Genomic DNA, 55975 nt, shown 5'->3' with positions numbered 1-55975 from the left:
AGGAGAACAGCATGTAGGCGAGCCCCGCCAGTGCCAGCGCGACCGCCAGGTGCTTCTGCGGGGTCAGCCGCTCTTTCAGGAAGAGGACAGCAAACACGATGTTGAACAGCGGCGTCATGAAGAAGGCGAGGCTGGTAGCCAGCACCTGGCCCGTGGTCAGGCACCAGGTGAACATGCACCAGCTGATGGACATGACAGGGCCCGCCAGCAGGATGAGGCCGAGCTGGCGCGGTTCGGCGCGCAGGTGCGCCCAGGGCACGGACGCGCTGAGCAGCAGGAAGATCCCGCCAAGCAGGACGACCGACCAGAGCACCCGGTGAGAGAGCAGCTCCCACATGTTCACCTCGGGCATGAACTGGTAATAGAGAGGCAGCAGGCCCCACAGCACGAAGGAGAGGGCGGCACTGCCGGTGCCCAGCCAATTTTTCATCCCGTTCCGTTTATTAAATTAAACAAATGTGGCGGCATAATAAGTATCCAATGAGGGTTTCACAAGCGGGATCTGGTTGGAAAGTCTGCTACCATCAGCACCATGAACCGACTCGAAACCTTGTTTGAGCAGATCCGGGCCTGCCGTCTGTGCGAGGCCCATTTACCGCTGGGACCGCGGCCGGTGATCCGCGGCGCCGAGAGTGCTCGTCTGCTGATCATCGGTCAGGCACCGGGTACCCGGGTCCATGCCAGCGGTATTCCCTGGGACGATCCTTCCGGCGATCGGCTGCGCCACTGGCTCGGGGTGGATAAGGCGATCTTCTACGATGAGTCCCGCATCGCCATCATGCCGATGGGGCTCTGTTACCCCGGCAAGGGCAAGTCGGGAGATCTGCCGCCCCGGCCGGAATGCGCGCCGACCTGGCACGACAAGGTGCTGATGTTGCTGCCCCAGGTCGAGCTGACCCTGCTCATCGGCCAGTATGCCCAGCGTCACTATCTGCGTGAGGCGGGCAAGGACAGCCTGACCGAGACAGTACATAGCTGGGTCGACTATGGCCCCGCCTGGTTGCCGTTGCCGCACCCCTCGCCACGCAATACCTTCTGGCTCAGAAAGAACCCCTGGTTCGAACAGGAAGTGGTCCCGCACTTGCAACAGCGGGTCGCCCCCCTGCTGGGATGACCTCTCGTAATAGAAGTCAGATCGCGGGCTCGGCCACCGGTTTTGGTTTGCCACGGGCCATGACGACCAGGGGCAGTATGATGCACAGGCAACCCAGCAGCAGCGGCAGCCCGGGCTGCTCGTCGAACAGCCAGACCCCGATGACGACCGCCATCAACAGGCCGGTGTATTCCGCCGAGGCGATCTTACTCGCCTCCGCCTTGCGATAGGCCACCACGCAGAGCCCGGCGTAGACCATGATCAGCGCCGAGGAGCCGAACGCGGGCCACCACATCTGCCACTGCCAATCCCCCCCTTCCCACCAGGCCAGCGCCAAAATGATGGGCATGCTCAGCACGTTGGTGAAGAACAGGGTCTGGGCGATGGGCTGCCTGAGCGGAATGCGTTTGATCAGCAGGTTGTTGACCGCCATGGAGAGCGCCACCCCGAGTGCCGCCAGGGCGGCCCAGTTCACCTCGGTCGGCCGCAGCACGATCAGTACCCCGATGAAGCCGAGCAGCGCCGTCAGCACCTTCTGGCGTGACAGTGCCTCCCCCGCCAGCCAGACCGCGAGCGGCACCATCAACAGCGGCGCCGCATAAAACAGGGCGTTGGCGGTGGCGAGCGGCAGGCGGGTGAGGGCGACCACCATCAGGCAGACGCCGATGGCCCAGATGTGGGCGCGCAGCAGGTGCCACTTGATGGCGACCGGCGGATGACGACGCCAGGACCAGAGTAGCCAGGGGGTCAGCAGCAGGGCGGCGGAGAGCTGGCGGAAGAACACGAACTGGAATACCGGCTGGCTCGGATCCAGCACCTTGACCAGCGCATCGGAAAAGACCGCCACCATGTTGCCAAGCACCAGATAAAGGATGCCGATCCCGACTGCATTCATACCACCTCCCGCATTAGATGAAGGAAGGGTAGCCCTCTTCTTGTTATCCAGTAAAATGATAAAAAATCACCATTCATGAGATTTTTGGATAATGAAGCTGCCCCCTTTACGCGCCGTTCAATACTTCGAGGCGGTCGCCCGCCTGCTCAGTTTCTCCCGCGCGGCGCTCGAGCTGAACGTCAGCCAGAGTGCGGTCAGCCACCAGATCCGCCTGCTGGAGGACTTTCTGGGGGAGCGGTTGCTACTGCGCCAGGGGCGGCTGCTCTCCTTGACCCAACAGGGGGAGCTCTACTTTGAGGGCATCGCTGCCGGGCTCGGTCAGATAGCCCAGAGCAGCGAGCAGTTGCGCGGCGGCGGCGAGATGCGGCTGCGGCTCGCGGTCTACAGCTCGTTCGCGGTGAAGTGGCTGATCCCGCGTCTGGCGGGTCTGCGTCAACTCTATCCCGAACTGGATCTCAGCCTGGAAATGGTGGCGGAAGATCCCGAGCTGTCCGATCGGGTGGCGGACTGCTTCATCACAGTCTCTCCCGAGGGGCCCGGTTACATGCACGATCTGCTCTACCGGGAGCGGCTGATGCCGGTGTGCAGCCGTCGTCTGTGGCAACAGGTGGAGGGGGAGTGGCCCGGGGCCTTGTGGCAATTGCCGCTGCTCTCCATCCAGGCGATCTACAGGGAGAAGGGAGAGGATTGGCGGCGCTGGGCCGAGGTGGGGGGGCTGACGATCGCCCCCGAGGCGAGGATGCATCATTTCAGCCACATACTGCTGGCGCTGGAGGCGGCCAACTGGGATCAGGGGGTGGCGCTCATCAACGACTATATGCTGCAGCCGGAGGATCCCGGTCTGGTACGACTGCCGCTGCATTCCCTCGAGACCGGGGATCACTTCTATTTCGTCTGCAAGCGCTCGCGAGCCCATGAACCCGCCATCAGCCGGCTGCGACAGTGGCTCTGGCAGGAGGCGCAGGCGAGCCTGCGCCCCGGGGAGAATGAACCGCTCAAGCGCGTTTGAACTGGCTCAGCACAAACAGGCTGGTGGCGCAGACCACGACGGAGGGACCAGCCGGAGTATCTTGATACCAGGAGAGGGATAGCCCCCCCAGCACCGCCAGGCAGCCGATCAAGGCGGCAAAGCCGGCCATCTGTTCCGGCGTCTGGCTGAAACGCCGCGCGGTGGCCGCGGGGATGATCAGCAGGGAGGTGATGATCAGCGCCCCGACGAACTTCATCGCCACGGCGATCACCAGCCCGATCAGCAGCATCAGCACGCAGCGCAGCACGTCGACCCGCACCCCTTCCACTCGCGCCAGCTCCTCCGAGATGGTCATGGAGAGCAGGGGATCCCACAGCCGCCACAGGGTGAGCAGCACCAGGGCGCCGCCGCCGTAGATCCAGAGCAGATCCATGGGTTGCACCGAGAGCAGGTCGCCGAACAGGTAGGCCATCAGATCCACCCGCACGTTGTCCATGAAGCTCAGGGTCACCAGACCCAGCGACAGGGCGCTGTGAGCCAGGATGCCGAGCAGGGTGTCGGTGGCCACCTGCTGGTTGCGGCTCATTATTACCAGCAGCATGGCCATGGCGAGGCAACAAACCACCACCGCCAGGGTGAGATCCACCTGCAGCAGGATGCCGAGCGCGATGCCAAACAGGCAGGCGTGGGAGAGGGTGTCGCCAAAATAGGCCATCTTGCGCCACACCACGAAACTGCCGAGGGGGCCGGCCAGCAGGGCGATGCCGAGGCCGGCCGCGAGGGCGTATAACAGAAAGCTGTCCACTGGAATGTCCTATTGCTTGGCTATTTGTTGCGAGAAGGCAGGCGGATGACGGGGGCCTGGGGCTCATGATGATGGTGTTCGCCGTCGCAGTGGTGATGATGGGTGTAGACCGCCAGCACCTCCTGCTCCGGGCGCCCGAACAGGCGGGCAAATTCCGGGTGGCGAGCCACGCTCTCCGGCTCGCCGTGGCAGCAGACGTGGCGATTCAGGCAGATCACCTCGTGGGTGCTGGCCATCACCAGGTGCAGATCGTGGGAGACCATCAGCACGGCGCAGTTGAGCTCGGCGGCGAGCCGGCCGATGAGGGCGTAGAGCTCGATCTGGCCGCTGATATCGACCCCCTGCACCGGCTCGTCCAGCACCAGCAGCTCTGGCTTGACCAGCAGGGCGCGGGCCAGCAGCACCCGCTGCATCTCGCCACCGGAGAGCTTCTGCATCCGGTTGTCCAGCAGATCCTGGGCACCGACCCGGTTCAGGGCGTCGTCGATGGAGAGGCGGCCATTCTTGCCAAGCTGCAGGAAGCGGCGCACCGTCAGCGGCAGGGTGGGATCCAGGAAAAGCCGCTGTGGCACATAGCCGACCCGCAGATCGCGACGACGCAGGATCTGGCCGGAATCCGGGCTGAGCAGGCCCAGCACCAGCTTGCTCAGGGTGCTCTTGCCCGCCCCGTTGGGGCCGACTAGCGTGGTGATTTTGCCTTTGTTCAGGGTAAAGGAGACCTTGTCGAGCACGGATCGTCCGTCGAACGCGAGACAGACATCTTTCAGCTCCACCAGTTGGGTCATGACAGCTCCGGGGTTTACAGCCTGTGAGAGTTATAATATAACAACAGCATTGGTTTGTTATATTATCACACACACACTTCCTGACGAGACCCCTATGCGAATTCTTACCCTGATCACTGCCTTGCTGGTGGTGAGTCTGCCCGTCCGCGCCCTCGAGGTGCTGACCACCATCAAACCCCTCGGCTTTATCGCGGCCGCCATCACCGACGGTGTCAGTGAACCCAAGGTATTGCTGCCGACCGGCGCTTCTCCTCATGACTTCGCCCTGCGCCCCTCCGATATCCGCAGCATCAACGACGCCGATCTGGTGGTTTGGGTCGGCCCCGAGCTGGAAGGCTTCATGGCCAAGCCACTGGCCCAGCAACCTCATGTGCTGACCCTGACCAAGGTGCAGGGTATGCCGCTGTTCGACTACACCAAGCAGGCTGGGCATGAGGAGCACGCCGACGAAGATCATGAGGGTCACAATCATGACGGCCACGAAGGGCATCATCACGAAGGGGTCGACCCTCACATCTGGCTGGGGCCGACCCAGGCACTGGTGATCGCCAAGGCGCTGAGCGACACCCTGAGTGCTCAGGACCCGACCAATGCCGCGCGTTACGGTGCCAATTTGAAGGCGTTCGAGGCCAAGGTGGAGGCTAAGGACAAGCTCATCGCCGGGCAGATGAAGGCGGTGAATCAGAAGGGGTACTTCGTCTTCCACGAGGCCTATGGCTATTGGGAACGTCACTACGGCATGAGTTCAAAGGGCCACTTTACCGTGAGCCCGGAGCGTCGACCCGGCGCCAAAACCCTGGTGGAGATCCGCAAGGCGCTGGAGGAGAAACAGGCGAGTTGCATCTACGCCGAGCCGCAATTCTCGCCAGCGGTGATCGAGTCGGTGGCACGCAATACGGGCGCCAAGGTGCTGCTGCTGGATGAGGTGGGTGAACAGGTACCGCTCGGACCCGATGGTTATCCGCAATTCATGCAGCAACTGGCCGATGCCTTTGCCGAGTGCCGCTAAGGTGGTGGCGGTGGTCATCTGACCGTCAGGGCTGACTATACTGACCTCCAGCGTATGAGATGGAGTGCCCGGTATGAAATGCATTGTCCCCGCCTGCATCCTGGCACTGGCCGGTGTCCCGCTGCAGGCTTCCCAGCTCTCCAGCTACATTGCCAGCCCTGAGCTCAAGGCCAAGTTGCAGGAAGTTTACGGTGGCCGGGCGTTGCAACGGGCCGAGGCATTTTCCCGCTTGCTCGCTCCCAGGGCGGGCACGACGGATCGGCAGAAGCTGGATCTGGTCAACAACTACTTCAACAACCTGACCTACAGCGATGATCCCAAGCTGTGGGGGGAGGAGGATTACTGGGCCAATCCACTGGAGTTTATCGGCGCCCGGGGAGGGGACTGCGAGGATTACAGCATCTCCAAGTATTACACCCTGATGGAGCTTGGGATCGATGAGAAGAAGCTGCGGTTGGCCTATGTGAAGGCCATCCGCTACAACCAGTTTCACATGGTGACGCTCTATTTCCCGACCACCAAGTCCGATCCGCTGGTGCTCGACAACATCAATGGCCGCATCCTGCCCGGTAGTCAGCGCAACGACCTGCAACCGGTTTACAGCTTCGATGCCAAGAGCATCTGGGTCATGAAGTCGCGCCGCGAGGGAACCTTGGCCGGCAGCGCCGATCGCCTGACTCAATGGACCTCGATGCAGAGCCGCTTCTCCAGCGAGCATCTGCGCACTCCCCGTCGCCAGCTATAACTTGCCTGCCGCCTTCAACTCCTCGAAGTACTTTGCCGCTCCGGGGTGCTGCTCGACGCTCAGCACCGGGCCTATCTTGTTGCGCGCCTTGTGAAACAGGTTGGCGTAGCCGTAGGTCTGCTCGTTGAAACTGGTCTGCTGGCTCAGCATCGCCTTGGTCAGGCGATAGACCTCGGCATCCGGGGTGGCGGCATTGGTGACCAGGGTGGCGGCGATGGCAAAGGTGGGGGTGGCCTTCAGATTGCCGGGATAGATGCGGGCGGGCACCTGACTGCGTTGATAATAGGTCACGCCCTTCAGCAGTTGATCCCGGACCACCCCTTCAATCGGCAAGAAACGGATAGGGCAGCGCTTGCTGGTATCCAGCACTATCCGGTTCGGGTGCCCCATCACCACGCCGTAGGCATCGATTTGTTTGCTGCACAGCCCCTCAGCCAGATTGGCCACGCTCTTCAGATCCAGATCCTGCTCCCTGGCCCCCAGCACTGCAAACAGGGCCAGTGCCGTCTGACGGGTGCCCGAGCTCTTCAGCCCCATGTCGATGGGGGACATCTTGAGTTGCTCCAGCCCGGTGATATCCCCATCGGCGCGCACCACTATGGTGAAAGGCTCGGCATGGGTGGCGAAGAGGGCCCTTAGCTTGGGCTGAGGTTGCGCGGTGAAAGGCCCGGTGCCATGGCTGGCCTGATAGAGCCAGTCGGATTGGACGAGGGCATAGGGGATCTCTCCCGCTTGCAGTCGACGCAGATTCTCGATGGAGCCCGAGCTGGCCTGCAGTTTGCATTGCAGATCTGGGTCGCTCTTGCCGGCCAGTCGACAGAACTCCTTGATGACCTGGTAGTAGATGCCCTGCTCGCCACCCGTGGCTATGGTGGCGGCCTGCGAGCCGGTGTGCCACAGCAGGGCAAGTAACAGCAGAAAAGTTCTCATGATGCCCCCTGGCTGGCATAACCATCTACGCCCCAGCCACGCAGGGTATCGATGTCGCTCACCTCGCTCGCTTCTGCCAGCAGGGTATAGCCGGAGGCATGCAGACACTGGGAGAGCAGATTCCAGTAGAGGGGGGCCTGGGTCAGCTGACAGCTGATGAACACCGGCCTGACGGGATCGAGCCTGGTCAGGTTGTCGCTGTTCATCGGCACATTGCTGAATGCCATCTCGACCCCCTGGGCCTGCAGCGTCGTCATCCGTTCCTCGGCCAGCGGGGGGAAACTGGTCAGATCCCAGCGCCAGTCCAGGGTCTTGCCCTTGCCGCTGGCCAGGGATGAGGCGAACTGTGCCCAGTCAGGGTGGGCGAGCAGACTGAGGGGGAGCTGGATCCCCTCTGCCTTCTGTGCCAGCCAGTCGTTGAGCAGGGTCCGGATCTCGTCCGGCGAACTGTCCGTGGTCGGGGGAGTGCGGGGGATAAGCCGGCTGTATAGCCTGATGTCCCCCTGGGTGGAGACAAAGTGCTGCAGATGCATGCCGTTTGCCGTCTCGGCCAGCCCCATCAGCGGTTGGCTGGCCTGGATGTTGTAGTGCTTGCCGAGCTGGGTGATCTTGAGCCGTTGTTGCAGCAGATCCCGCTTGCGCTCGGAGACCAGCTGATTGATGGAGATCACGACCTCCTGCAGCTCCAGCAGCCAGGGGGTGGGCAGATTGCCACTGAACTGGCGTCTGCGGATCTGCATCAACTGCAGGCTGACTTGCTCGAGGGGGCGCAGCAGGCGGTTGCACACCCACTGGATGATGAGGGTTAGCACTACCAGCCCCCCGAGCAGGGCCAGCCCGGTCCGGCTGATGGCGTTCCACAGATGTTGGTAGGCATAGCCTCTGTGCCCCTCGAGCGTGAGGGTGCCGAGGATGCGCCAGCCATCGGTGAGCTCCTGCTCCACCTTGACCGGCGGCATGCTGATCACGGCAGGCAGCCAGCTGGGGATGTTCTGTTGCGCCGTCTGGAATGTCTTCTGAAACAGCAACTGACCATCCGGATCCAGCAGGGTGACCGAGCTGACGAAGCCGCCGTCGAACATGGCGTTGACAATGGTTTCCGCCAGCACCTTGTCGTCGTTGAGCAGGGTGCCTTGCAGCACCAGACCCAGCGCCGTGATGGCAGTCTCCAGATTGGCCGACATCTGATCGAGGATGGATTGCCGTACCGTGGTGATCTCCAGCATGACCAGCAGGATGGCACCGATGGCGAACAGGATCAGGATGATTACATTTAACAATCTGGCCAATGACATACCTACTCCATGGCAATGTTATTGCAACATTTGACGATTCGGATGGGAAAACAACCGGACCCGGTTCTTAAAAATAGAAAAAAATGGTTAAAAGCGACGATCATTTCTGCCCATGCAGGGAGGTTATGCATAAAATGTGAGGTTCGTGCATATAGCTATGAACTTTTTGTAAGTATTTAGGTCTAAAAACCAGATATTCGGTTTTCATAATAAAAACTCATAAAAACAGACCCACAACTACCACCCTTAGATCTAACGACAGGATAGCGGATGAAACGTCTCCGTCCCTTGGTAGCGCAAGCTGCCAACTGGGAACCCCCGGTTCCCCGCAAGCATTTTTACGCCATGTTATTGCTCACGGCCATGACGCTGTCAGCGGTAGCCGTATTGCCAGCACCAGGCGACATCCTGGAGCGGCCACTGCGTCTGGAGTTGCCCATTGCCACCACCGGCACCGCAACCAACGAAGACAACACCGACTTCAACGATATTCCGGATCACGAACTGGTGGAGACTGCGGCCCCCGAGGATGACATCCCGGCCGATGCCACCCCCCAGTGGCAGGATTACCGGGTGCGTAACGGCGAAAACCTGACCACCATCTTCAACAACCTGGGGCTCTCCACCACCACCCTCTACAAGGTGCTGGATGCGGATGCCAAGAACAGCCTGGCCCGCCTCAAGCCCGGCCAGACCATAGAGTTGCTGATCGATCAGGACAACATACTGCAGCAGTTGAAGATCCGCCTGAACATCAAGCAGACCCTGGTGCTGGAGCGTACCGACGACACCTACAGCGCAAACATGCTCAATGAAGAGGTGCAGTGGCAGCAGAAGAGTTATGACGGTGTCATCAACGGCAGCTTCTACGTCAGCGCCCGCAATGCGGGGATCCCGGCGAACCACATCCAGAAGATTGCCAACCTGTTCCAATGGCGGATGAATTTCGCCAAGGATCTGCAAAAGGGTGACAAGTTCAAGGTGCTGGTGAGACAGGAGACAGTCGAGGGCAAGAGCACCGGCAACACCCAGTTGCTGGGGGTGGAGGTGTTCAACCAGGGCAAGGCGGTATCGGCCTGGTTGTCGGAAGATGGCAACTATTATGACGGCCAGGCGAACAGCCTGGAGCGCGGCTTCCGCCGTTATCCGACTCACAGTCGCTATCGGGTCAGCTCCAACTTCAACCCGGTTCGCCGCCACCCCATCACGGGTCAGGTACGTCCCCATGAGGGAACCGACTTCGCCCTGCCGGTGGGGACGGCGGTCATGGCCACCGGTGACGGGGTCGTGCTCAAGGCGACGCGTCACCCGCTGGCCGGCACCTATGTGGTGATCAAGCATGGCCGTACCCTGATGACCCGCTATCTGCACCTGAGCAAGCTGCTGGTGAAGCCCGGTCAGAAGGTGAAGATGGGGGACAAGATTGCGCTCTCTGGCAACACGGGCCGCTCCACCGGTGCGCACCTGCACTATGAGGTGCGGATCAACAACCGCCCGGTGGATGCCATGAAGGTCAAACTGCCGATGGCGGAGCCTCTGAGCGGCAAGGACAAGCGCCAGTTCCTCGCCAAGGTGAAGAGCTATCGCAAGGAGATGGAGGCGGGTTAATCCCCTCCGTCCGGATAGAAAAAGGCCCCGCCAGATTGGCGGGGCCTTTTTCATTGCAGTCAGGGCTCAATAGCCCTTGTCGAAGTCGATCCGGCCATCGAGCTGCTGACCGTCGATGAAGCGGATGTAGTTGCGGATGAAGATCTGGGCCACATCTTCCGGGAAGCTGTAGGCGCTGTTGTGGGGGGTGACGATGAGATTGGGCTGGTGCCAGAGTGCGCTGGTCGCCGGCAGGGGTTCCTGCTCGAACACATCCAGCACGGCCATCGCGAGCTGTCCGGTACGCAGCGCCTCCAGCAGATCGCCTTCGTGTACGGCATTGCCCCGGCCGACGTTGAACAGGATGGCGCTTGGCTTGCAATGTTTGAAGCGCTCGGCGGTGAACAGGTGGCGGGTCTCGCGGGTTGCCGGCAACACGCTGACGATGACATCGGCCTGGGCCAGCATCTTGTTGAGCGCCGGCAGCTGATACACCTGATCGAAGCCTGCCCGCTCACGACCGCTGTGACTGATGCCGAGCACTCTCATGCCAAAATGCTTGCCGGTCTGGGCGATGTGCTGGCCTATGCTGCCGGTACCGAGTAGCAGCAATGTCTTGCCCTTGAGTCCCTGGTAGGGATGGCTCTGCCACTGCTTCTGTTGCTGCTGCTCACGATAGAGCGGCAGCTGGCGCGACAGGCTGAGCAGGTGACCGAACACGTACTCGCTCATCAGCGGGCCGAAGATGCCGCGCACATTGGTCAGCAGGTAGTCGCGGCGGCAGCTGGCATCCAGCAGCACGTCGACCCCGGCATAGGTGGATTGCAGCCAGCCGAGCTTGCCGGCCTTGGGCAGCAGCGGCTTGGCGCGGGCCGGCTCGGCCATCAGGATATGAGCCTCCCCGATCAGTCGCTCGGCTTCGCTCTGGTTGTCGGCCCGCAGAATGCGCAGATGGGGGAGGTGGGCCGCCTTGAGCAGACGTTCATAGTGCGTGTTGTCCTGGCTGAGCAGAAGCAGGGTACGTTGGCTCATACTCTTGTTCCTTATCATGTTTATGGCACGGCGGAGGAGGTACTGTTTCCATCTTACCCCAGTTGATCGGGCAAGATAGCCGAGCCGGGTGCTTTTTCGTTTTCGCCACGCCCCTCGTGGGCTACAATCCGTCCCACATTTTGCAAAGGATCCGACTCCAGTGTTTGGTGACAAGTTTTATAAGCGACTGGCCGAGCTACAGCCTTGGCAACAGACCGTCTACACCCTGGCGCTGGCAGAGCGCATGTACCCCAACTATGCGCTGTTTACCCAGGCGGCCGGTTTTGGTGATGCGAAGGCATTTCGCCATGCGCTGGATCAGATGTGGAACTACCTCACCGTGAAGGGATCCCGTGTCAATCTGGGAGCCATTCTGGAGGCATTTGAGGTCTACATTCCCGAGCCGGGCAAGTTCGAATCTTACGGTGCCTACCCGGCGCTGGATGCCTGCGTGGCGCTGGGCTGTGCCTACAACTCGGTGATCTGCCGGGTGGGAGAAGAAGCGGAAGATGCCAGCCATGCCTCGGTGGGCACGGTCGCCGGTTTCATCGACATGCTGGAAGGCCGTGAGCTGACCGACGAAGAGCTGTACGAGCACGAATACATCGAGGCCGAGCTGGAGTTCCAGGTCGAGCTGCTCAAGCGGGTGGCCCATGAACGTGACAGCGACCGCATCCTGGCCATTCGCCAGTTTGCGGCCCAGGATGGTGTCTCCAACATCGGCATCAGCCTGGAAGAGTGATCCCGCTGGGGACCCCATAGAAAAAAAGCTCCCGTTTGGGAGCTTTTTTTATGTCCGTGGCTCAGGCCCGCTCTTCGGTGAGCGGTCTGACGCTCAGCACGGGGGCTGCATCGATGCCATCGGCATTCATCATGGCCGAGATACGCTGCAGGGAGGAGAGCAGCAAGCCCTGCTCCCAGATTTCCAGCGCCTGGAAGCGCTGGATAAAGCTCTCCTGCAGCGGGGTGGGCGCCTGTGCCAGCAGGGCACGGCCTGCGTCAGTCAGCGTCGCGTGCACCTTGCGCTTGTCGGTGCTGCTGCGAATACGCTGCACCAGCTGACGGCTCTCCAGGCGATCCATGATGGTGGTCGCGGTGGCCTGACTCATGTTGGTGTGATCCGCCAGCTGGCGCATGGAGATCTGCCCCAGCTCGTTGATCCCCTTGAGCAGCAGGAGCTGGGGCGAGGTCAGCCCGGCTTCCTTGATCAAGCGTTTGGAGTGCATGTCGATGGCACGGATGATCTGGCGCAGGGCAACCAGCACTTCATCATGTTTTTCCATGGGATCTGGGTCGTAGCAGGGCTGTTGAGAGGCGCAAAATTGTCCGCCTAATTTGTCGGAAGGTCAATATGGTTTTTGGTGTAATCATTTCTGCTCTAATTAATTATATGTTAGGTTATCGGGTAATTTCCGAATTTAAACCCGATATTCGAGGAGTGATACATGAATGATGCACTGGATATCAAGTCGCTGGTGGCCGGACTCAGGGTCGTCAGAGTGCGCTATGAACTGCCGGATACCTCGGCCTTCGTGCGCTATCAACCCGCCTATGACGAAGACCCCAACAACCTCAAGGTACACCACTACGATGGCGAGTTGCCCCTCTCCTACAGCGAGACAGGTGCTTTCAGCCTAAATGAGTTGGTGAATGAATTACGCTACGCCTATGTGCTGGTGCACCTCTTCCCCGACGAGAGTGCCATGAACTTCTACCTGACGGGCCTCGATACCGGCCTGGCCCAGCTCGAGTTCATCGGTGGATCCTACGACTTCAACCGTCTCTGGATCACCAGCGGCATCTCCAACCTGGGTGTGCCCATGGCCATCTTCCTCGGCAAGCGCCATGCGGTGAATGGTCAGCCTTCGGTCACCCTGGTGGATCATCGCACCGAGCTGGCAGGCCAGATGGTCTATCGCGCCATCGGTGGCGCGGGTGATCACGTGGGTGAAGATTTTTTCAACAACGACTAAGGAGGCCCGATGAGAGCAACCAAAGGGCTACTGAAAGGCCTCAATCCCACCATGGCCATGACGGCACTCACCGTCATCACCCTGTTCCTGCTGTTCGGGGTCTTCGTGCCCGAGACGGCGGCGGCTTGGTTCGTCGGCGCCAAGGACACTATCATTGCCGGGTTCAAGTGGTACTACATTCTGGTGGTCGCCCTGTTTCTGTTCTTCGCCGTCTATCTGATGTTCAGCCGCTTCGGCAGCATCCGGCTGGGCGACGACGACCAGGTACCGGAGTTTGGCTACTTCGCCTGGTTCTCCATGCTGTTCAGTGCCGGCATGGGGATCGGGTTGGTGTTCTGGAGCATCGCCGAGCCCATGAATCACCTGCAGGGCAATCCCTTCATCACCGAGGGAATGACACCGGAGGCGGCCCAGATCGCCATGCGCCTCACCTTCTTCCACTGGGGTCTGCACCCCTGGGCCATCTATGTGATCGTCGGTCTGTCGCTGGCCTTCTTCAGCTATCGCCGCAAGTTGCCGCTGGCCATTCGCTCGGTGCTCTATCCCATCCTCGGTGAGCGTATCTACGGCTTCTGGGGCCATGCTGCCGACGTGTTGGCGGTATTCGGTACCGTGTTCGGGGTGGCGACCTCCCTCGGCCTCGGCGTCTCCCAGATGAACACCGGTCTCAACCAGATGTTCGGCATGGCGGTGTCGCAGAGCAACCAGCTCTGGCTCATCGGCGGCATCAGCCTGATAGCGACCCTGTCTGCGGTCTCAGGGGTAGGGCGTGGGGTCAAGCTGCTCTCCGAGCTCAACATCTGGCTGAGCGTGTTCGTGCTCGGGCTCTTCCTGGTGCTGGGGCCGACCACCTACATCCTCAACGCCTATGTGCAGAACATCGGTGACTACCTGCAGAACATCATCAAGCTGAGCTTCTGGACCAACACCGAGGCCAACGGCACCTCGGCCTGGCAGTCTAGCTGGACCGCCTTCTACTGGGGCTGGTGGATTGCCTGGGCACCCTTCGTCGGCATGTTCATCGCCCGCATCTCCAAGGGGCGTACCATCCGTGAATTCGTGCTCGGCGTGCTGCTGGTGCCTTCCCTGCTCGGCATGTTCTGGCTGACGGTGTTTGGCGGTACCGCCATGAACCTGGAGCTGTTTGGCGGTGGCGGTGTGGTTGCCGCGGTCAATCAGGATGTGACGCTGGCGCTCTACAAGACGGTGGAGCTGCTGCACTGGGAGACCTTCGGCTGGATAGCCAAGGGGGTGCTGACCCTGCTGATCTGCACCTATTTCATCACCTCCAGTGACTCGGGCACCCTGGTCATCACCACCCTGCTCTCCATCGGAGACAAGGAGCCCCCCGTGCTGCACCGCGCGGTCTGGGGACTGGGTCAGGGGCTGGTGGCGGCCATCCTGCTGGTGTCGGGTGGCTTGGCGGCCCTGCAGGCGGCCAGCATCATCGCGGCCTTGCCGTTCTCGGTGATCATGCTGGCCATGTGCTATTCGCTGATGCTGGGGCTCAAGCAAGAGAGCCAGCGCCAGATTGAATACCGGCAGAACCTCAAACGCCACGATGGCTCCTCACACATGAGCCTGGCTGACAGGATTGGTCCGGCCTGATCCGGCGACGAACAAAGCGCGCAAAGCAAAAGGGGAACCTCTCGGTTCCCCTTTTTGCATCCTGCACCGCGCCCATCACAGCATCTGTTTGAGACGGTAGAGCAGATCCAGCGCCTGACGCGGGCTCAGTTCATCCGGGCGTACCGCGGCCAGCTCTTCCACCACCGGATGGGCCTGGACTGGCTTCACCGGCGGGGCCTTGCGTGCCTTGCCGCTCGCGGGCGCCGGCGCGGCGCTCTCCAGCTCCGCCAGCTTGTGGCGGGCCTGGCTTATCACCGCCTTCGGCACCCCGGCCAACGCCGCGACTTGCAGGCCGTAGGAGCGGCTGGCCGCCCCCTCCTGCACAGCATGCATGAAGGCGATGGTATCGCCGTGCTCCACCGCATCCAGATGGACGTTGGCCAGCCCTTCCATCAGCTCCGGCAGCCGGGTCAGCTCGAAGTAGTGGGTGGCGAACAGGGTGTAGGCGCCGATCTTGCTTGCCAGCTGTTCGGCACAGGCCCAGGCCAAGGAGAGGCCGTCGTAGGTGCTGGTGCCGCGGCCGATCTCGTCCATCAGCACCAGGCTGCGGGCGGTGGCGTTGTTGAGGATGTTGGCGGTCTCGGTCATCTCCACCATAAAGGTGGACCTTCCAGAGGCCAAGTCGTCCGACGCACCGATGCGGGTGAAGATACGATCGATGGGGCCGATGCGGGCGCTGTCGGCGGGCACGAAGGCGCCGATGTGGGCCAGCAGCACGATGAGTGCGGTCTGGCGCATATAAGTGGACTTACCACCCATGTTGGGGCCGGTGATGATCAGCATACGCCGTTCCCGGGCCAGCCTGATCGGGTTGGCGATGAAGGGGTCGCTCATCACCTGTTCCACCACCGGGTGGCGGCCCCCTTCGATCAGGATCTGCTCCTCGTCGATCAGGGTCGGGCAGCGGTAGTCCAGGGTCTCGGCCCGCTCGGCCAGGTTGGCCAGCACGTCCAGCTCGGCCAGCGCGGCGGCTGAATCCTGCAGATCCCCGAGATGGGGCAGCAGGGCATCGAGCAGCTCCTCGTAGAGGCGCTTCTCCAATGCCAGCGCCTGGGCCTGGGCGGTGAGTACCTTGTCTTCGTACTTCTTCAGCTCATCGATGATGTAGCGCTCATTGTTCTTGAGTGTCTGGCGGCGGATGTAGTGGGCCGGTACCAGATGGCTGTTGGCGCGACTCACCTCGATATAGAAGCCGTGCACCCTGTTGTAGCCCACCTTGAGGGTGTTGATGCCGGTCAGGGTCTTCTCCCGCTCCTCGATGCGGGCTAGGCTGGCGGTGGCACCGTTCGCCAGATCCCGCAGCTCGTCCAGCTCCTGATTGAAGCCGTCACGGATGACGCCGCCATCGCGGATCAGCACGGGCGGCACCTCCATCATGGCGCGCTCCAGCAAGTCAAGCAGCTCGGGGAAGGTGCTGGCCCGCTCGCCGAGCTGCTGCACCGCCTCGTGTTCGCTGTCGGCCAACAGCCTTTGCAGCTCGGGCAGTTGCGCAAAAGCTTGCCGCAGGCGAGTCAGGTCGCGCGGGCGGGCACTGCGCAGGGCGAGGCGAGCCAGCACCCGCTCCACGTCGCCGACCTGGCGCAGCAGGGCACCGAGATCGTCGTACAGGTTCTGCTCGATGAGCTCCTTGATGGTGCTCTGACGCCCCTTGAGGATCACCCGATCCCGGATCGGCTGGTGGATCCAGCGCTTGAGCAACCGGCTGCCCATGGGAGTGGCGGTTCTGTCCAGTACCTCGGCCAGGGTGTTTTCATAGCCTCCCGCCAGATTCTGGGTCAGCTCCAGGTTGCGGCGGGTGGCGGCATCCATGATGACGGCGTGATCCGGCTGTTCGAGGCGCACGCCGCGAATGTGGGGCAGGGCGGTGCGCTGGGTGTCTTTCACGTACTGCATCAGACAGCCGGCGGCGCACAGGGCGGTCTCGCTCTGCTCGACCCCAAAGCCTACCAGATCCTGGGTGCCGAACTGCTGACACAGCAGCTTGCGGGCGGTGCCGAGCTCAAATTCCCACTCGGGGCGGCGGCGCAGACCGCGGCGGCCCTCAACGTGGTGCAAGAACTCGAAGGATTCCGGGTAGAGCAGCTCGGCCGGGTTGGTGCGTTGCAGCTCCGCCAGCAGCGTCTCTTCCTTGTCGAACTGGTTGATGAAGAAGCGGCCGGAGCTCACGTCCATGGTGCTGTAGCCGAAGCGGCGGCCATCGTGATAGACGGCGGCGATCAGATTATCTTGGCGCTCGGAGAGCAGCGCCTCGTCGGAGACGGTGCCTGGGGTGATGATGCGGATGACCTTGCGCTCCACCGGCCCCTTGCTGGTGGCGGGATCCCCCACCTGTTCGCAGATGGCGGCGGATTCGCCGAGCTGCACCAGCTTGGCGAGATAGCCCTCGATGGCGTGATAGGGCACCCCCGCCATGGGAATGGGGCTGCCCGCCGACTGACCGCGCTTGGTCAGGGAGATGTCGAGCAGTTGGGAGGCCTTGCGGGCATCGTCATAGAAGAGTTCGTAGAAGTCGCCCATCCGGTAGAACAGCAGGATCTCCGGATTCTCGGCCTTGAGACCAAGATACTGCTGCATCATGGGGGTGTGGGCGCCGAGGGCGGCGCTGGGGGCTTGGTATTGTGCTGTCATGTGCTGTTCCAGAGGGTGCTCTTGCGGGCAAGCGTCTGCCTTGATGGGTCTGAATCTGGCCGCCATTCTACATGCTCGAGGCGAGATGGTGAGGGGGAATCTCTACCTCGGGGAGAAACTCGGTGAGGCTTCAGGATTTGGCAACTGCCCGTGAAACCTTGTATGGGGCGAGCGATAAAGCATCGGGTCTGGTGGCGCTGCGGGAATGGGAGTGGGTTCGGGGAGCGCTGTGAGGAAGGCGTGGAAAAAACAAATCCCCGCACCGGTGCGGGGATTGTGGTCAGAGGAGGATAAACCGCCTCTTAGTACATGGCTTCGCCGCCACTCATCATCTCGTGCAGCTTGGCTTTCTGCTCGGCGGTCAGCACCTTGCTGACTTCGAACAGGTAGAAGGCGCGGTAGTAACGGGCCTGGGCCTGGATGTCGCTGATGGTTTGCAGCTGTTTCTTGGCGGCCGCCTCATCCCACTTGCCAGACTTGATCATGTTGACGATCACGTCCTGGCCGATGGCGTCGAGCTTGAGTGAGCTCAGGCTGTTCATGGTCTGCTCACGCAACCCTTTGATCTGCTCAGTCTGGGCGCTGGACAGGTTCAGCTCCTGGGCCAGGGTGGTCTCGCTTTGCAGGTCAGTGGCAGTCTCGGTGGCAAAGGTATTGCTGGCAAAGCACATCGCCAGGGCGGCAACGGCGACTTTGAACTGATGCTTCATCTGTCTTTCTCCATGTTTCACAGGATTGAAACCGCATAGGCGGTGCTTGCTGATTATAGGGAGCCCCCATGTACTGGAGCTTAAGCGGAGGTAACTAGCTGATATGGCGGGGCTTGCCCGCAAAGCCTGCGACAGTTGCTGTCCTGGGCCAGGACGAGACGCAGCGGGTGCCCGGCTGGTTGCCCGGGATCCGGGGCAATTGCATAATGGGCCCCATAGTTCGCCTGAAAATGGCCAAAGAGGGTACGACCATGGGGCTTGAAGCTGAGATTGCCCGCTTATCCCAGGAACTGGGGGAGGCGCTGACGGGGCGGGGCTGGATGGCAGCCACGGCGGAATCCTGTACCGGCGGCGGCGTCGCCACGGCCATCACCGAGGTGGCGGGCAGCTCCGGCTGGTTCGACAGAGGCTTCGTCACCTATACCAATGAGGCCAAGCAGCAGATGCTAGGAGTCAGCATCGACAGCCTGCTGCGCCATGGCGCCGTCAGCGAGGCCGTGGTGCTGGAGATGGCCAAGGGCGCCCTGGCCCGCTCCGATGCGGCCATCAGCGTGGCCATCAGCGGCATCGCAGGGCCGGGGGGCGGCAGCGATGACAAGCCGGTCGGCACCGTCTGGTTTGCCTGGGTGGACAAGAGTGGTCGCCATCACTCCCTGCTGGCCCGCTTCGACGGCGACCGACAGCAGGTGCGGCGACAGGCCGTCAGGCAGGCCTTGTCCGGCTTGTTGGCTCTGCTCAGATAAATTGGGCTTGATACTGTATGCATAAACAGTATACTTAGCCCAACTTCACTTCTTCACCACGATTCCCAGCGGAGATTGGCATGGATCAGAACAAACAGAAGGCACTGGCGGCTGCGCTGGGCCAGATTGAAAAGCAGTTCGGCAAGGGTTCCATCATGCGTCTTGGCGACAGCAAGACCATGGACATCGAAGCCATCTCCACCGGTTCTCTCTCCCTGGACGTGGCGCTGGGTATCGGCGGCCTGCCGTGCGGTCGTATCGTCGAGATCTACGGTCCGGAATCCTCGGGCAAGACCACCCTGACCCTGCAGGTGATCGCGGAAGCTCAGAAAAAAGGCAAGACCTGTGCCTTCGTCGATGCGGAACACGCACTCGACCCCATCTATGCCGCCAAGCTGGGGGTCAACGTCGATGAGCTGCTGATCTCCCAGCCGGATACCGGTGAGCAGGCGCTGGAAATTTGCGACATGCTGGTGCGCTCCAACGCCGTCGACGTCATCATCGTCGACTCCGTGGCCGCCCTGACGCCGAAGGCAGAAATCGAAGGCGAGATGGGGGATTCCCACGTCGGCCTGCAGGCCCGTCTGATGTCCCAGGCCCTGCGCAAGCTGACCGCCAATATCAAGAACGCGAACTGCCTGTGTATCTTCATCAACCAGATCCGGATGAAGATCGGCGTCATGTTCGGCAGCCCGGAAACCACCACTGGTGGTAACGCGCTCAAGTTCTACGCCTCAGTGCGTCTGGACATCCGCCGCATCGGCGCCATCAAGGATGGCGACGAAGTGGTCGGTAACGAGACTCGCGTCAAGGTCGTCAAGAACAAGGTGGCCCCGCCCTTCAAGCAGGCCGAGTTCCAGATCTTCTACGGTGCCGGCATCTCCAAAGAGGGTGAGCTGGTGGACTTGGGCGTCAAGCACAAGCTGATCGACAAGGCCGGTGCCTGGTACAGCTACAACGGCGAGAAGATTGGTCAGGGCAAGGCCAACGTGATGAAGCTGTTCAGTGAGAACAAGGCCATGGCGGCCGAAGTGGAAGCCAGACTGCGTGAGCTGCTGCTCTCTGGCGCCGCTCCGGTGGACGACAAGCCTGCCGCCATCGAGGCCGACGAGTTCGAGCCCGAAGGCGAAGAACTCGAGTAAACAGAAAGGCCGGGCTAACCCCCGGCCTTGTCATTTATGGTCGATGAATCCATGTCAGAACCCGCCGATACCCCAGTCCCCCCAGAAGAACCCTCATTCGAAGAGATGTTTGCCGCGGCCCGTGCCTTTGCCATGCGCAGTCTGGCGCGCCGGGAGAGTGCCGAGTCCGAGCTGGCGAACCGCTTGCGCAAGCAGGGCTTCAACGACGAGGTGATCGGCGCCGTGCTCGACTATTGCCGCGGTTATCACTGGGTCGATGACGAGCGCTATGGCGCCATGGCCGTGCGGGCCGGTGCCGCCAAGGGGCATGGGCCCATCAAGATCCGCTTCGATCTGCGCCGCAAGGGGCTGAGCGATGCCCAGATAGAGCGCGCGTTTGAGCAACCCGAGCTGGACTGGTTCGAGCTGGCGTCCGAGCTGCTGCAGCGGCGGGCCAGGTCGAGCGAGCTGGATGATTTCAAGCTGCGAATGAAGTGGCTCAAGTATCTGCTTGGCCGTGGCTTCAATCAGGATCAGGCCCGTTACGCCCTCTCGGCCATGCAAGAGCGGGGTGAGTAAGGGGCCGCCATTGCTATGCCCTCTCGGTCACGCCGGCGCGGGAGGAGTCGCTGTCCCGCCATAGTCGTGACCTGGCTGGCAGATGGCCGTTTCCTCTGGCTGTTTCACACAGAGATCCTGCACATGGGCCCCGTTCTGGCCTGACCTTCAGTTGCAAGTACCCACTTCCCATGGCCGCCGCTGCTGGCGGCATGACCATGCCTTCCTCTCGCTCTGCGGACCATGCGTGCTTTTTCACCCGCTACGAGCCGGTACGTTTTACTTTACCCCGCAGAAAACTTACATTATTGCGATTAAAAGTCCGTATCCGAATCAAGCAGGATTTTCCATGTATATGTCCACGTCAGAGTTACGTTCCGCGTTCCTCGAGTATTTCCGCTCCCAGGGGCACCAGGTTGTCTCCTCCAGCTCGCTGGTGCCGCACAACGATCCGACCTTGCTGTTCACCAACGCAGGGATGAACCAGTTCAAGGATGTGTTCCTTGGCGCAGACAAGCGTGCCTACAACAGAGCCACCACCTCCCAGCGTTGTGTACGGGCTGGCGGCAAGCACAATGACCTGGAAAACGTCGGCTATACCGCTCGTCACCACACCTTCTTCGAAATGCTGGGTAACTTCAGCTTCGGTGACTACTTCAAGCAGGACGCCATCCGTTTTGCCTGGGAATTCCTGACCGGTACCCTCAAGCTGCCCAAAGAGCGCCTGCTGGTGACCGTCTATGAAACGGACGACGAAGCTTTCAACATCTGGGCCAATGACATCGGCGTGCCCACCGATCGCATCGTGCGCATCGGCGACAACAAGGGCGCCGCCTTTGCCTCCGATAACTTCTGGCAGATGGGCGATACCGGCCCCTGCGGCCCCTGCACCGAGATCTTCTACGATCACGGCGACCACCTCTGGGGTGGCCCTCCCGGTTCACCGGAAGAAGACGGCGACCGCTTCATCGAGATCTGGAACGTGGTCTTCATGCAGTTCAACCGCCAGTCTGACGGCACCATGGAGCCGCTGCCCCGCCCGTCAGTGGACACCGGCATGGGTCTTGAGCGCATCTCCGCCATCATGCAGGGCGTGCACTCCAACTACGAGATCGACATCTTCCAGGCGTTGATCAAGAAGGCGGCCGAGATTGTTGGCACCGAGGATCTGAGCAACCAGTCCCTGCGCGTCATTGCCGACCACATCCGCTCCTGTGCCTTCCTGGTGGCAGACGGCGTCATGCCGTCCAACGAGGGCCGTGGTTATGTGCTGCGTCGCATCATCCGCCGCGCCGTGCGTCACGGCCGCAAGCTGGGTGCCACCGAGGTGTTCTTCTACAAGCTGGCCGCCGAGCTGGCGGTGCAGATGAAGGACGTGGCGGCCGAGCTTATCGCCCAGCTGCCGCTGGTCGAGCGCGTGCTGCGTATCGAGGAGGAGCAGTTTGTCCGCACTCTGGACAGAGGTCTGCTGCTGCTGGAAGACGTGCTGGCCAACCTGGGGGACGCCAAGGTGATCCCGGGTGAGGTGGTGTTCAAGCTGTATGACACTTACGGTTTCCCGGCGGATCTCACCGCCGACGTGGTGCGCGAGCGCGAGATCGGCATCGACGAGGAAGGCTTCAAGATCGAGATGGAGAAGCAGCGTGCCCGTGCCAAGGAGGCTTCCAGCTTCGGGGTGAACTACAACGAAGTGTTGAAACTCGACTTCGAAACCCCATTTACCGGTTACAAGCAGCTGAGTCAGAAGAGCACCGTCGTCGGCATCTACAAGGACGGGATCGAAGTGAACGGCCTCATCGCCGGCGAAGAAGCCGTGGTCGTGCTGGCCGAGACCCCCTTCTATGCCGAGTCCGGCGGTCAGGTGGGTGACAGCGGCGTGCTCAAGGTGGACGACGGCATCTTCGCCGTGACCGACACCCAGAAGGCAGGCAAGGCCATCATTCACAAGGGGTATCTGGAGCTGGGTACCCTGGAGAAGGGCGCCGAGGTCGAAGCCGTGGTCGATGGCGATCGCCGTCAGGCCATCGCCCTGAACCACTCGGTGACTCACTTGCTGCATGCCGCCCTGCGCCAGGCACTGGGTGATCACGTGACCCAGAAAGGTTCTCTGGTGGGCGCCGAGCGCATGCGCTTCGATTTCTCCCATTTTGAAGGCCTGACCATGGCGACCATTCGCCGGGTCGAGGAGCTGGTCAATGCCCAGATCCGTGCCAACCACGATATCGCCACCCAGGTCATGGATCTGGAAGCGGCCAAGTCCGCCGGCGCCATGGCGCTGTTCGGCGAGAAATACGAAGACGACGTGCGGGTTGTGCGCATGGGCGACTACTCCACCGAGCTGTGTGGCGGTACCCATGCCAAGCGCACCGGCGACATCGGCTTCTTCAAGATCATCGCCGAGAGCGGTATCGCCGCTGGTGTTCGTCGTATCGAGGCGGTGACCGGCAAGGGTGCCATCGACTTCATGCATCAGCTGGCCGAGCAGATCGAAGAGGCGGCTGCCTTGGTGAAGGGCGATCAGTTCTCCATCGCCGACAAGGTCCGCCAGATGATGGACAAGTCCAAATTCATGGAGCGTGAGCTGGAACAGCTCAAGGCCAAGCTGGCAGCGCAGGCCGGTAGCGACTTGCTGAGCCAGGTTATTCAAATCAACGGCCAGAAGGTGCTGATTGCGGCACTGGAAGGGGCCGATCCCAAGTCCCTGCGCGGCATGCTCGATGAGTTGAAGAATCAGATGAAGTCCGGTGTCGTACTGCTGGCAACCTGCAGCGATGACAAGGTCAACCTGATCGCCGGTGTCACCAACGATCTGACCGCCAAGGTAAAAGCTGGTGAGCTGGTCAATCTGGTGGCCCAGCAGGTGGGTGGCAAGGGCGGTGGTCGACCGGACATGGCCCAGGCGGGTGGCACCCAGCCCGAGGCGGTGCCGGCGGCATTGCAATCCGTTCACTCCTGGCTGGAAGAGCGCCTGTAACAGGGCGAGGTGATCTGTGGCACTCTATGTACAGAAGTACGGCGGCACCTCGGTCGGTACGCTGGAGCGGATCGCGGCGGTGGCTGAGCGGGTTCAACAGACCCGCGCCCAAGGACACGATGTGGTGGTGGTGGTCTCCGCCATGTCGGGCGAGACCAACCGGTTGCTGGGCATGGCCCAGCAGCTGGATCCCGACGCCAACCGGCGCGAGATGGATGTGCTGGTCTCCACCGGTGAGCAGGTCACCATAGCGCTGCTGGCGATCGCGTTGAACAAACGCGGTTGTCCGGCGGTCTCAATGACCGGTGATCAGGTTCGCATTCATACCGATGCCGCCTATGGCAAGGCGCGTATCACCCACATCGACACCGCGCAGGTTCAGGCTGAACTCGGTGCGGGCAAGGTGGTGGTGATCGCCGGTTTCCAGGGCCGTGATGAGCACAACGCCATCACCACCCTGGGCCGCGGTGGTTCTGACACTACGGCGGTGGCGGTCGCGGCGGCCCTCAAGGCCGATGAATGCCAGATCTTTACCGATGTGGATGGGGTCTATACCACGGATCCGCGCATCGAGCCCAAGGCCCGCCGCCTCTCCACCATCACCTTCGAGGAGATGCTGGAGATGGCGAGCCTGGGGGCCAAGGTGCTGCAGATCCGTTCGGTGGAATTCGCGGGCAAGTACCGCGTGCCACTGCGGGTGCTGTCGAGCTTTGTCGACGGAGAGGGAACCTTAATCACATACGGAGGTGAGAGGATGGAAGCACCCCTGGTATCCGGCATTGCGTTCAATCGCAACGAGGCCAGTCTGACCATTCTGGGCGTGCCGGACAGGCCGACGGTGGCGGCGCAGATCCTGAATCCGATCAGCGATGCCAACATCGACGTCGACATGATAGTGCAGAACACCCTGGGGGATGGCACCGCCGATTTCACCTTCACGGTGAATCGCGATGACTACCGCCGGGCTCGCGCCCTGCTGGAGCAGACCGCCACCGAACTGGGGGCTGCCTGCGTGCAGGGCAACGGGGAGATCGCCAAGGTCTCCATCGTCGGGGTCGGCATGTGGAATCATCCCGGTGTCGCGCGCACCATGTTCAAGGTATTGGGCGAGGAGGGGATCAACATGCAGTTGATCTCCACCTCTGAAATCAAGATATCCGTGGTGATTGACGAGAAGTACCTGGAGCTGGCCGTGCGTTCGTTGCACGCCGCGTTCGGGCTGGATAATGAGCCTCATGAGCAGCCCTTGGGGAACAATCCCTGATTGATTTAGTTTCAACCATTTACCATATCGGTATCTTTGTAAGATAATGGTGCATATCGATATAAATACAAAACAAGATACAGGAGCAAGCGAATGCTTATTTTGACTCGTCGTGTAGGGGAAACCCTGATGATTGGTGACGAAGTGACTGTCACCGTGCTGGGTGTGAAAGGCAACCAGGTTCGTATCGGTGTCAACGCACCGAAAGAGGTCTCCGTGCACCGCGAAGAGATCTACATGCGGATACAGGCCGAGAAAGTGCCGGGTCAACCGAATTTCTAAGCCGCATCAATAGCTGCTATCAGGCGACACCTCTGTGTCGCCTTTTGTTTTTTTGGGGCCCTGCAAACGGCCTCGCAGGGTGCGAAATGACGGGGTAAGTGTCGATATTGCTTGAATATTCCACGCTTTGTCCAAATGCTGAGCGAACACGCTATTTTCTCCAAAAAAGTGTTTGACTAAAAATCCCTGTGAAGTATTATCAGCCCCGCAAACGGAGAGGTGGCCGAGAGGCTGAAGGCGCTCCCCTGCTAAGGGAGTATGCGGCTTATACCCGCATCGGGGGTTCGAATCCCCCCTTCTCCGCCATTTGCGCCCGTAGCTCAGCTGGATAGAGTACCTGGCTACGAACCAGGTGGTCGGAGGTTCGAATCCTCCCGGGCGCACCATATTACGACTCAAGCAAGAGTCATGTGTTGACCATCAGCAAGTCGACACTTTGAAAAAGGCTTACTGATAAGTAGGCTTTTTTTATCGTTTTAAATCAGGGCGCCCGTAGCTCAGCTGGATAGAGTACCTGGCTACGAACCAGGTGGTCGGAGGTTCGAATCCTCCCGGGCGCACCATTTAAAGCAAAATCAAAAATTTATGAGCGCCCGTAGCTCAGCTGGATAGAGTACCTGGCTACGAACCAGGTGGTCGGAGGTTCGAATCCTCCCGGGCGCACCATGTTTGAAAGCAATGTCAAAAATTGATGAGCGCCCGTAGCTCAGCTGGATAGAGTACCTGGCTACGAACCAGGTGGTCAGAGGTTCGAATCCTCTCGGGCGCACCATTTTTGAAGACAATGCTAAAAGTTGATGAGCGCCCGTAGCTCAGCTGGATAGAGTACCTGGCTACGAACCAGGTGGTCGGAGGTTCGAATCCTCCCGGGCGCACCATACAGACAGCCTCGACTCCGGTCGAGGCTGTTTTTTTATGTGCCAATTTCCTATTTCAGCATGAAAATTTGCTGCAATTTGCACATTCCCCCCTATTTCTCTCTATCCTCTGGGCCACTTTGTTCACCCGGTCGGCAAGTCCCGGTGGATCTCTCCAGCATCCGCGATAAACGCCCGCCTGCGCCGCTCTGAGCGCTTTCCACGCCAGTACCATCAAGGTCGCTCGCCCTCCCCTGGATATCAACTCAGGCAGGCGTGACGGGCCTGTGGGGGCATGCTACCTCCCCATCATCACAGGTCGCCCACCATCCCTTGGATATCGATTCAGATAGCCACGGCAGGCCTGTGAGCGCCATGCTATTCCCGTATCATCCCATCCCTTGGGAAGCGGCTCAGATAGCCACAGCTGGCCTGAGCGCTATTCCCATACCATCAGGGTTCACCCCCATCCCCTGAGGATTGGCTTAGACAGACGCGGCTAGCCTGTGAGCGGCGAGCATGGGTGAGCGCTGGGCAATAAAAAAGGATGCCTTGGCATCCTTTTTTGCGTTTCAGCTATCCGCTTAGCTCTTGAGCCACTTGCGAATGCGGTTGGCATCGCCGATGGGGGTGCGTTTGCCCACCGAGTTGAGCAGCACTATGGCCAGCTCCTGGCGATCCGGCTTGGCGCGCATCAGCAGGCAGCGGCCCGCCTCGTCGGTGTAGCCGGTCTTGGAGAGGCGTACGTCCCAGTCCGGGTTCTTCACCAAGGGATTGGTGTTGTTGAACATCAGGCTATAGGAGGGGTTGGAGAAGCGCATCTCCATGCTGTCGTTCTGGGTGAACTGGCGGATCAGCGGCTGGCGATAGGCTGCCGAGATGAGCCTGGCCAGATCCTGAGCGGTGGAGACGTTGCGGGTCGACAGCCCGGTGGAGTCATAGTAACGGGTATTGCGCATGCCGAGCTGCTTGGCCTTGTTGTTCATGGCGCGAATGAAGGCGGCGCGGCCACCAGGATAGTGGCGGGCGAGGGCGGAGGCCATGCGGTTCTCGGAGGACATCAGCGCCAGATGCAGGGCATCGCGGCGGGTCACCTTGGTGCCGAAGCGCACCCGGGAGTAGGTGTGCTTGATGTTGTCCCTGTCGTTCTGATCGACGGTCAGGGTCTGGCTCAGGCTCTGCTTGGCATCCAGCACCACCAGGGCGGTCATCAGCTTGGTGAGGGAGGCGATGGGGCGTACCTGGGTGGGGTTCTTCTGATAGAGCGTCTTGCCGGTGTTGACGTCCATCACCAGGGCGCTGCCCGACTGCAACTTCAGACTGGCCGGGTTGGGTGCCGCCAGGGCTGCAGGCAATCCAAGCAGTCCCATCAACCCACATACCAGCGCGATTACGCGAATCCGACACCCCATACAACCGACTCCATCCACAGCGAAAAAAGGCGCTAGATTCACTCATTTTTGCCCTTGCTTTACAAGAGCGGGGACGAGGATTTTGTCATTATTTCCATAAAAAAAGGGCCGCCTGCCGGCGACCCTCGTTGCGCGTCTCAATCCTTGGAGACGGTGGCCTTGCGTTTGCTTAGCCAGCGCCAGATCAGCGCGATCAGGCCACCGACCAGCAGCACCAGTGGCAGGCAGAGAATGATGCTGAGGAACTGGGACTCATACTGCGCGGCCAGCTTGGTGTGGCTCAGGTAGTAGCCCAGGCCGACCAGCGGGCAGATCCACATGATGGAGCTGACCAGATTGACGATGAGAAAGCGCCCCTGGGGGATCTCGCTGGCACCGACGATGTAGGGATAGGCGGTGCGCACGAAGGCGATGTAGCGTGCCGTGATCAGGGTGACAATGCCGTACTTGTTGAGCAGGTAGTAGACCTTCTCCTTGTGCTTGTCATCCAGGTGGGACATCAGCCGGTGGTACATCTGGGTGTGGCCGAGAAAGCGCCCCTGCATGTAGCCAAGCCAGGTGCCGACGAAGGTGGCCACGATCAGCAGCGGGACTATCGCCAGCGGCAGCACCCCCTGATAGATCAGCACACCGGTCAGGATCAGCAGGGTATCGCCCGGCAGGAAGGCGGTCGGGATGAAGCCATTCTCCAGCACCAGGAAGGTCAACAGGACGATATAGACCATGAAGACCATCTTGGGATCGGACAGGGCCGCCAGATCCTGATTCATGAAGGCGTGAGCCAGGTGGTAAAACTGCTCCATACGTGCAAACTCCGCAGGTTAGCTGGGTTGGTCGGTCAAAGGCATGGCAAGCACCTTGTCGATGCGCAGGCCGTCCATATCCACTATTTCCAGTTGCCACTGTTCCAGGGTGACCAGGTCTCCCGTCTGGGGAAGGCGGCCAAGGAGCAGCATGATAAGCCCTCCAAGGGTGTGATAGTGATGTTTTTCTTCTTCCGGCAGCCGTACCAGCTCCAGACAGTCCTTCAATTCGGGCAGCGGGATCAAGCCATCGAGCAGCCAGCTGCCGTCGGCGCGCTGGAAGGCCCAGTTGTCTTCGCCGCCTTCCTGCTGGAAGTCGCCGGCCAGGGTCTCCAGCAGATCCTGCTGGGTGACTAGCCCCTGCAGCTCGCCGTACTCGTCCACCACCAGCACCATGTGTTCGGAGTGGGTGCGGAAGTGATTGAGCAGCTCGAGCCCGTTGAGGGTTTCCGGCAGCAGGCTGCCATCCTGGGTCAGGGCCGCCAGATCGATGGGGTCGCCCTTGATGTAGGCGTGCAGCACCCGGCTGACGTTGAGGATGCCCACCAGATCCGACAGGCTGCCATCACAGACCGGGAAGTAGCCGTGGCGATACTCCACCAGTCGCTGCAGGTTGATCTCCAGCGGCAGGGCGAGATCCAGATAGCGAATGTCGCTGCGGGGCACCATCAGGGAGGAGAGGCTGCGCTCGTCGAGCCGGAACACGTTGCGCAACATAGTGTGTTCGTGGTCTTCGATGATCCCGGCTTCGGAGCCCTCCACTAGGATGGCGTGGATCTCCTCCTGGGTGACGTTGTTGCTGTTGCTCTGATCGACCCGCAGCAGGCGCAGGCTGGCGTTGGTGGAGGCGGACAGCAGCCAGACGAAGGGGCGGGTCAGGGTGGCCAGCCACATCATGGGGCGGGCCATCAGGCAGGCGATGCGCTCGGCGCTGAGCTGGCCGAGGCGCTTGGGCACCAGCTCCCCCACCACGATGGAGAGGTAGGTCACCAGCACGACCACGATGACGGTGGCGAGCAGGCTGCTGCTGTTGGCGGACAGGCCCCACTCTTGCAGCCAGAGGGCGAAGGGTTGCGCCAGCAGGGACTCGCCGTAGATACCGTTGAGCAAACCGATGCTGGTGATGCCGATCTGCACGGCGGAGAGGAAATGGGTCGGATCCTCCCCCAGCTTGAGCGCGATGGCGGCGGAGCGATTGCCCTCGCTTGCCAGTTTGGCGAGGCGGGCCTTGCGCGCGGTGACGATGGCAATTTCCGACATGGCGAAGACGCCATTGAGCAAAATCAATCCAAACAGGATCAATACTTCCATACTGGGGCAGCACTCCGAATAGAAAAGATCGCTGGCAGTGTAATGAATTTGCGGACGATGCGCTTGTGAAAGCAGGTGATTTGGTTCGTGAATTTTTCAATTGCAGGGACAGAAAAGCGCAGGAAAACGGTGTCGGCCGTCGGCGGGCTCCGCGTCCGGCCGCTGCGCCATCTCCCCCGAGACCGATCCTGCCGCGCCAGAAAATAAAAAGCCCCCGATAAACGGGGGCTTTTTGCACTCAGGGCTCGCTTACAGGGCGGCGATCTCGACCTGCTGGGCTTCCAGCTTGGCCAGCTGGAGGCGGTACTCTTCCAGCTTCTCGCGCTCCTTGGCGATGACGGCATCCGGCGCCTTGGCCACGAAGGCCTCGTTGCCGAGCTTGCCTTCGATGCGGGCACACTCGCCGGCGAGCTTCGCGACTTCTTTCGCCAGACGGGCCAGCTCGGCCTCCTTGTCGATGAGACCGGCCATCGGGATCATCAGCTCGGTGGCACCGATCAGTTTTTTGACCGACAGGGGGGCGACCTCGCCGTCCGCCAGCACGCGAATGGACTCCAGACGCGCCAGCGACTTGAGGAAGGCCTCGTTGTCCTGGGCGCGCTCGGCATCCTTGGCGTCGCATTTGAGCAGCACGTTCAGACCCACGCTCGGGGAGACGTTCATCTCGGCGCGGATGTTGCGGATGCCGACGATAAACTCCTTCACCCACTCCTGATCCGCCATCGCGCTCTCGTCCAGCTTAGCTGAATCGAATGCCGGGAACGGCTGCAGCATGATGGTATCGGCGTTGATACCGGTCAGCGGTGCCACCGACTTCCAGATGGTCTCGGTGATGAAGGGGATGATGGGGTGCGCCAGACGCAGCAGGGTCTCGAGAACAGTCACGAGAGTGTGACGGGTAGCCCGCTGCTCGGCCTCGGAGCCCTTGCCCAGCACCGGCTTGGTCAGCTCCAGATACCAGTCGCAGAACTGGTTCCAGATAAACTCGTACAGGATGCCGGCCGCCATGTCGAAGCGGTAGGTGTCGAGGGCGGTACGGAAGTCACGGACGGCCACCTGCAGCTGGGACTGGATCCAGCGATCCGCCAGGCTGAACTGCATCTCGCCGCCATTGAGGCCGCAATCCTGCTCCTCGGTGTTCATCAGCACGTAGCGGGAGGCGTTCCACAGCTTGTTGCAGAAGTTGTTGTAGCCGTCCAGGCGCTTCATGTCCCAGTTGATGTCGCGACCGGTGGACGCCAGCGCCGCTAGGGTGAAGCGCAGGGCATCGGTGCCGTGGGCCTCGATCCCTTCCGGGAACTGCTTGGCGGTCCGCTTGCCGATCTTCTCGGCCATCTGCGGCTGCATCATGTTGCCGGTGCGCTTCTCCAGCAGATCCGGCAGGGAGATGCCGTCGATCATGTCGAGCGGGTCCAGCACGTTGCCCTTGGACTTGGACATCTTCTGGCCTTCTTCATCCCGGATCAGACCGGTGATGTAGACGGTCTTGAACGGGACCTGTGGCTGGCCGTCTTCGTCCTTGATGAAGTGCATGGTCATCATGATCATCCGGGCTATCCAGAAGAAGATGATGTCGAAGCCGCTCATCAGCACGTCGGTGGGGTGGAAGGTCTTGAGTGCCTCGGTGTTGTTCGGCCAGCCCAGGGTGGAGAAAGTCCACAGGGCGGAGCTGAACCAGGTGTCGAGTACGTCTTCGTCCTGACGCAGCACGGTCACGGACGGAATGTTGTGCTTGGCGCGCACCTCGGCCTCGTCGCGGCCGACGTAGACCTTGCCGGCTTCGTCATACCAGGCCGGGATGCGGTGACCCCACCACAGCTGACGGGAGACGCACCAGTCCTGAATGTCGCGCATCCAGGAGAAGTACATGTTCTCGTACTGCTTGGGCACGAACTGGATGCGGCCATCTTCCACTGCCTCGATGGCGGTCTTGGCCATGGGGGCCACGCGCACATACCACTGGTCGGTCAGCATCGGCTCGATGGGCACGCCGCCGCGATCGCCGTAAGGCTGTTGCAGCACGTGATCCTTGGTTTCGGCCAGCAGACCCAGCTCGTCGAGCTTGGCGAGGATCGCCTTGCGGGCGGCGAAGCGCTCAAGACCGGCGAACTCGCTTGGCAGGGCGGCGTCGTAGGCGGTGCTCGGGTTGCCGTTGGCGTCGACCACTTCGGCCTCGGTGCGCACGTGGGCGTCCAGGGTGAAGATGTTGATCATCGGCAGGTTGTGGCGCTTGCCGACTTCGTTATCGTTGAAGTCGTGGGCCGGGGTGATCTTGACGCAACCGGTGCCCTTCTCCATGTCGGCGTGTTCATCGGCGACGATGGGGATCAGACGGTTCACCAGCGGCAGCAGGATGTGCTGGCCGATCAGCGCTTTATAGCGTGGATCTTCCGGGTTCACGGCGACGGCGGTGTCACCCAGCATGGTCTCGGGACGGGTGGTGGCGACGATCAGGTGATCCTGACCTTCGGCCGTCCTGGCACCGTTTGCCAGTGGGTAACGCAGGTGCCACATGTGGCCCTTGATCTCGCGGTTTTCCACTTCCAGATCGGAGATGGCGGTGTTGAGCTTGGGATCCCAGTTCACCAGCCGCTTGCCACGGTACATCAGGCCATCTTCGTACAGCCGCACGAACACTTCCTGCACGGCTTCAGACAGACCCTCATCCATGGTGAAGCGCTCGCGCTCCCAGTCAACGGAGTCGCCGAGGCGGCGCATCTGGCGGGTAATGGTGCCGCCGGACTCTTCTTTCCATTGCCAGATCTTGTCGATGAAGGCATCGCGGCCGTAGTCGTGACGGGTCTTGCCCTCTTCGGCGGCGATCTTGCGCTCCACCACCATCTGGGTGGCGATACCGGCGTGGTCACAGCCCGCCTGCCACAGGGTGTTCTTGCCCTGCATGCGGTTGTAGCGGATCAGGGTGTCCATCAGGGTCTGCTGGAAGGCGTGACCCATGTGCAGGCTGCCGGTGACGTTCGGCGGCGGGATCATGATGCAGAAGGAGTCTTTGCTGGTGTCGCCGTGGGGCTTGAAGTAACCCTGGGATTCCCAGTGCTGGTAGAGCGCCTGTTCGATGGCGTTGTGATTAAAGGTCTTTTCCATGGTCTCGCCGTATTCTGGATGGATTCTGGTGTGAATGGGTGTGGATCGCGCTGGACGCCGTCAGGGCTGCGCCGGATCCGGTGCAGCAAGGACGGGCTGATCCCTCATTTCGAGGGTGTGGCCTGCCTGGCGATAGTGCTTGTAGCGCTCGCGGGCTTGCTGCTTTTGCGTTTCGTCAGTGGGGACAAAATCTACCACTTGAGCGAAGTGTCCTGCAAACAAAGGTGTCTGTTCGGTCAGATTGATGAGCCGCGCGTAGCGCCGCTTCGGGGGTTGATGACCTATCTCCACCGGTGCCTGGCCGGTTTCCCCCTGCAACTGGTGCGGCACGAAACGATCCGGTGGCAGTTGCCACAGCAGCTCGTCGAGGCGCAGCGCCTGGGCCTCGTCGGCACAGAACAGGTAGAGATGGCCCGTACTCCAGCCATCGGCTGCGAGCTGGCAGGCGAGCCGCTCGACCGCAGAGGCCTGCGCGTCGTCCGCTTCGCTCATCAGATAAAAGGTCACTTGGCTCATCAGGTTGGTCCCGTTTGGCTGTGACGGACAGCGATTGGCCGTCTTCGGGAAGCCGTGCCAGGCACGGTTTCCCCGGATTCTCTCAATGAAACAAGGAAGAGGCGGGCCTCTTCCTTGTGATACAACAGGGTAACGCCTTTCCGCACCGCTCACCGAGTCGATGGGGAAGGGGCATCATTCCTTATCTTCGACGTCCGCCACACCGGCGCGGTTGAGCAGGAACTGGGTCAGCAAGGGCACCGGACGACCGGTTGAGCCCTTGTCCTTGCCGCTCTTCCAGGCGGTACCCGCGATGTCCAGGTGCGCCCAGTTGTACTTCTTGGTGAAGCGCGACAGGAAGGCGGCGGCGGTGATGGTGCCAGCCGGACGACCACCGATGTTGGCCATGTCGGCGAACGGACTCTCCAGCTGCTCCTGGTACTCGTCGAACAGCGGCAGGCGCCAGGCGCGATCGCCGGCCTGCTCGGAGGCATTCAGCAGCTCGTGGGCCAGCGGGTTGTGATTCGCCAGTAGACCCGAGGTGTGGTGACCCAGCGCGATGATGCAGGCGCCGGTCAGGGTCGCCACGTCGATCACGGTCTCGGGATCGTATCTGTCGACATAGGTGAGCGCATCGCACAGCACCAGCCGACCTTCCGCGTCGGTGTTGAGCACCTCGACGGTCTGACCGGACATGGTGGTGAGGATGTCACCCGGGCGATAGGCGTTGCCACCCGGCATGTTCTCGCAGCCGGCCAGCACGCCGATGACGTTGATGGGCAGCTGCAACTGGGCCAGGGCGTGCATGGTACCGAGCACGGAGGCGGCGCCGCCCATGTCGTACTTCATCTCGTCCATGCCGTCGGCCGGCTTGATGGAGATGCCGCCCGAATCGAAGGTCAGTCCCTTGCCGACCAGCACGATGGGCTTGGCATCGCCGTTGCCCTTGTACTCGATGATGGCCATCATGGCTTCGTTGTCGGAACCGCGGGCCACCGCCAGGTAGGAGTTCATGCCGAGCTCGGCCATCTCCTGCTCGCCGATCACCTTGGTGGTGATGTTGTCATAGGCATCGGCCAGACGACGGGCCTGGGAGGCGAGATAGGCCGGATTGCAGATGTTGGGCGGCATGTTGGCCACGTCGCGGCAGATGCGCACCCCTTTCGCCACGGCCAGGCCGTGGGTGATGGCGCGCTCGCCGATGGCCAGTTCACGACGGGTCGGCACGTTGAACACCAGCTTGCGCAGCGGGCGGCGCGGTTCGGCCTTGTTGGTCTTGAACTGATCGAAGCTGTAGAGGCCCGCCTTGGTGGTTTCCACCGCCTGACGCACCTTCCAGTAGGTATCCCGTCCCTTGACGTGCAGCTCGGTCAGGAAGCAGACGGCTTCCATGGATCCGGTCTCGTTGAGGGTGGTGATGGTCTTGTTGATGATCTGCTTGTACTGGCGTTCGTCGAGTTCCCGCTCCTTGCCGCAACCGACCAGCAGCACGCGCTCGCTGAGCACGCCCGGTACTTGATGCAGCAACAGCATCTGGCCTGGTTTGCCTTCCAGATCGCCGCGGCGCAGCAGCGAGCTGAGGTAGCCGTCGCTGATCTTGTCCAGCTGTTCGGCGACCGGAGAGAGGCGACGGGGCTCGAATACGCCGACGACGACGCAGGCACTGCGTTGCTTCTCAGGACTGCCACTCTTTACACTGAACTCCATGGAATCTCCTACATCCTAAAGACAAAAGGCACCTTTTATTGAATAATGCGGTGCTTGTTGGGGTATCAGAGGCGGAGCGAACAGCCACAGGCTCCGCAGTTCAAACTGGTAAAAATCCAATATAGGGCCCTATTTTTCAGGCATTCGACTAAAAACACAAGTTTACTTGGGAATGACTGTGATCGTTTTCCGATATTTGTTCAGGGAGACCCTGAAAACCCAGCTGGCGGTGCTATTCGTCCTGCTGCTCATCTTCGTCAGTCAGCAATTTATCCAGATCATCGGCGATGCCGCCGATGGCGAGGTGCCGACGCGCCTGGTTTCCACCCTGCTGCTGCTCAACCTGCCCAATATGGCGCTGTTGATGCTGCCTATCAGTCTGTTTTTAGCCATTCTGTTTGCTCATGGTCGTTTGTACGCCGAAAGCGAGATGACGGTGATGCACGCGGTGGGCTTCAGCCACCGCTTCGTGATGCGCAGCGCCATGTTGCTGGCCTTGTTGACCGCGGCCGTGGCGGCCTTCAACACCGGCTGGGTCGCCCCCCAGGCCAAGGAGCGCGAGTATCAGGTCATCGACGAGTTCAAGGCCGATCCGGGTATCTCCTTCCTGCAGGCCGGGCGTTTCATGGAGCTCGACAAGGGGCGGTTGGTCGCCTATATCCAGGATCTGAACGACAAGGGATCGGAGCTGCAGAAGATCTTCGTGCTGCAGCGGGCCGAAGGCAGCTCGCCGCCGTCGGTGGTGGTCGCCAACGAGGGGCGGGTGACCGCCGACAGCAACGGGTTGCAGTGGCTGACTCTGGTGGATGGCACCCGCTACGAGGGGCAGTTCACCGGCAAGCAGTTCCAAATATCGGAGTTCAGCGAATACAGCCTGGTGATCCGTCAGCAGGAGATGGAGCGCTCCAACCGCAAGGCCGCGGCCAAGCCGACCGCAGCCTTGTTGGGCACCCGAGACAACCAGTTGATGGCCGAGCTGCAGTGGCGCCTGTCGCTGCCGCTCTCCATCCTGGTGCTCACCTTCCTGGTGGTGCCGCTGGCCCGGGTCAATCCGCGCCAGGGGCGTTATGCCAAGCTGTTGCCCGCGATCTTGCTCTATCTGTCCTATTTCCTGCTGCTCAGTGCCTCCCGTTCGGCCATCGACAGCGGCCGTCTGCCTCACTGGCCGGGGATGTTCCTGGTGCCGCTCAGTTATCTGCTGCTGGTCGGTCTGCCGCTCAACCTGCAGGGGACCAGCTGGTGGAACGGGGTCAAAGGGCACTTTTTCAAGAGAAAGTCAGCATGATGCTGCAACCTAGGAGTTTCTGCTGATGTTCGGCATTCTCGACAGATATATCGGCCGGGTCATCTTCATGTCGATCCTGCTGTGCGAACTGACTCTGGTGGGGCTGGCGGCGCTCATCAAATATGTGGAGCAGTTGAAAGCGGTAGGGGAAGGCAACTACGACATGCTCAACGCCCTCTATTTCGTGCTGCTCTCCATGCCGAAAGAGGCGGTGTTGTTCTTCCCGCTGGCCGCGCTGCTGGGTGGCCTCATCGGCCTCGGTCAACTGGCGACCAGCTCCGAGCTGGTGGTGATGCAGGCGGCGGGCCGCTCCAAGATCAGCATCGTCATGGCGGCGCTCAAGACGGCGATCCCGCTGATGCTGCTGGTGGGGCTGATGGGGGAATATGTGGCCCCCATCGCCAAGCGGATGGCGGATGACATCAAGGCGGGCTCCATGTCGGAAGGGCGCCTGACGGTGTCGGCCTATGGCGTCTGGGCGCGGGATGGCAACAACTTCGTCAACATCAACGGGGTGCGCAACGACGGCGCCCTGACCGGCATCACCCTCTATCGTTTCACGCCTTCCCGCAATCTCATCGACGTGATCCAGGCGCAGGAGGGGGTGTTCGAGCAGCATCACTGGCTGCTCAAGCAGGTGCACATCACCCGTTTCGACGATCCCACGCGGATCCAGGACGAGAAACGTGCCCAGCTGGAGTGGCAATCCGAGCTGACCCCCAAACAGCTCGGGGTGGTCAGCATCGATCCCGAGAACCTGCCCATCTCGGGTCTGCGCGACTATATCGGCTATCTGGATGCCAACAAGCAGGATGCCGGTCGCTACAAGCTGGAGATGTGGCGCAAGCTGCTGTCGCCGCTGTCGGTGGTGGCCATGATACTGCTGGCCTCCTCCTTCATCTTCGGTCCGCTGCGCTCGGTGAGCATGGGGGCCCGCATGCTGATGGGGATCATGACGGGTTTCGCGGTCTACGTGAGCGATCGGGTGTTCGGCCCCGTCAGCCTGGTCTATTCGGTACCGCCCATCCTGGCCGCCATCGCCCCCAGCCTGCTGTTTGGCGGCATCTCCTTCTACATCCTCAGTCGCAAGCAGTAGCGGTCGGCATCGACCAACAACAAGGGCACCCATGGGTGCCCTTGTTGTTTTTTCAGCCGCCTGGATTACTTGCTCAACTGCTCCAGATTTTCCTGCTTGCCGAGCACGACCACCTCGCATTCGGCCCAGATGTCCTGGAAGGCGCGGGGCCGCTCGCGGTTGAACACGCACAGCAGATTGCCGAGGCCGAAGGCGGCGGTGGCGAGCCGGATCAGCGCCTGGGTGATGCGAATGTTGCTGCCGTCCACATTCTGGATGCGCAGACGCCAGGCGCGCATGCCGATGGTCTGGCCGGCGCGGGTCCAGAACCAGGTGTAGAAACCGCAGATGATGAGGGCGAGCCAGGCGCTGTAGAGCGGGCTGGTCAGCAGCCAGGAGGCATCCTTGCCCTCGGGCACGGTCGCCATGCCGGTGGCCAGCAGCAGATAAGCCACGCCCATGCCAATGAAGCCGGCGATGATCAGCAGGGAGGTGACCACCAGGTAGTCATAGAGCAGGGCGCCCAGGCGGCGCAGCAAACCGGCTGAGGGGTACTGGTGTTGCGGGGGAGGGGTCTGGGGAGAAGAGACAGTCTTGCGCTTGGCCATGGTGGTTATTCCATTAATATGATGCGGGCATTCTATGTAACTGGCTTAATATCGGCAAGGCGTTGAATAAATGAGCAAACGGGAGCTGACACAAGAAAAACACCTTGCATGCCCAAACGCCATTCGTATAATCCCTCGCAGTTGCCCGGGTGGCGAAATCGGTAGACGCAGCGGATTCAAAATCCGCCGTTGAAAGACGTGTCGGTTCGAGTCCGACCCCGGGCACCATTCAGAATTCAGTGACAAAAGGCCATCCTCGCGGATGGCCTTTTGTTTTTCTGCGTCTCGCTGTTTCCCCTTCGCTTTTTCCACTTTGCCACCTGGCCGGTGTTCTGGGCGATGCGCCACAGCACGCCGGACGGGCCATAGAGGCAGAAGTCCTTCATGTGCCACGGCTGGCTGACGATCTCCGTCACCCTGACGCCGTAGCGCGAGGCGATGCCGCTGTCATTCACGTGGGCCCACCAGGCCGCCACATCCTCCACCAGGATGTGCAGCATGAAGTGCTCGGCCAGGGCCTCATGGTAGAAGTCCTGCAGCAGGAAGCTCACCTCGCCGAAGTGGAAGTAGGCCACCCCGCCGCCATCGGAGGCCAGGGTGAACCCCAGATCCTGATAGAACTGCCTGGAGAGCGCGAAGTCGCGGGCGGGCACGAAGGCCTTGATTTCAGTTACTTTGAGATTGGTCATGGGATCCTCGTGGCGGACGCAGGGTCAAGGGACATAGTCGCGCCAGTATGACCCGAACGCCGCGGCGTCAGCCAGATCCGGCGTGATGACGCCCCTCATGTGGCGGTGCAGGGAGACAGGACCGGCCCGATTACGCCGGATGCTTGTCACCGGCACGGGGTGGCTCGCAGACAGCCACGCCTGCGGGTTCGGCACAGGTTCCCCGCACGCCCTTAACACGCTGTTAAGTTTCCCTGCCCATAGTCTGCCCATACCAGAGGGTATCTCGGGAGGCAGCATGCAACATCGATCCGATTTTTTGACCACCATGGCCAACAAGGTGCCGGAAGTGACGTTGATCTTCTGGATCATCAAGATGATGTCCACCACTGTCGGTGAAACCGCGGCGGATTATCTGATCTTCAACCAGCATCTGGGGCTGATCCTGACGTCGGCCTTGATGGGGGTTCTGCTGGTCGTGGTGCTCGCCCTGCAGATCAAGGCGGTGCGTTATGAGCCCTGGCGTTACTGGCTGGCGGTGGTGCTGGTCAGCATCTTCGGTACCTTGCTGACCGACAACCTGACCGATCGGGTCGGGATCCCGCTCTGGCTCTCGACCAGCGTCTTTACCCTGCTGCTGCTGGTCACTTTTGCCATTTGGTTTCGTCATGAAGGCACCCTTTCCATTAATTCTATAAATACCCTCAAGCGGGAGAAGTTCTACTGGCTCGCCATCCTGGTCACCTTTGCCCTTGGCACGGCGGCCGGTGACTGGGTGTCGGAGGGGATGGATATCGGCTATCTCAATGCGACCCTGCTATTTGGCGGTCTGATCGCGCTGACGGCCGTGGCGCACAGGGTCTTCAGGATGAATACGGTGCTCAGCTTCTGGATCGCCTATGTGCTGACCCGGCCGCTGGGGGCCTCGGTGGGTGATCTGCTGTCGCAGTCCGTCAAGCACGGCGGGCTGGGGTATGGGGTGACGACCGTCAGCGAGGTCTTCTTCGTGCTGATCCTCCTCTTGGTAGGCTACCTGACCCTGAGGCGACAGGCCGCGTAGACAGGGCCCATGATGCCGGGCCGCAGGGCCCGGTAGCCGGTGGGGAAGCGCAGATCCGGCTTCCCCTTCTTTCTGCCCTCCGCATCCCTTTATCCCACCTTCTCTGCCGCCAGGCCGGAGCCACAGGCTTGCCCTGTTCACGGGTATATGTTCGCCGCGATCACCCTCATCCCTTCCTCGATTGTCGTCCCCTGTCCCATCTTGGTGCGCCCCGTCCTCGCTGCACAGCCGAAGTGCGATCCTGATCCTGTTTGTGGCCAGACTGCGCCATCATGGTGCGTAATCACATCACAATCGATTCAAGATGTTGAAAAATAAAGATTATATTTTTTGGCCTGTTTTATGCTTTAAATCCGTCATGTCGCCATGATGATCCCCGCGGGGTCATACCGAGGGTTGGGGTGGGGCAATATTGATTTGACGATCCGGGTTTGGGCGAATACCCAACGTTGACTTTCATATCAGGAAATGGACCCGGCCAGGTGCCGGGATGACAAGGAGAGGGCTGTATGTTCAAGAGACTCGTAATGACTGGCCTGCTGGCGCTGACCGCCACCATGGCGGCCCCCGGTTGGGCCGAAGAGGTGGCTGCGCAGGCTGATGTGGTGCAGGCGGCGGCCGTGACCATCAACAAGGGTGACAACACCTGGCTGATGGTGGCGGCCACCCTGGTGATCCTGATGTCGATCCCGGGGCTTGCGCTGTTCTACGGCGGCCTGGTACGCGCCAAGAACATGCTGAGCGTGCTGATGCAGGTGTTCACCTTGTTCTGCCTCATCACCGTGCTGTGGGTGGTCTATGGCTACTCTCTGGCCTTCACCGAAGGGGGCGCCTTCTACGGCTCCTTTGACAAGGTGTTGCTGATGGGGGTCACGCCTGACTCTATCGGTGCCACTTTCAGCAAGGGCGTGGGGATCAGCGAATTCATCTTCGTGGTGTTCCAGGGCGCCTTCGCGGCCATCACCTGCGGCCTCATCGTCGGCGGCTTCGCCGAGCGGATGAAGTTCTCCGCCGTGCTGCTGTTCGCGGTGATCTGGTTCACCTTCGCCTACATCCCGATGGCGCACATGGTGTGGTACTGGGCAGGTCCGGATGCCTATACAGATGCGGCAGCGGCCGACGCTGCCGGTGCCACCGCCGGTTACCTGTTCCAGCACGGCGCCCTGGACTTTGCCGGCGGCACTGTGGTGCACATCAACGCGGCGGTCGCCGGTCTGGTGGGTGCCTTCATGGCGGGCAAACGGGTGGGTTACGGTCGTGACCCCATGACGCCCCACAGCCTGACCATGACCATGATAGGTGCGGCTCTGCTGTGGTTTGGCTGGTTCGGCTTCAACGCCGGCTCCGCGCTGGAAGCGAACGGTACCGCCGCCCTGGCCCTGATCAACACCTGGGTAGCCCCTGCCGCCGCCGCGCTCGCCTGGACCTTCGCCGAGTGGCTGATGAAGGGCCGTCCCTCCCTGCTGGGCGCCGTGTCCGGTGCGGTCGCGGGTCTGGTTGCCATCACCCCGGCCGCCGGTTTCGTCGGCGTCGGTGGAGCCCTCATCATCGGTCTGCTGAGCGGTGTCGCCGGTCTGTGGGGGGTGCATGGTCTCAAGCGCCTGCTGGGGGCCGATGACAGCCTGGACGTGTTCGGCCTGCACGGGGTGTGCGGGATCCTGGGTGCTGTGCTGACCGGGGTCTTCGCCAGCCCGGATCTGGGCGGTACCGGAGTGTGGGACTATGTGACCAATCAGGTCGCCGAGGGCTACTCCATCCTGACCCAGGTGAAGATCCAGATCATCGGCGTGCTGGTGACGGTGGCCTGGACCGGGCTGGTCTCCGCCGTGGCTTACAAGCTGGTGGATCTGCTGCTCGGCCTGCGCGTCAAAGAAGATGCCGAGCGGGAAGGGCTGGATGTCACCAGCCATGGCGAGAAGGCCTACAGCCTGTAATCCCACTGAGCTCCCGTTGATGTATCTGCCGCCGGCCCTGCCCGGCGGCTTTTTTATGGCGGCCCGTATGCAAGGCGCGAGAATGCGGAGCCTTTGCTCCCATCCTTTGTCCATGGGGTTGCCCCCGCTATTTCGTTCTGGCGGCGTTTTATGCCTGCATTTTGGGCGGATCTCCGCTAAACTCTGCCACCCTTTATTCGGGGTAGCCGGGTTAGCCCTGTTTCCATCCTTTATCTATGCCTTCGGAGCCGCTCATGCCGTTAGTGGGACACCAACATCAGATCGATATTCTGGAACTGACCGACAAAGGGGATGGCAAGGGACGCCTGTTCGATCGCCCCCTGTTTGTCGAGGGGCTGCTGCCCGGTGAACAGGCCCTGGTGGAGCTGACCGAAGTCAAGCCGAACTACCTGCACGGCAAGCTGGTGGAGTTGACCCAGCCCTCCGCCGACCGGGTTCCCGATTTCTGCCCCAATACTGAGTGCGGTGGCTGCCAGGTGCGTCCGCTGGCCTATCCGGCCCAGCTCAAGCTCAAGCAGGATCTGGTGCAAAGCGCGCTGGAGCAGGTCGGGCTGACGACTCAGGTCAATCCCATCCTCGGCATGGACAGCCCCTTCGCCTATCGCAACAAGGCGCAATATGCGGTGCGCGGCAGCGAGGCTGGCGCCGAGATCGGCTTCTATCGCAAGCATTCCCACGATCTCATCACCGCCGATGACTGCGCGGTGCAGGATCCCTTGCATGTGGAGCTCAACGCCCGGGTGCGCAACTGGATGCGCGAGCACGAAGTCGCGGCCTATGACGAGGTGAATCACAGCGGCTGCGTGCGCAACCTGATGACCCGCAAGGGCTTCAAGAGCGGCGAGCTGATGGTGGTGCTGGTAACCCTGGGCGAGGCGCTGCCTGCCGAGGCCGAGCTGCTGGCTGCCTTGGCCGATCTGCCCATCACCACCCTGGTGCAGAACATCAATGACGAGCGCACCAACCGTATCCTGGGCGCGAGCAATCGGGTGCTGTTGGGGGAAGGGGTGATCCGCGACAAGATCCATGAGCTCGAGTTCGAGATCTCGCCGCTCTCCTTCTTCCAGAACAACCCGAGCCAGACCGATGTGCTCTACTCCAAGGCACTCGACTACGCCGAGCTGACCGGCAACGAGACGGTGTTCGACATCTATTGCGGCATCGGCACCATCTCCCTGTTCCTGGCGAACAAGGCGGCGAAAGTGGTCGGCATCGAATCGGTGGAGAGCGCCATCGCCGACGCCCGCCGCAATGCGGCCCTCAATGGCATCGAGCACACCGAATTCCACGTGGGCAAGGCCGAGCAACTGATGCCCGAGCTGCACGCCCAGGGCGTGAGCGCCGACGTGGTGGTGATGGATCCGCCCCGCAAGGGCTGTGACAAGGCGGTGCTGCAGACTCTGGTCGCCATGGCGCCGCGTCGTCTGGTTTACGTCTCCTGCAACCCGCAGACTCTGGCCCGGGATCTGGCCTGGCTGGTCAAGCAGGGCTTCGTGCTGGACGAGGTGCAGCCGGTGGACATGTTCCCGCACTCCATGCACGTTGAAGCGGTTGTCCGGCTGAGCCTGCCAGCCAAGGACTGATTTGAATTAGCCAGATGGCTCTGATAAAAACGACTCCAATGGAGTCGTTTTTTTATGGCTGCCGATCGGCGAGACAGAGCCGCATTGGCCGCCGTTGTGACGAGGTGGCTCAAGGTGCCGAGGGCGCCGGTGCTTGAAGCGATGGGGCAGATGTCATCCGTCCCCATCGGTATGAGGAGGGAGCATGAAGGGGATATTGCTGCGTTGGCTGGCCCGCTACGATGCCTGGTGCCAGGAGTGGGGGCTGGTGCCCGAGAACCGGCGCTGCTGCGCGCCGGTGCGTCATGATGAGGACGAGGAAGCGTCAGACAAGGGCGAGGATGGAATCACTGAAAATTGCGGGTCACGGCCCCGCTGACGCTGTTGTAGTCGAAGCTCAACCCGTTCGGGTAAGCGGGCAGACGGCCGATGGAGTCGCGCAATATGTAGCGGCAGTTGTCGTGGCGCAGATTGCCGGCGACCTGCCCATCGGCGGGGATCAGGCGGGAGATATAGTCGCTGTCCGAGTCGGTGTGCAGCTCATCGGTGGCGGTCTGATCGGTGTCGAGCAGGCCGCCGAACAGGCTCTCACAGTCATCCCGGCTGCTGACGGAGATCTGATCGCTGTCGCCCCCCGGGAAGACGGTATCCGGCCCCTGACCGCCCTGATCCTCCTTGGTGCCCACCGGCCAGCCGTGGCTGTTGATATCGAGATCCTGCTTGCCCATGCCGCTAAAGTTGTAGAGTGCCAGCGGCTCTCCCCTCACCTTGACGGCCCAGCCCGCATGGGCCAGCTGGACGGCGCTGGAAAAACTGCCCGCGGTCGCCGACACGCTGCTCTTGAGGGCATCGTCCTGGATGTTGATGAAGCGGGGCAGGGCGGTGACCGCCAGGATCCCCAGCACTATGATGACCAGCACCAGCTCTATCAGGGTAAAACCGTGAGAAATGCGTTTTGACATGGAATGAACCCATTAAGTACGACAAACAGGTAAACGTGATATGCAACTGATCGATACCCACTGCCACCTCGACTTTCCGGTCTTCGAGCCCGAGCGGGAGGCGCTGCTGGCCAGCTGGCGTCAATTGGGAGTGGGCGAGTATATCATCCCCGCCGTGGGAGAGGAAAACTGGACTCGCGTGATCTCATTGGCCGAGCGCCATGCCGGCATCGCCTATGGGCTGGGCATCCATCCCTGGTATGTGGGGGCGCAGGCGCCCGACGTGCTGGCACGGCTGCACGCCTTGCTGGCGAGCCGGCCTCGCGGCCTGGTGGCCATCGGCGAGTGCGGACTGGACTTGCGCAGCCAGGTGCCGCAGGAGGGCCAGCTCGAGCTGTTCGAGGCGCAGATCAGGCTGGCGATGGAATTTGATCTGCCGCTCATCGTTCACTCGGTGCGCGCCAACGACACCGTCGCCAAGGTCCTGCGGCGCTTCAAACCGGCCCGTGGCGGCGTGATCCACGCCTTCAGTGGCTCCCTTCATCAGGCCGAGGTGTTCTGGCAACTGGGATTCAGGCTGGGGATTGGCGGTGTCATCAGCTATGAGCGCGCCAACAAGACCCGGGAGGCGGTGCGCGGCATGCCGCTGGAGGCCTTGCTGCTGGAAACCGATGCCCCCGACATGCCGCTGCAAGGGCAGCAAGGAGAGCCCAACAGCCCCGCCAGCCTGCCACTTATCGCGCAATTGTTGGCCGACTTGCGGCAGCAGCCGCTGGCAGATGTTGTCTCGGTGTTACATGAATCCACTTTGCGGGCCTTCCCGCGCAGGGATAGTGAAATTAACAGTTGATTAACTTCGCTATCGCAGTAATAAAAAACAGAACCCATAAAAATCGTTTGCGGTCTAATTAAACGACGGTCGGCCCTTTTCGGCCTTATAAAATGTGACCAGCGTTCTACTTTGTCGCACCTTAATTAGTATAATGCGCACCCTTGATTAACGGCTTTAAGATACAAAACGTTAACAAGCTGGAAGGTGCTACATAAGAGGAAGTATTAATAATGAATCTGATAATGGGTCTGGTAGGGATGGCGACGCTCATCCTTATCGCGGTGCTGTTCTCCAGTAATCGCAAAGCAATCAAAATTCGCACCGTTGGCGGTGCCTTTGCCATTCAAGCCGGCCTGGGTGCATTCGTGCTCTACGTCCCTGTCGGCCGGGATATTCTGGTCGGCGTATCTGATGCTGTTTCCAGCGTCATCGGTTATGGCCACAACGGTATCGAATTCCTGTTCGGTGGCCTGGTCAGCAACAAGATGTTTGAAGTCTTCGGTGGCGGTGGTTTCATCTTTGCCTTCCGCGTACTGCCCGTCATCATCTTCTTCTCTTCCCTGATCGCGGTTCTTTATTACCTCGGCATCATGCAGTGGGTCATCAAACTGCTGGGTGGTGGTCTGCAAAAAGTACTGGGTACCTCCCGTACCGAATCCCTGTCTGCGACCGCCAACATCTTCGTCGGCCAGACCGAGGCCCCGCTGGTGGTGCGTCCCTTCATCGGCAAGATGACCGACTCCGAGCTGTTCGCCGTCATGTGTGGTGGCCTGGCCTCCGTCGCCGGCTCCGTGCTGGCCGGTTACGCCTCCATGGGCGTCAAGATGGAATACCTGATCGCCGCCTCCTTCATGGCCGCCCCGGGTGGTCTGCTGTTCGCCAAGTTGCTGGTACCGGAAACCGAGACCCCCAACTATGACGAGAGCGCTGCCGATGGCGAGCTGGACGACAAGCCGGCCAACGTGATCGATGCCGCTGCCGCCGGTGCGTCCGCCGGTCTGCAACTGGCCCTGAACGTGGGCGCCATGCTGCTGGCTTTCATCGGCCTCATCGCCATGATCAACGGCCTCTTCGCCGGTGTGGGTGGCTGGTTCGGTTATCCGCAGCTCTCCCTGGAACTGCTGCTGGGCTGGTTGTTCTCCCCGCTGGCCTTCCTCATCGGTGTGCCCTGGAGCGAAGCCGTGGTGGCAGGTTCCTTCATCGGTCAGAAGCTGGTGGTGAACGAGTTCGTGGCTTACCTGAACTTCGCCCCTTACCTGAAAGATGAGGTGCTGATCAACGGCGTGGCCATGTCCGACCACACCAAGGCCATCATCTCCTTCGCCCTGTGCGGTTTCGCCAACCTGTCTTCCGTCGCCATCCTGCTCGGTGGTCTGGGTTCCATGGCGCCGAACCGTCGCGGCACCATCGCCAGGTTCGGTCTGAAGGCTGTGCTGGCAGGCTCGCTGTCCAACCTGATGTCTGCCACCATCGCAGGCTTCTTCCTGGCATTGACAGCCATGTAGTATTTGCCTGACAGTCAGGTAAAGACGAACGCCACAGCACAATGCTGTGGCGTTCTCGTTTGGAATGGTGTCAACCGTTTGCGTATCTAGACTAATAATAAAATGAGTCAAATCGGAGGTTATATGAATGAAGTGCTACTGGCGATGGCGGCCGGCTTTATCGTTGGCTTGTTGTTTTCTTTCCTCAAATTACCGATCCCGGCACCTCCCGTCTTGTCCGGGGTAATGGGGATCGTCGGGGTGTATCTGGGGGGGATTGCCTACTCCTGGATCCTGACCCGCTTCTTCTCTTAAGCACTTTCCAGTACCGGATTTGCCAGATGTGAGGTACCTCTGAAAATGGCAAATCCGGCTTGCAAACACGGGGTATCTCGGCTGAAATAGGCGATGCCAGCAGGGTGCTGGCATTGACTAATACCCACATGAAGTGGGTGTTGGCGGTCAAATGGAATTGATTGGGAAGTCGGGTCAGCGGTTGTCGGCCTTTCTCAAGTCTTCATGGAACCAAGTCCGCACTTTTGTAAGAAAGTGACAGGGCTCTTGCCTTATTTGCAGCCGTATTGCCTGTGCATTTGCGCTGTAATTCCATATCCCCTTTACCCGGGATCTTCTGTTGCCGATCCTGCGTGCTCGGCGACGAGTGATCACCGGTATCCGGGACTTATCGAGACTTTGGAGACATAGCATGACTGATCTGAAATTGGCCGCCCAACGCGCCTTGAACCTGATGGACCTGACTACCCTGAACGATGACGACACCGATCAGAAAGTGATCGACCTGTGCCGCAAGGCCAAGTCCCCGGCTGGCCTCACCGCCGCCGTCTGCATCTATCCCCGCTTCATCCCCATCGCCCGCAAGACCCTGCGTGAGATCGGTGCCGCCGACGTGCGCATCGCCACCGTGACCAACTTCCCCCACGGCAACGACGACATCGAGATCGCCGTGGCCGAGACCCGTGCCGCCGTGGCGTACGGTGCCGACGAGGTGGACGTGGTGTTCCCGTACCGCGCCTTCATGGCTGGCAATGAACAGGTCGGCTTCGATCTGGTCAAAGCTTGTAAGGAAGCCTGCGGCACTCAAGCCCTGCTGAAGGTGATCATCGAGACCGGCGAGCTGAAGGAAGAGGCGCTGATCCGTCGCGCCTCCGAGATCTGTATCGATGCCGGTGCCGACTTCATCAAGACCTCCACCGGCAAGGTGCCGGTGAATGCGACCCCGGAAGCGGCCCGCATCATGATGGAAGTGATCAAGGCCAAAAACCCGAAAGTCGGCTTCAAGCCGGCCGGTGGCGTGAAGGACGCGGCCGTAGCCGGTCAGTACCTCGCCATGGCCGAAGAGATCCTGGGCAAGGACTGGGTTTCCCCCCGTACCTTCCGCTTCGGTGCCTCCAGCCTGCTGGCCAGCCTGCTGGCGACCCTGGGCCACGGCGACAAGCCGGCCAATACCAGCGGTTACTAAGCGGTGGCAGGGGACGGCATGCCGTCCCCTATTTCGGTCTGTGTTCGTGCCAGGCGCACGGAGGGAATGAAAGATGTTTTTGCCTCAAGAAATTATTCGCAAGAAGCGCAACGGTGAAGCGCTCAGTACCCAAGAGATTCAGTTCTTCGTTCAGGGCATTACCAACAACAGCATCGGCGAAGGCCAGATCGCGGCGCTCGCCATGGCGGTCTACTTCAAGGACATGACCATGGATGAGCGGGTCGCCCTGACCTGTGCCATGCGCGACTCCGGCATGGTGCTGACCTGGGATCACCTGAACCTGGGCGGCCCCATCGTCGACAAACACTCCACCGGCGGTGTGGGTGACGTCGTCTCCCTGATGCTCGGCCCCATGGTCGCCGCCTGCGGTGGCTTCGTGCCGATGATCTCCGGTCGTGGCCTCGGCCACACCGGCGGAACCCTGGACAAACTCGATGCCATCCCCGGCTACCAGACCTCGGTCGACAACGATCGCTTCCTGAAAGTGGTGAAAGAGGCCGGGGTCGCCATCATAGGCCAGACCGGTGATCTGGCCCCCGCCGACAAGCGCATCTACGCGGTACGCGACATCACCGCCACCGTCGAATCCATCGCCATGATCACCGGCTCCATCCTCTCCAAGAAGCTCGCCTCCGGGCTCGAAGCGCTGGTGATGGATGTGAAAGTCGGTTCAGGCGCCTTCATGCCGACGTTTGAGGCCTCGGAGGAGCTGGCGAAAAGCATCGTCGCCGTGGCCAACGGTGCCGGTTGTCGCACCTCGGCACTGCTCACCGACATGAACCAGGTGCTGGCCTCCAGCGCCGGCAACGCGGTGGAAGTGCGTGAAGCGGTGCGCTACCTGACCGGTGCCTATCGCAACCCGCGGATCCACGAAGTCACCATGGCGCTCTGTGCCGAGATGCTGATCTCCGCCCATCTGGCCAGCGACGACGCCGATGCCCGCGCCAAGCTGCAAGCCGTGCTGGACAACGGCAAGGCGGCCGAGATCTTCGGTCGCATGGTGACCGGCCTCGGTGGTCCCGCCGACTTCATCGAACGTCATGACAGCTACCTGCCCAAGGCCGCCATCGTGCGTCCCGTCTATGCCAGTCAGGCCGGTTTTGTGACCGCCATGGACACCCGTGAACTGGGCCTGGCCGTAGTCGCCATGGGGGGCGGTCGCCGCGCCGCCGGTGACAAACTCGATTATGCGGTCGGTCTGACCGACTTTATCCGCCTGGGGCAGAGCGTCGAGGCTGACAAGCCGCTCGCGCTGATCCACGCTCAGACAGAAGCTCAATTTGCCGAGGCCGCCCGCATGGTGCAGGCAGCCGTCAAGATCGGTGACACCCGACCAGAGGCACTGCCCGAGGTTTATCGTCGCATCGGTCTGGCCGATTTGTAACAAGGGGAAGACCCATGAAACGTACCTTTATTCTGATGATGGACTCCTTCGGTATTGGCGCTGCCGCCGATGCCGAGAAGTTCGGAGATGTGGGCGCCAACACCCTTGGCCATATCGCCAAGGCCTGTGCCGCCGGTGAGATTGAAGGCCGTGGCGCTCTTCATCTGCCGAACCTGAACAAACTGGGCCTGGGCCACGCAGGGGAGCAGGCTTCCGGCTACTTCCCGGCTGGCTTGCAGAAAGATATCGAGGTGGTCGGTGCCTACGGCTTCGCCCAGGAGCTCTCCTCCGGCAAGGACACCCCGTCCGGCCACTGGGAGATCGCCGGCGTGCCCGTGCTGTTCGAGTGGGGTTACTTCCACGATCACCACAACAGCTTCCCGCAGGAGCTGCTGGACGCCATCGTCGAGAAGGCGGGCCTGCCGGGCTACCTCGGCAACTGCCACGCTTCCGGTACCCAGGTGCTGGACGATCTGGGCGAAGAGCACATGAAGACCGGCAAGCCGATCCTCTACACCTCTGCCGACTCGGTGTTCCAGATTGCCTGCCACGAAGAGACTTACGGCCTCGAGAAGCTCTATGAGCTGTGCCACATAGTGCGCGAGCTGCTGGAGCCCTACAACATCGGTCGGGTCATCGCCCGTCCGTTTGTGGGCAGCGGCAAGGGCAACTTCAAGCGTACCGGCAACCGTCACGACTACTCCGTGTTGCCGCCGGCGCCGACCGTGCTGGACTACATGAAGGAAGCGGGTGGCCAGGTGGTCTCCATCGGCAAGATCGCCGACATCTATGCCAACCAGGGCATCACCAAGCAGGTGAAAGGTACCGGCCTGACCGAGCTGTGGGATCGCACCCTGGAAGAGGTGAAGGCGGCAGGTGATCAGACCATCGTCTTCACCAACTTCGTCGACTTCGACTCCTCCTACGGTCACCGCCGTGACGTCAAGGGCTACGCCGACGCGCTGGAGTACTTCGATTCCCGTCTGCCGGAGCTGTTCGAGATCCTGCAGGATGGCGACGTGGTGGTACTGACTGCCGACCACGGCTGTGACCCGACCTGGAGCGGCACCGATCATACCCGTGAATACATTCCGGTGCTGTTCTTCGGCAAGCCGGTCAAGGCAGGCAGTGTCGGTCGTCGCGAGACCTTCGCCGATATCGGTCAGAGCATCGCGGCCTACCACGGTCTGCCCAAGCTGCAGTACGGCACCAGCTTCCTGTGATGCCGACCCTGGGCAGTGCATTGTGGATGCAGGGCCTGCCCAGGTTGCACAGCAGTACTCGCTTCTTGTAATTTACCCGCCCGTCGCCAAGGCGACGGGCAACCCAATAAAGACAATAAAACTCAACCTAGTGTGAAGGAATCAAGAGAATGGCAACTCCTCATATCAATGCAAAAGATGGCGCCTTTGCTGACACAGTACTGATGCCAGGGGACCCCCTGCGTGCCAAGTACATCGCCGAAACCTTCCTGGAGAACGTCGAGCAAGTCTGTGACGTGCGCAGCATGCTCGGCTTCACCGGCACCTACAAGGGTCGCCGTATCTCCGTCATGGGTCACGGCATGGGCATCCCGTCCTGCTCCATCTACACCAAGGAACTGATCACCGACTACGGCGTCAAGACCATCATCCGCGTGGGTTCCTGCGGCGCCGTGCGTGAAGACGTCAAGCTGCGCGACGTGGTGATCGGCATGGGTGCCTGCACCGATTCCAAGGTCAACCGTCTGCGCTTCAAGGATCACGACTTCGCCGCCATCGCCGACTTCGATCTGGTTGCCAATGCCGTGCAGGCCGCCAAGAACAAAGGCGTTGCCGTGCGCGTGGGCAACCTGTTCTCCGCCGATCTGTTCTACACCCCGGATCCCTCCATGTTCGACGTCATGGAAAAATACGGCATCCTGGGTGTCGAGATGGAAGCCGCCGGTATCTACGGCGTGGCTGCCGAGTACGGTGCCAAGGCCCTGACCATCTGTACCGTTTCCGACCATATCCGCACCGGCGAGCAGACCACCGCCGAGGAGCGTCAACTGACCTTCAACGACATGATCGAAATCGCGCTGGACTCCGTGCTGCTGGGCGATTGATCCAGAGCCTCGGCTTCCTGCAAAACGGCGACCCTGGGTCGCCGTTTTTTTATGCCCGGGATCTGGTGGGGGACGCAGGAAGAGGATGGCGCCGCCTATACTTTCCGGCAACTCTTTATGAGATTAAGACAATGAAATGCATGCATATTCTGGCTCCGCTGCTCTTCATGCTGATTCCGGACATCGCGTGGGCCAGAGAGGGGGCGAGGCAACGGTTGGCAGATCTGCTGATCGACAACAACAATGCCCTTTCTGTTGGCCGACGATGGAACCGGCTGGCCTAAACGCCAGAGCGCAACGAGGGACCGACTGGCCCCGCATCACCTCCTGAGATCTCAATCACGCCGCTCTCGGCCCATGCTGTTTGCCAAGATCCGATGGTAGATAAAGAGCCCTAATCACCCTCTTCGCTAATTACTCTCGTTGCTAACTACTAGCGACCAGCTCTTGTCGGGATCGAACAGCTGGATCGCTTCAACGACTGTTGCCGTTTCGGCCCCGAGATCCTTTTGATAAACCCGCCCCTCGTGGTTCACCATGAAGGTCATCACCCCACTGTTGGCATAATCGGCTGGCCAGGCGATCAGGGCGACACCGTCTCTTAATTGCCCTTCGACAAAGTACTCTTTCATCCCCCCATTGGCAGCGGCTCCTTGGGCATACAAGATACGGTAGTAGTAGCCATGATAGGGGGTGCGTTGGCCGACCACGGCCCTGTAGCCCTCTGCCGCGGCACTGACGACCTCCTCTCCGGCCGGGCTTGCTGGTTCCCCCTTGCTCACAGGCCAATAGAGTCCATTTTGTCGTCCTGCATCACTCCGTAATTTTGCCGCAAAGAGTCCCGCTGTTTGGCCATCATGCCCCACTGCGGCGTACTCTATCTGGGCGTCGATAAAGCCACGGCACACCGCAATCGCCCCCAACTCATTCCGACCGATGCGGCGATAGACGATCTCTTTGGCACCGGTGGCGCCATCGAGATACCACTTGCCATTTGTGGCCACGAGGGGGATTGGCAGTGGCCAATCCGACTCCCCCACGAGCAGTATCATTTTATCCTTACCTTCGGCCACCAGTTGGTGCTTGCTCTTGAAGCTCGCAACGAAGGCGGCACGATCATTGGCATCGGCCACCTCATCCCCCGAGGTGATGGCCTCCTCACTATTCTCGCCGAGTAACAGTGTCAATGCGGTAACATCGTTCCGCTCCAAGGCCGTGATCAGGGCCTGTACCGCCTCATCCGGGGTGGCGAAGGTGCGCGGTGCCATGGCGCTTGCGTCGCTGGCGCAGATCAGGGCTAGCAGGGCCAAGCCCCATGAGGGGCCCCAACTCCATTTCAACAAACGCTTCATTATCGCGTACTCCGTTTGGGTTGAGTGGTGCGCCCGGTACGCGCGCTACTAGCCACACTTTCACGCCCACGTTGGCTGGCGGCGCGCTCGGTTCTGCCCGTATTCTGTACCCCTTGGAAGGCACTCTTTGAGGTTGAGGCAGCAGGGGCTCTGCGTGTTGCCGTCTGTGCTGCACTCTTGCTGTGAGTGGCACGTGGTTGGACATAGCCGCGATCACGCGCTCCAGCGGTCTGTGGCGTGATTTGCTGCCGCTTGACCTTGTCTCCTGCGTAGTCGCTCCGGCGCGGCGTGCGCTGGGCCACATTCGCCTCCCTGCTTACCTGTCTAGCGCCGCGTGCCGCGTTGGCATTTTCGCTTTTTGGTTGGCGGTTGGCCCCCGCATAGCTCCCTTTCGGCGCGGTAGCGCGTGCCTCCCTGTTCACCTGATTGACAGCACGTGGTGCGCCAGCGTATTCACTTTTTGGTTGGCGATTGGCCCCCGCATAATTCCCTTTCGGTGTGGCATCTCGTTGACCCCCCCCTGCCGCGTTATTTCGCGAGCGTTGTTCCAGGGTAGCCAGCTCAGCACGCTGGGGGCGCGCCGCTGTGATGGGGCTGTTGGCTTGGCGCATGTAGTTATTGGGGCCGCGCTCGAACTTGTTGAAGTAATCATTCCCCTTGGCGTTGATATAAATATTGTTGTTAGAGCCCCGCTGATAGTTGACCGGACGGTTGTACCCGCTGGTGGGACGAAAACCGTTGCCATAGTTCGGGTTATAACGATAGGGAACGTAATTGTCGGGATAATCGGATCCCCACCGAGGGTAATAATAATCCCCCTCATCATCGTCGTTGAAGACCTCGTTGACCAACATGCCCGCACCAAAGGCGAGCAAGCCCGTCAAGACCATATCACCGCGGTCGTATTCATCATCGTTGTCGTGATCGTCATGCTCCACCACTGTCGTGGTCGTTGTCGCAGGCACTGTCGTTGTCGTGGTTGCGGTGGTCACCGGAGCCGGGGCTGGTCCGGCAGCTGGCGCGCTATAGGCGGCGCTTGGGTCGTATTGTGGGACGTAAACGACGTCAGGGTTGGCGGGCGCAATAGTGACGATCTGCTGATTGTTCTGTTCACCTGTGGCCACTTTCATCTGCTCCGAGTCTTTCAGGTTGCCCACCTCCATCGCTTGTTGGCGCAGGCGCTGAACGGCTGCCAGTACGCCCGGCTCATCGGCCAGGAAGGCACCGCCCAGCTCAGTCGTCCACTCCATCTTCAAGCACATCATGTCCATGACGGTTGGGAAGTGCATCAGCGACATGGTTGGCGGCGTAAAGCCCAGCGGCGCAATGGCGGCGGTCAGCTCTTTCCCTTTGAGATTGGGATGGGCAACCAGCCAGTTACCGGCATCGAGCACCTCTTGCGGATTGGTGGCGCTGGCCAACACCTGAGCCAATACCGCATCCGGGTAAAGCGCTACGGGGGCAAGCAGGGTTTCGAGCGCCTCTGGGGTATATTTCGATGCTGGTGCGTTAACGGGCTGCTGCCCTTGAGGCACTACCGCCGCGCTGGCTGCGCTGGTTGTGCTGGCAGCCGAGGCCACGGTGGGCTGAACACTGTGCGTGACGGGAGGTGGCTCCTCTTTGCAGGCCGCCAATACCGTGCTGAGGGCGATCACGACCGCCAACGCGCTACGGCGAAATCTGGGTTGCTTCATGATCTTGCTTCCTTCTGCTGGAATGGCTGATGCACCTCTTGCCTGATGATCTCCACAAACGTCGTATCTCATTGCAGCAATGCGGGCGTTTCATACCGAAAACATAAACCACTAATCGAGATCACACCCAAAACCAGCTTGAAAGGCGTAAAAAATTCGCTTGCTTCTGTCTCAAGCTACGCCTGAACACCGTAACTTGACCAAATCAGATGGGTAGACCTGAGAAGTGAAGGGCTATGGGATACCGCCTTCGGTGGTGCTCGAGATTCAATCAACACACTTGGCGATGGAGAAGATCGACGCGCAGCACAGCAGGACGCCGAGGCAGCGCAAATAGCGGGATAGGCTGGACAAGCAACTGTTGCGTGAGGTGATCATGGGTTGTCACGTCGCTGACGAGTGCTTCAGCGACGGCGGTGCCAAGCGTCTCGATAGTCATCTCGAACAGTTGGGGGTAATAGCAACACTTGCCCGTTTCGCGAACAGCGCCTTATTCGATGCCGGGAGGCGGGGCGTTGTCGTCGGTCGTCGCTGCCTGAGGCGCGCGCTTCTTGTGCTTGCGCACCCGCATGTAGTTGCGGCGCACACCGTAGGAGATGAGCAGCCCGGCCAGCAACATCACCAGCAGCATCAACCGCTGCTTCTCCTGGTTCACCTTGAGATGAATATCCTGCTCTGCCAGCAGTTGCTGCTCTTCCAGGGTGATGCGCAGGTAGCCGAGGGTCTGGTTGCCATCCAGTACCTCCTGCACGAACTGGATACGGCCCTTGCCCTGCTCAGGTGCGGACTTATTGTCGGCGCCGATGGGCAGCAGGCTCTCCAGCGGCACGGCCTGATCGGACTGGGCGAGGGGGATGCCACGGGCATCGTACAGGGTGACATCGAGGATCTCGGGCTCGGCGGCCAGATCCTGGGCCAGCCGCTCCAGCTCGCTCTCCTTGTCCTCCTTGATCCAGCGTTTCATGTCGCGGGCGGCGTAGGAGACCAGTGCCTGGGCCCGATCGCGCGCCTCGCTGTGCAGCGCCGCCTGGCTTGCTCCCTGCATATGCACGAGCACCCCCAGCACCCAGAGACCGAGCAGGATCCCGGCAGCCAGGCTGACAACACGTTTGATGGGGAGGTGACGCACAGCACGAGCCTCTTGCGGTGAATGTATGACGATGCCGGAGTCCTGATGCCTGCGCGGCCAAGGGGCGGTACGCGGCTCAGGGCTCCGTGCGTTGCACGACGAATCGATGGCGGGATCTTGGCGCTTGCCTGTACAAAAAGCAATACGCTACTCTGGGCCAGCATGATGAACCCCATGATCCCCAAGGAAGGCGTCCCCTCTATGTTGTTGTCCCAACTATCCCCCTCCCTGTCCGATTGGCCCAAGGCCTTGTCTGGTGCATCCTGCTGGCAGCTCACCGCAGAGGCTTTGCTGCCCGCGGCCGAGTCTCATGATGGAGCCTGGCTGGTCCTGTTTGGCAAGGCGCTCGGCGCCGTGCACCTGAGTCGGTTGGCGGCGCTGCTGGTGACTGAAGGGGTCGAGGCGAGCCTCTATCCCGTGGGGGAGCAGGCCGGCATCCCCTTGCTGCTGCTCGGCACGAGCCGCTTCTCCCCAGCGCTGGTGCAGGTGCTCAAGGCTCAGGAGTGGGACATCGATGTCTGCCATCTGCCCGCCCTGCCGACTCTGGATGAGCCCGGTCTGCTGGTGATGGACATGGACTCCACCGCCATCCGGATCGAGTGCATCGATGAGATTGCCAGGCTGGCCGGGGTGGGTGAGCAGGT

At 61.0% G+C, this 55975-nt stretch carries 50 protein-coding genes and 7 tRNA genes (2 of these 57 only partly in view); 35 read left to right on the top strand and 22 right to left on the bottom strand.

The genetic code is table 11. From position 1 onward, the window contains the following. A protein-coding gene (gene rarD / locus ACZ9IL_RS15355; protein ID WP_476004261.1) for an EamA family transporter RarD crosses the window boundary here: on the bottom strand, nt 1-430 show its 5' portion. It extends 464 nt beyond the left edge of the window; 430 of the gene's 894 nt are visible here — the first part of the coding sequence; it begins with the start codon at nt 428-430; the stop codon falls past the left edge of the window. A gap of 102 nt (nt 431-532) precedes the next feature. Between rarD and ACZ9IL_RS15350 the strand changes: the two genes are divergently transcribed. Next, a complete protein-coding gene (locus tag ACZ9IL_RS15350) occupies nt 533-1114 on the top strand; it encodes a uracil-DNA glycosylase family protein (RefSeq protein WP_476004260.1) in 582 nt (193 codons plus the stop codon). 16 nt (nt 1115-1130) lie between these two features. Here ACZ9IL_RS15350 and ACZ9IL_RS15345 read toward each other — a convergent pair whose 3' ends face one another. Continuing rightward, entirely contained in the window at nt 1131-1988 is an 858-nt protein-coding gene (locus ACZ9IL_RS15345) for a DMT family transporter (RefSeq protein WP_476004259.1), read from the bottom strand. A gap of 91 nt (nt 1989-2079) precedes the next feature. Here ACZ9IL_RS15345 and ACZ9IL_RS15340 point away from each other — a divergent pair, with 91 nt between their 5' ends. Next, nucleotides 2080-2997 carry a LysR substrate-binding domain-containing protein gene (locus tag ACZ9IL_RS15340; RefSeq protein WP_476004258.1) on the top strand — a complete coding sequence of 306 codons (918 nt, stop codon included), beginning with the start codon at nt 2080-2082 and terminating at the stop codon, nt 2995-2997. On the opposite strand, the gene znuB is transcribed toward ACZ9IL_RS15340, so the two are convergent. Further along, entirely contained in the window at nt 2984-3763 is a 780-nt protein-coding gene (gene znuB, locus ACZ9IL_RS15335) for a zinc ABC transporter permease subunit ZnuB (protein WP_476004257.1), read from the bottom strand. The genes ACZ9IL_RS15340 and znuB overlap by 14 nt on opposite strands. Before the next feature lie 20 nt (nt 3764-3783). Next, a complete protein-coding gene (znuC, locus tag ACZ9IL_RS15330; protein WP_476004256.1) occupies nt 3784-4548 on the bottom strand; it encodes a zinc ABC transporter ATP-binding protein ZnuC in 765 nt (254 codons plus the stop codon). Between the two features lie 94 nt (nt 4549-4642). On the opposite strand from znuC, the gene znuA reads away from it, so the two are divergent. Beyond that, nucleotides 4643-5557, top strand: coding sequence for a zinc ABC transporter substrate-binding protein ZnuA (gene znuA, locus ACZ9IL_RS15325; RefSeq protein WP_476004255.1), 915 nt, complete (start codon nt 4643-4645; stop codon nt 5555-5557). A gap of 73 nt (nt 5558-5630) precedes the next feature. Then, complete coding sequence (locus tag ACZ9IL_RS15320) at nt 5631-6302, top strand: transglutaminase-like cysteine peptidase (protein WP_476004254.1); 672 nt, start codon at nt 5631-5633, stop codon at nt 6300-6302. On the opposite strand, the gene ACZ9IL_RS15315 is transcribed toward ACZ9IL_RS15320, so the two are convergent. Both ACZ9IL_RS15315 and ACZ9IL_RS15310 read right to left on the bottom strand, forming a co-directional pair. After that, nucleotides 6297-7232 (bottom strand): TAXI family TRAP transporter solute-binding subunit, encoded by a 936-nt coding sequence (locus tag ACZ9IL_RS15315; RefSeq protein ID WP_476004253.1) that lies wholly within the window; start codon nt 7230-7232, stop codon nt 6297-6299. The genes ACZ9IL_RS15320 and ACZ9IL_RS15315 overlap by 6 nt on opposite strands. Next, nucleotides 7229-8527 carry a LapD/MoxY N-terminal periplasmic domain-containing protein gene (locus ACZ9IL_RS15310; protein ID WP_476004252.1) on the bottom strand — a complete coding sequence of 433 codons (1299 nt, stop codon included), beginning with the start codon at nt 8525-8527 and terminating at the stop codon, nt 7229-7231. Before ACZ9IL_RS15310 ends, ACZ9IL_RS15315 begins: the two co-directional genes overlap by 4 nt. Before the next feature lie 270 nt (nt 8528-8797). Here ACZ9IL_RS15310 and mepM point away from each other — a divergent pair, with 270 nt between their 5' ends. Next, entirely contained in the window at nt 8798-10135 is a 1338-nt protein-coding gene (gene mepM, locus ACZ9IL_RS15305) for a murein DD-endopeptidase MepM (protein ID WP_476004251.1), read from the top strand. Between the two features lie 66 nt (nt 10136-10201). Here mepM and ACZ9IL_RS15300 read toward each other — a convergent pair whose 3' ends face one another. Continuing rightward, nucleotides 10202-11146 carry a D-2-hydroxyacid dehydrogenase gene (locus ACZ9IL_RS15300; RefSeq protein ID WP_476004250.1) on the bottom strand — a complete coding sequence of 315 codons (945 nt, stop codon included), beginning with the start codon at nt 11144-11146 and terminating at the stop codon, nt 10202-10204. A gap of 160 nt (nt 11147-11306) precedes the next feature. On the opposite strand from ACZ9IL_RS15300, the gene ACZ9IL_RS15295 reads away from it, so the two are divergent. Beyond that, nucleotides 11307-11888 (top strand): YjaG family protein, encoded by a 582-nt coding sequence (locus ACZ9IL_RS15295; protein WP_476004249.1) that lies wholly within the window; start codon nt 11307-11309, stop codon nt 11886-11888. Nucleotides 11889-11949: 61 nt separating this feature from the next. Here ACZ9IL_RS15295 and ACZ9IL_RS15290 read toward each other — a convergent pair whose 3' ends face one another. Further along, nucleotides 11950-12429 (bottom strand): MarR family winged helix-turn-helix transcriptional regulator, encoded by a 480-nt coding sequence (locus ACZ9IL_RS15290; RefSeq protein ID WP_476004248.1) that lies wholly within the window; start codon nt 12427-12429, stop codon nt 11950-11952. A gap of 162 nt (nt 12430-12591) precedes the next feature. Here ACZ9IL_RS15290 and ACZ9IL_RS15285 point away from each other — a divergent pair, with 162 nt between their 5' ends. Both ACZ9IL_RS15285 and ACZ9IL_RS15280 read left to right on the top strand, forming a co-directional pair. After that, on the top strand, nt 12592-13119 hold the full coding sequence (locus ACZ9IL_RS15285; protein WP_476004247.1) for a hypothetical protein: 528 nt from the start codon (nt 12592-12594) through the stop codon (nt 13117-13119). A 9-nt stretch (nt 13120-13128) separates the two neighbouring features. Beyond that, nucleotides 13129-14727: a BCCT family transporter gene (locus tag ACZ9IL_RS15280; RefSeq protein WP_476004246.1), complete on the top strand. Its 1599-nt coding sequence runs from the start codon at nt 13129-13131 to the stop codon at nt 14725-14727. Nucleotides 14728-14802: 75 nt separating this feature from the next. On the opposite strand, the gene mutS is transcribed toward ACZ9IL_RS15280, so the two are convergent. Continuing rightward, entirely contained in the window at nt 14803-17376 is a 2574-nt protein-coding gene (gene mutS, locus ACZ9IL_RS15275) for a DNA mismatch repair protein MutS (RefSeq protein WP_476004245.1), read from the bottom strand. A 302-nt stretch (nt 17377-17678) separates the two neighbouring features. Then, complete coding sequence (locus ACZ9IL_RS15270; protein WP_476004244.1) at nt 17679-18086, bottom strand: Spy/CpxP family protein refolding chaperone; 408 nt, start codon at nt 18084-18086, stop codon at nt 17679-17681. Between the two features lie 251 nt (nt 18087-18337). Here ACZ9IL_RS15270 and pncC point away from each other — a divergent pair, with 251 nt between their 5' ends. The 12 genes from pncC to ACZ9IL_RS15210 all read left to right on the top strand — a co-directional run bounded on the left by pncC (nt 18338) and on the right by ACZ9IL_RS15210 (nt 25906). Further along, on the top strand, nt 18338-18829 hold the full coding sequence (gene pncC / locus ACZ9IL_RS15265) for a nicotinamide-nucleotide amidase (protein ID WP_476004243.1): 492 nt from the start codon (nt 18338-18340) through the stop codon (nt 18827-18829). A gap of 80 nt (nt 18830-18909) precedes the next feature. After that, nucleotides 18910-19971 carry a recombinase RecA gene (recA, locus tag ACZ9IL_RS15260; protein WP_042643132.1) on the top strand — a complete coding sequence of 354 codons (1062 nt, stop codon included), beginning with the start codon at nt 18910-18912 and terminating at the stop codon, nt 19969-19971. Between the two features lie 36 nt (nt 19972-20007). Continuing rightward, nucleotides 20008-20529, top strand: a complete 522-nt coding sequence (locus ACZ9IL_RS15255; RefSeq protein WP_476004242.1) for a regulatory protein RecX — start codon at nt 20008-20010, stop codon at nt 20527-20529. Between the two features lie 328 nt (nt 20530-20857). Further along, nucleotides 20858-23482 carry an alanine--tRNA ligase gene (gene alaS, locus ACZ9IL_RS15250; protein ID WP_476004241.1) on the top strand — a complete coding sequence of 875 codons (2625 nt, stop codon included), beginning with the start codon at nt 20858-20860 and terminating at the stop codon, nt 23480-23482. Nucleotides 23483-23498: 16 nt separating this feature from the next. Beyond that, on the top strand, nt 23499-24746 hold the full coding sequence (locus ACZ9IL_RS15245) for an aspartate kinase (RefSeq protein ID WP_476004240.1): 1248 nt from the start codon (nt 23499-23501) through the stop codon (nt 24744-24746). 93 nt (nt 24747-24839) lie between these two features. Then, nucleotides 24840-25028, top strand: a complete 189-nt coding sequence (csrA, locus tag ACZ9IL_RS15240) for a carbon storage regulator CsrA (protein ID WP_005315760.1) — start codon at nt 24840-24842, stop codon at nt 25026-25028. A 213-nt stretch (nt 25029-25241) separates the two neighbouring features. Beyond that, nucleotides 25242-25334 (top strand) — tRNA-Ser (locus tag ACZ9IL_RS15235). A gap of 3 nt (nt 25335-25337) precedes the next feature. Next, nucleotides 25338-25414: transfer RNA gene (locus ACZ9IL_RS15230), tRNA-Arg, on the top strand. A gap of 100 nt (nt 25415-25514) precedes the next feature. Next, nucleotides 25515-25591: transfer RNA gene (locus ACZ9IL_RS15225), tRNA-Arg, on the top strand. Nucleotides 25592-25617: 26 nt separating this feature from the next. After that, nucleotides 25618-25694 (top strand) — tRNA-Arg (locus ACZ9IL_RS15220). A 29-nt stretch (nt 25695-25723) separates the two neighbouring features. Beyond that, nucleotides 25724-25800, top strand: a tRNA-Arg gene (locus ACZ9IL_RS15215). A 29-nt stretch (nt 25801-25829) separates the two neighbouring features. Then, nucleotides 25830-25906, top strand: a tRNA-Arg gene (locus tag ACZ9IL_RS15210). Nucleotides 25907-26469: 563 nt separating this feature from the next. On the opposite strand, the gene pbpG is transcribed toward ACZ9IL_RS15210, so the two are convergent. From pbpG to pepA, 6 genes are all read right to left on the bottom strand, one after another. After that, complete coding sequence (gene pbpG, locus ACZ9IL_RS15205; protein ID WP_476004239.1) at nt 26470-27255, bottom strand: D-alanyl-D-alanine endopeptidase; 786 nt, start codon at nt 27253-27255, stop codon at nt 26470-26472. A 179-nt stretch (nt 27256-27434) separates the two neighbouring features. Then, on the bottom strand, nt 27435-28100 hold the full coding sequence (locus tag ACZ9IL_RS15200) for a DedA family protein (protein ID WP_476004238.1): 666 nt from the start codon (nt 28098-28100) through the stop codon (nt 27435-27437). A gap of 18 nt (nt 28101-28118) precedes the next feature. Then, the gene (locus ACZ9IL_RS15195; RefSeq protein WP_476004237.1) at nt 28119-29411 is read right to left on the bottom strand and encodes a hemolysin family protein; all 1293 of its coding nucleotides are present in this window, start codon (nt 29409-29411) and stop codon (nt 28119-28121) included. Between the two features lie 249 nt (nt 29412-29660). After that, complete coding sequence (locus tag ACZ9IL_RS15190; RefSeq protein ID WP_476004236.1) at nt 29661-32513, bottom strand: valine--tRNA ligase; 2853 nt, start codon at nt 32511-32513, stop codon at nt 29661-29663. 60 nt (nt 32514-32573) lie between these two features. Continuing rightward, nucleotides 32574-33029 (bottom strand): DNA polymerase III subunit chi, encoded by a 456-nt coding sequence (locus ACZ9IL_RS15185; RefSeq protein ID WP_476004235.1) that lies wholly within the window; start codon nt 33027-33029, stop codon nt 32574-32576. A gap of 174 nt (nt 33030-33203) precedes the next feature. Next, a complete protein-coding gene (gene pepA, locus ACZ9IL_RS15180) occupies nt 33204-34715 on the bottom strand; it encodes a leucyl aminopeptidase (RefSeq protein WP_476004234.1) in 1512 nt (503 codons plus the stop codon). 172 nt (nt 34716-34887) lie between these two features. On the opposite strand from pepA, the gene lptF reads away from it, so the two are divergent. Then, nucleotides 34888-36000: an LPS export ABC transporter permease LptF gene (gene lptF, locus ACZ9IL_RS15175; protein ID WP_476004233.1), complete on the top strand. Its 1113-nt coding sequence runs from the start codon at nt 34888-34890 to the stop codon at nt 35998-36000. 25 nt (nt 36001-36025) lie between these two features. Beyond that, complete coding sequence (lptG, locus tag ACZ9IL_RS15170; RefSeq protein ID WP_476004232.1) at nt 36026-37096, top strand: LPS export ABC transporter permease LptG; 1071 nt, start codon at nt 36026-36028, stop codon at nt 37094-37096. Nucleotides 37097-37161: 65 nt separating this feature from the next. Here lptG and ACZ9IL_RS15165 read toward each other — a convergent pair whose 3' ends face one another. After that, nucleotides 37162-37683 carry an RDD family protein gene (locus ACZ9IL_RS15165; protein ID WP_476004231.1) on the bottom strand — a complete coding sequence of 174 codons (522 nt, stop codon included), beginning with the start codon at nt 37681-37683 and terminating at the stop codon, nt 37162-37164. Nucleotides 37684-37826: 143 nt separating this feature from the next. Here ACZ9IL_RS15165 and ACZ9IL_RS15160 point away from each other — a divergent pair. Further along, nucleotides 37827-37911, top strand: a tRNA-Leu gene (locus ACZ9IL_RS15160). 8 nt (nt 37912-37919) lie between these two features. On the opposite strand, the gene ACZ9IL_RS15155 is transcribed toward ACZ9IL_RS15160, so the two are convergent. Further along, on the bottom strand, nt 37920-38372 hold the full coding sequence (locus ACZ9IL_RS15155; protein ID WP_476004230.1) for a VOC family protein: 453 nt from the start codon (nt 38370-38372) through the stop codon (nt 37920-37922). A gap of 277 nt (nt 38373-38649) precedes the next feature. On the opposite strand from ACZ9IL_RS15155, the gene ACZ9IL_RS15150 reads away from it, so the two are divergent. From ACZ9IL_RS15150 to rlmD, 3 genes are all read left to right on the top strand, one after another. Continuing rightward, complete coding sequence (locus ACZ9IL_RS15150; RefSeq protein ID WP_476004229.1) at nt 38650-39411, top strand: COG4705 family protein; 762 nt, start codon at nt 38650-38652, stop codon at nt 39409-39411. Nucleotides 39412-39920: 509 nt separating this feature from the next. After that, nucleotides 39921-41345 carry an ammonium transporter gene (amt, locus tag ACZ9IL_RS15145; protein WP_476004228.1) on the top strand — a complete coding sequence of 475 codons (1425 nt, stop codon included), beginning with the start codon at nt 39921-39923 and terminating at the stop codon, nt 41343-41345. A 254-nt stretch (nt 41346-41599) separates the two neighbouring features. Beyond that, nucleotides 41600-42949, top strand: coding sequence for a 23S rRNA (uracil(1939)-C(5))-methyltransferase RlmD (gene rlmD / locus ACZ9IL_RS15140; protein ID WP_476004227.1), 1350 nt, complete (start codon nt 41600-41602; stop codon nt 42947-42949). Between the two features lie 326 nt (nt 42950-43275). Here the strand turns inward: rlmD and tppF are convergent, their stop codons facing one another. Then, on the bottom strand, nt 43276-43890 hold the full coding sequence (gene tppF / locus ACZ9IL_RS15135) for a type IVa pilus pseudopilin TppF (protein WP_476004226.1): 615 nt from the start codon (nt 43888-43890) through the stop codon (nt 43276-43278). A 40-nt stretch (nt 43891-43930) separates the two neighbouring features. On the opposite strand from tppF, the gene ACZ9IL_RS15130 reads away from it, so the two are divergent. The 8 genes from ACZ9IL_RS15130 to ACZ9IL_RS15095 all read left to right on the top strand — a co-directional run bounded on the left by ACZ9IL_RS15130 (nt 43931) and on the right by ACZ9IL_RS15095 (nt 51440). Further along, the gene (locus tag ACZ9IL_RS15130) at nt 43931-44719 is read left to right on the top strand and encodes a TatD family hydrolase (RefSeq protein ID WP_476004225.1); all 789 of its coding nucleotides are present in this window, start codon (nt 43931-43933) and stop codon (nt 44717-44719) included. A 212-nt stretch (nt 44720-44931) separates the two neighbouring features. Further along, nucleotides 44932-46206, top strand: a complete 1275-nt coding sequence (locus ACZ9IL_RS15125; protein ID WP_476004224.1) for a NupC/NupG family nucleoside CNT transporter — start codon at nt 44932-44934, stop codon at nt 46204-46206. A 123-nt stretch (nt 46207-46329) separates the two neighbouring features. Further along, nucleotides 46330-46500, top strand: coding sequence for a XapX domain-containing protein (locus ACZ9IL_RS15120; protein WP_033129527.1), 171 nt, complete (start codon nt 46330-46332; stop codon nt 46498-46500). 391 nt (nt 46501-46891) lie between these two features. Continuing rightward, entirely contained in the window at nt 46892-47665 is a 774-nt protein-coding gene (gene deoC, locus ACZ9IL_RS15115; protein ID WP_349919749.1) for a deoxyribose-phosphate aldolase, read from the top strand. Nucleotides 47666-47738: 73 nt separating this feature from the next. After that, nucleotides 47739-49070: a thymidine phosphorylase gene (deoA, locus tag ACZ9IL_RS15110; RefSeq protein ID WP_476004223.1), complete on the top strand. Its 1332-nt coding sequence runs from the start codon at nt 47739-47741 to the stop codon at nt 49068-49070. Nucleotides 49071-49084: 14 nt separating this feature from the next. Beyond that, entirely contained in the window at nt 49085-50293 is a 1209-nt protein-coding gene (locus ACZ9IL_RS15105; RefSeq protein WP_476004222.1) for a phosphopentomutase, read from the top strand. A 149-nt stretch (nt 50294-50442) separates the two neighbouring features. Continuing rightward, nucleotides 50443-51156 carry a purine-nucleoside phosphorylase gene (gene deoD / locus ACZ9IL_RS15100; RefSeq protein ID WP_033129531.1) on the top strand — a complete coding sequence of 238 codons (714 nt, stop codon included), beginning with the start codon at nt 50443-50445 and terminating at the stop codon, nt 51154-51156. 140 nt (nt 51157-51296) lie between these two features. After that, nucleotides 51297-51440 carry a hypothetical protein gene (locus ACZ9IL_RS15095; protein WP_476004221.1) on the top strand — a complete coding sequence of 48 codons (144 nt, stop codon included), beginning with the start codon at nt 51297-51299 and terminating at the stop codon, nt 51438-51440. A 126-nt stretch (nt 51441-51566) separates the two neighbouring features. Here ACZ9IL_RS15095 and ACZ9IL_RS15090 read toward each other — a convergent pair whose 3' ends face one another. The 3 genes from ACZ9IL_RS15090 to ACZ9IL_RS15080 form a co-directional block, all read right to left on the bottom strand. Next, nucleotides 51567-52508 carry a DUF2950 domain-containing protein gene (locus ACZ9IL_RS15090; protein ID WP_476004220.1) on the bottom strand — a complete coding sequence of 314 codons (942 nt, stop codon included), beginning with the start codon at nt 52506-52508 and terminating at the stop codon, nt 51567-51569. Next, nucleotides 52508-54202, bottom strand: coding sequence for a DUF3300 domain-containing protein (locus ACZ9IL_RS15085; RefSeq protein WP_476004219.1), 1695 nt, complete (start codon nt 54200-54202; stop codon nt 52508-52510). The genes ACZ9IL_RS15090 and ACZ9IL_RS15085 overlap by 1 nt, the downstream gene beginning before the upstream one ends. A gap of 490 nt (nt 54203-54692) precedes the next feature. Beyond that, nucleotides 54693-55331 carry an AhpA/YtjB family protein gene (locus ACZ9IL_RS15080; RefSeq protein ID WP_476004218.1) on the bottom strand — a complete coding sequence of 213 codons (639 nt, stop codon included), beginning with the start codon at nt 55329-55331 and terminating at the stop codon, nt 54693-54695. A gap of 201 nt (nt 55332-55532) precedes the next feature. On the opposite strand from ACZ9IL_RS15080, the gene serB reads away from it, so the two are divergent. Then, nucleotides 55533-55975, top strand: partial view of a phosphoserine phosphatase SerB gene (serB, locus tag ACZ9IL_RS15075; RefSeq protein ID WP_476004217.1) — the 5' portion only. 562 nt of this gene lie beyond the right edge of the window; 443 of the gene's 1005 nt are visible here — the first part of the coding sequence; its start codon is at nt 55533-55535; its stop codon lies beyond the right edge, outside the window.

The organism is Aeromonas sp. TECH754 (assembly GCF_056279295.1).
This window is presented reverse-complemented; position numbering and strand designations above follow the sequence as displayed.

Coding starts and splice junctions, on each gene's coding strand:
- ACZ9IL_RS15270 (WP_476004244.1), bottom strand. CDS start 18,086: ATGAAGCATCAGTTCAAAGTCGCCGTTGCCGCCCTGGCGATGTGCTTT.
- tppF (WP_476004226.1), bottom strand. CDS start 43,890: ATGTCAAAACGCATTTCTCACGGTTTTACCCTGATAGAGCTGGTGCTG.
- ACZ9IL_RS15290 (WP_476004248.1), bottom strand. CDS start 12,429: ATGGAAAAACATGATGAAGTGCTGGTTGCCCTGCGCCAGATCATCCGT.
- alaS (WP_476004241.1), top strand. CDS start 20,858: ATGTATATGTCCACGTCAGAGTTACGTTCCGCGTTCCTCGAGTATTTC.
- pbpG (WP_476004239.1), bottom strand. CDS start 27,255: ATGGGACTGCTTGGATTGCCTGCAGCCCTGGCGGCACCCAACCCGGCC.
- deoD (WP_033129531.1), top strand. CDS start 50,443: ATGGCAACTCCTCATATCAATGCAAAAGATGGCGCCTTTGCTGACACA.
- ACZ9IL_RS15185 (WP_476004235.1), bottom strand. CDS start 33,029: ATGAGCCAAGTGACCTTTTATCTGATGAGCGAAGCGGACGACGCGCAG.
- ACZ9IL_RS15190 (WP_476004236.1), bottom strand. CDS start 32,513: ATGGAAAAGACCTTTAATCACAACGCCATCGAACAGGCGCTCTACCAG.
- ACZ9IL_RS15085 (WP_476004219.1), bottom strand. CDS start 54,202: ATGAAGCAACCCAGATTTCGCCGTAGCGCGTTGGCGGTCGTGATCGCC.
- ACZ9IL_RS15300 (WP_476004250.1), bottom strand. CDS start 11,146: ATGAGCCAACGTACCCTGCTTCTGCTCAGCCAGGACAACACGCACTAT.
- ACZ9IL_RS15125 (WP_476004224.1), top strand. CDS start 44,932: ATGAATCTGATAATGGGTCTGGTAGGGATGGCGACGCTCATCCTTATC.
- znuA (WP_476004255.1), top strand. CDS start 4,643: ATGCGAATTCTTACCCTGATCACTGCCTTGCTGGTGGTGAGTCTGCCC.
- ACZ9IL_RS15315 (WP_476004253.1), bottom strand. CDS start 7,232: ATGAGAACTTTTCTGCTGTTACTTGCCCTGCTGTGGCACACCGGCTCG.
- mepM (WP_476004251.1), top strand. CDS start 8,798: ATGAAACGTCTCCGTCCCTTGGTAGCGCAAGCTGCCAACTGGGAACCC.
- ACZ9IL_RS15345 (WP_476004259.1), bottom strand. CDS start 1,988: ATGAATGCAGTCGGGATCGGCATCCTTTATCTGGTGCTTGGCAACATG.
- ACZ9IL_RS15350 (WP_476004260.1), top strand. CDS start 533: ATGAACCGACTCGAAACCTTGTTTGAGCAGATCCGGGCCTGCCGTCTG.
- ACZ9IL_RS15320 (WP_476004254.1), top strand. CDS start 5,631: ATGAAATGCATTGTCCCCGCCTGCATCCTGGCACTGGCCGGTGTCCCG.
- pncC (WP_476004243.1), top strand. CDS start 18,338: ATGGGGCTTGAAGCTGAGATTGCCCGCTTATCCCAGGAACTGGGGGAG.
- lptG (WP_476004232.1), top strand. CDS start 36,026: ATGTTCGGCATTCTCGACAGATATATCGGCCGGGTCATCTTCATGTCG.
- rlmD (WP_476004227.1), top strand. CDS start 41,600: ATGCCGTTAGTGGGACACCAACATCAGATCGATATTCTGGAACTGACC.
- ACZ9IL_RS15255 (WP_476004242.1), top strand. CDS start 20,008: ATGGTCGATGAATCCATGTCAGAACCCGCCGATACCCCAGTCCCCCCA.
- ACZ9IL_RS15155 (WP_476004230.1), bottom strand. CDS start 38,372: ATGACCAATCTCAAAGTAACTGAAATCAAGGCCTTCGTGCCCGCCCGC.
- ACZ9IL_RS15310 (WP_476004252.1), bottom strand. CDS start 8,527: ATGTCATTGGCCAGATTGTTAAATGTAATCATCCTGATCCTGTTCGCC.
- ACZ9IL_RS15095 (WP_476004221.1), top strand. CDS start 51,297: ATGCATATTCTGGCTCCGCTGCTCTTCATGCTGATTCCGGACATCGCG.
- deoA (WP_476004223.1), top strand. CDS start 47,739: ATGTTTTTGCCTCAAGAAATTATTCGCAAGAAGCGCAACGGTGAAGCG.
- ACZ9IL_RS15340 (WP_476004258.1), top strand. CDS start 2,080: ATGAAGCTGCCCCCTTTACGCGCCGTTCAATACTTCGAGGCGGTCGCC.
- ACZ9IL_RS15285 (WP_476004247.1), top strand. CDS start 12,592: ATGAATGATGCACTGGATATCAAGTCGCTGGTGGCCGGACTCAGGGTC.
- csrA (WP_005315760.1), top strand. CDS start 24,840: ATGCTTATTTTGACTCGTCGTGTAGGGGAAACCCTGATGATTGGTGAC.
- ACZ9IL_RS15200 (WP_476004238.1), bottom strand. CDS start 28,100: ATGGAGCAGTTTTACCACCTGGCTCACGCCTTCATGAATCAGGATCTG.
- ACZ9IL_RS15090 (WP_476004220.1), bottom strand. CDS start 52,508: ATGAAGCGTTTGTTGAAATGGAGTTGGGGCCCCTCATGGGGCTTGGCC.
- ACZ9IL_RS15120 (WP_033129527.1), top strand. CDS start 46,330: ATGAATGAAGTGCTACTGGCGATGGCGGCCGGCTTTATCGTTGGCTTG.
- ACZ9IL_RS15165 (WP_476004231.1), bottom strand. CDS start 37,683: ATGGCCAAGCGCAAGACTGTCTCTTCTCCCCAGACCCCTCCCCCGCAA.
- deoC (WP_349919749.1), top strand. CDS start 46,892: ATGACTGATCTGAAATTGGCCGCCCAACGCGCCTTGAACCTGATGGAC.
- recA (WP_042643132.1), top strand. CDS start 18,910: ATGGATCAGAACAAACAGAAGGCACTGGCGGCTGCGCTGGGCCAGATT.
- amt (WP_476004228.1), top strand. CDS start 39,921: ATGTTCAAGAGACTCGTAATGACTGGCCTGCTGGCGCTGACCGCCACC.
- znuC (WP_476004256.1), bottom strand. CDS start 4,548: ATGACCCAACTGGTGGAGCTGAAAGATGTCTGTCTCGCGTTCGACGGA.
- ACZ9IL_RS15130 (WP_476004225.1), top strand. CDS start 43,931: ATGCAACTGATCGATACCCACTGCCACCTCGACTTTCCGGTCTTCGAG.
- ACZ9IL_RS15280 (WP_476004246.1), top strand. CDS start 13,129: ATGAGAGCAACCAAAGGGCTACTGAAAGGCCTCAATCCCACCATGGCC.
- lptF (WP_476004233.1), top strand. CDS start 34,888: ATGACTGTGATCGTTTTCCGATATTTGTTCAGGGAGACCCTGAAAACC.
- ACZ9IL_RS15105 (WP_476004222.1), top strand. CDS start 49,085: ATGAAACGTACCTTTATTCTGATGATGGACTCCTTCGGTATTGGCGCT.
- mutS (WP_476004245.1), bottom strand. CDS start 17,376: ATGACAGCACAATACCAAGCCCCCAGCGCCGCCCTCGGCGCCCACACC.
- ACZ9IL_RS15150 (WP_476004229.1), top strand. CDS start 38,650: ATGCAACATCGATCCGATTTTTTGACCACCATGGCCAACAAGGTGCCG.
- pepA (WP_476004234.1), bottom strand. CDS start 34,715: ATGGAGTTCAGTGTAAAGAGTGGCAGTCCTGAGAAGCAACGCAGTGCC.
- ACZ9IL_RS15195 (WP_476004237.1), bottom strand. CDS start 29,411: ATGGAAGTATTGATCCTGTTTGGATTGATTTTGCTCAATGGCGTCTTC.